52 protein-coding genes and 1 tRNA gene (1 of these 53 only partly in view) are annotated in these 55577 nt (G+C 73.1%); 34 read left to right on the top strand and 19 right to left on the bottom strand.

Annotated elements, in window-relative coordinates; all coding sequences use genetic code 11:
* Window positions 1-565 carry the 3' portion of an NADH-quinone oxidoreductase subunit NuoN gene (nuoN, locus tag AC07A4_RS04145; protein ID WP_478592561.1) on the top strand. Its footprint begins 1085 nt before the window's first position, so 565 of the gene's 1650 nt are visible here — the last part of the coding sequence; the start codon falls outside the window, past its left edge; its stop codon occupies window positions 563-565.
* 69 nt (window positions 566-634) lie between these two features.
* On the opposite strand, the gene AC07A4_RS04140 is transcribed toward nuoN, so the two are convergent.
* Window positions 635-1192 carry a hypothetical protein gene (locus AC07A4_RS04140; protein ID WP_478592559.1) on the bottom strand — a complete coding sequence of 186 codons (558 nt, stop codon included), beginning with the start codon at window positions 1190-1192 and terminating at the stop codon, window positions 635-637.
* A gap of 258 nt (window positions 1193-1450) precedes the next feature.
* Here AC07A4_RS04140 and recQ point away from each other — a divergent pair, with 258 nt between their 5' ends.
* A complete protein-coding gene (gene recQ, locus AC07A4_RS04135) occupies window positions 1451-3307 on the top strand; it encodes a DNA helicase RecQ (protein ID WP_478592556.1) in 1857 nt (618 codons plus the stop codon).
* Between the two features lie 148 nt (window positions 3308-3455).
* Here recQ and fahA read toward each other — a convergent pair whose 3' ends face one another.
* Entirely contained in the window at window positions 3456-4742 is a 1287-nt protein-coding gene (gene fahA, locus AC07A4_RS04130; RefSeq protein ID WP_478592553.1) for a fumarylacetoacetase, read from the bottom strand.
* A 200-nt stretch (window positions 4743-4942) separates the two neighbouring features.
* Here fahA and AC07A4_RS04125 point away from each other — a divergent pair, with 200 nt between their 5' ends.
* Together AC07A4_RS04125 and AC07A4_RS04120 are read left to right on the top strand one after the other, a co-directional pair.
* Window positions 4943-6217 carry a carboxylate--amine ligase gene (locus tag AC07A4_RS04125; protein WP_478592550.1) on the top strand — a complete coding sequence of 425 codons (1275 nt, stop codon included), beginning with the start codon at window positions 4943-4945 and terminating at the stop codon, window positions 6215-6217.
* A gap of 165 nt (window positions 6218-6382) precedes the next feature.
* Window positions 6383-7585, top strand: a complete 1203-nt coding sequence (locus AC07A4_RS04120; protein ID WP_478592547.1) for an NAD(P)-binding domain-containing protein — start codon at window positions 6383-6385, stop codon at window positions 7583-7585.
* 109 nt (window positions 7586-7694) lie between these two features.
* Here the strand turns inward: AC07A4_RS04120 and AC07A4_RS04115 are convergent, their stop codons facing one another.
* Window positions 7695-7949, bottom strand: a complete 255-nt coding sequence (locus AC07A4_RS04115) for a hypothetical protein (RefSeq protein WP_478592545.1) — start codon at window positions 7947-7949, stop codon at window positions 7695-7697.
* 526 nt (window positions 7950-8475) lie between these two features.
* On the opposite strand from AC07A4_RS04115, the gene AC07A4_RS04110 reads away from it, so the two are divergent.
* The 6 genes from AC07A4_RS04110 (at window position 8476) to AC07A4_RS04085 (ending at window position 15539) form a co-directional block, all read left to right on the top strand.
* Window positions 8476-9321, top strand: a complete 846-nt coding sequence (locus tag AC07A4_RS04110) for an HAD family hydrolase (protein ID WP_478592542.1) — start codon at window positions 8476-8478, stop codon at window positions 9319-9321.
* Window positions 9322-9670: 349 nt separating this feature from the next.
* Window positions 9671-10681, top strand: a complete 1011-nt coding sequence (locus tag AC07A4_RS04105; protein ID WP_478592539.1) for a polyprenyl synthetase family protein — start codon at window positions 9671-9673, stop codon at window positions 10679-10681.
* Between the two features lie 153 nt (window positions 10682-10834).
* Window positions 10835-11872 (top strand): CHRD domain-containing protein, encoded by a 1038-nt coding sequence (locus tag AC07A4_RS04100; protein ID WP_478592536.1) that lies wholly within the window; start codon window positions 10835-10837, stop codon window positions 11870-11872.
* Between the two features lie 356 nt (window positions 11873-12228).
* On the top strand, window positions 12229-13497 hold the full coding sequence (locus tag AC07A4_RS04095; RefSeq protein ID WP_478592532.1) for a LolA family protein: 1269 nt from the start codon (window positions 12229-12231) through the stop codon (window positions 13495-13497).
* A gap of 106 nt (window positions 13498-13603) precedes the next feature.
* The gene (locus tag AC07A4_RS04090; protein ID WP_478592529.1) at window positions 13604-14569 is read left to right on the top strand and encodes an ABC transporter ATP-binding protein; all 966 of its coding nucleotides are present in this window, start codon (window positions 13604-13606) and stop codon (window positions 14567-14569) included.
* 64 nt (window positions 14570-14633) lie between these two features.
* Window positions 14634-15539 (top strand): ABC transporter permease, encoded by a 906-nt coding sequence (locus AC07A4_RS04085; protein WP_478592930.1) that lies wholly within the window; start codon window positions 14634-14636, stop codon window positions 15537-15539.
* Between the two features lie 32 nt (window positions 15540-15571).
* Here the strand turns inward: AC07A4_RS04085 and AC07A4_RS04080 are convergent, their stop codons facing one another.
* The 3 genes from AC07A4_RS04080 to AC07A4_RS04070 all read right to left on the bottom strand — a co-directional run bounded on the left by AC07A4_RS04080 (window position 15572) and on the right by AC07A4_RS04070 (window position 18962).
* Window positions 15572-16168: a flavodoxin family protein gene (locus AC07A4_RS04080; RefSeq protein ID WP_478592526.1), complete on the bottom strand. Its 597-nt coding sequence runs from the start codon at window positions 16166-16168 to the stop codon at window positions 15572-15574.
* Window positions 16169-16301: 133 nt separating this feature from the next.
* Complete coding sequence (locus AC07A4_RS04075) at window positions 16302-17255, bottom strand: M28 family metallopeptidase (RefSeq protein ID WP_478592523.1); 954 nt, start codon at window positions 17253-17255, stop codon at window positions 16302-16304.
* 252 nt (window positions 17256-17507) lie between these two features.
* A complete protein-coding gene (locus AC07A4_RS04070; RefSeq protein WP_478592520.1) occupies window positions 17508-18962 on the bottom strand; it encodes a hypothetical protein in 1455 nt (484 codons plus the stop codon).
* 245 nt (window positions 18963-19207) lie between these two features.
* Between AC07A4_RS04070 and AC07A4_RS04065 the strand changes: the two genes are divergently transcribed.
* A complete protein-coding gene (locus AC07A4_RS04065) occupies window positions 19208-20095 on the top strand; it encodes a TIGR03619 family F420-dependent LLM class oxidoreductase (protein ID WP_478592927.1) in 888 nt (295 codons plus the stop codon).
* Between the two features lie 55 nt (window positions 20096-20150).
* Here the strand turns inward: AC07A4_RS04065 and AC07A4_RS04060 are convergent, their stop codons facing one another.
* The gene (locus AC07A4_RS04060; protein WP_478592517.1) at window positions 20151-21191 is read right to left on the bottom strand and encodes a helix-turn-helix domain-containing protein; all 1041 of its coding nucleotides are present in this window, start codon (window positions 21189-21191) and stop codon (window positions 20151-20153) included.
* Between the two features lie 51 nt (window positions 21192-21242).
* Here AC07A4_RS04060 and AC07A4_RS04055 point away from each other — a divergent pair, with 51 nt between their 5' ends.
* Window positions 21243-21668, top strand: coding sequence for a cupin domain-containing protein (locus AC07A4_RS04055; protein WP_478592514.1), 426 nt, complete (start codon window positions 21243-21245; stop codon window positions 21666-21668).
* Between the two features lie 21 nt (window positions 21669-21689).
* On the opposite strand, the gene AC07A4_RS04050 is transcribed toward AC07A4_RS04055, so the two are convergent.
* Complete coding sequence (locus AC07A4_RS04050; RefSeq protein ID WP_478592511.1) at window positions 21690-22139, bottom strand: VOC family protein; 450 nt, start codon at window positions 22137-22139, stop codon at window positions 21690-21692.
* 75 nt (window positions 22140-22214) lie between these two features.
* On the opposite strand from AC07A4_RS04050, the gene AC07A4_RS04045 reads away from it, so the two are divergent.
* Window positions 22215-22814: a CGNR zinc finger domain-containing protein gene (locus AC07A4_RS04045; protein ID WP_478592925.1), complete on the top strand. Its 600-nt coding sequence runs from the start codon at window positions 22215-22217 to the stop codon at window positions 22812-22814.
* 1 nt (window position 22815) lies between these two features.
* Here the strand turns inward: AC07A4_RS04045 and AC07A4_RS04040 are convergent, their stop codons facing one another.
* Both AC07A4_RS04040 and AC07A4_RS04035 read right to left on the bottom strand, forming a co-directional pair.
* Entirely contained in the window at window positions 22816-23271 is a 456-nt protein-coding gene (locus tag AC07A4_RS04040; RefSeq protein WP_478592508.1) for a winged helix-turn-helix transcriptional regulator, read from the bottom strand.
* Window positions 23272-23339: 68 nt separating this feature from the next.
* Window positions 23340-24185 (bottom strand): AraC family transcriptional regulator, encoded by an 846-nt coding sequence (locus tag AC07A4_RS04035; protein ID WP_478592505.1) that lies wholly within the window; start codon window positions 24183-24185, stop codon window positions 23340-23342.
* A gap of 101 nt (window positions 24186-24286) precedes the next feature.
* Between AC07A4_RS04035 and AC07A4_RS04030 the strand changes: the two genes are divergently transcribed.
* Window positions 24287-25159, top strand: a complete 873-nt coding sequence (locus tag AC07A4_RS04030) for an NmrA family NAD(P)-binding protein (RefSeq protein ID WP_478592502.1) — start codon at window positions 24287-24289, stop codon at window positions 25157-25159.
* 89 nt (window positions 25160-25248) lie between these two features.
* On the opposite strand, the gene rarD is transcribed toward AC07A4_RS04030, so the two are convergent.
* Window positions 25249-26142 carry an EamA family transporter RarD gene (gene rarD, locus AC07A4_RS04025; RefSeq protein WP_478592922.1) on the bottom strand — a complete coding sequence of 298 codons (894 nt, stop codon included), beginning with the start codon at window positions 26140-26142 and terminating at the stop codon, window positions 25249-25251.
* A 346-nt stretch (window positions 26143-26488) separates the two neighbouring features.
* Between rarD and AC07A4_RS04020 the strand changes: the two genes are divergently transcribed.
* Genes AC07A4_RS04020 through AC07A4_RS04010 form a run of 3 tightly spaced genes read left to right on the top strand, consistent with a single transcriptional unit; the run spans window position 26489 to window position 31893 of the window.
* On the top strand, window positions 26489-27280 hold the full coding sequence (locus AC07A4_RS04020) for a hypothetical protein (protein WP_478592499.1): 792 nt from the start codon (window positions 26489-26491) through the stop codon (window positions 27278-27280).
* Window positions 27281-27297: 17 nt separating this feature from the next.
* Window positions 27298-29646 carry a bifunctional serine/threonine-protein kinase/ABC transporter substrate-binding protein gene (locus AC07A4_RS04015; RefSeq protein WP_478592920.1) on the top strand — a complete coding sequence of 783 codons (2349 nt, stop codon included), beginning with the start codon at window positions 27298-27300 and terminating at the stop codon, window positions 29644-29646.
* Between the two features lie 48 nt (window positions 29647-29694).
* On the top strand, window positions 29695-31893 hold the full coding sequence (locus AC07A4_RS04010; RefSeq protein WP_478592496.1) for a bifunctional serine/threonine-protein kinase/ABC transporter substrate-binding protein: 2199 nt from the start codon (window positions 29695-29697) through the stop codon (window positions 31891-31893).
* 130 nt (window positions 31894-32023) lie between these two features.
* Here AC07A4_RS04010 and AC07A4_RS04005 read toward each other — a convergent pair whose 3' ends face one another.
* Window positions 32024-32881 (bottom strand): SDR family oxidoreductase, encoded by an 858-nt coding sequence (locus AC07A4_RS04005; protein ID WP_478592494.1) that lies wholly within the window; start codon window positions 32879-32881, stop codon window positions 32024-32026.
* Between the two features lie 155 nt (window positions 32882-33036).
* Here AC07A4_RS04005 and AC07A4_RS04000 point away from each other — a divergent pair, with 155 nt between their 5' ends.
* Complete coding sequence (locus AC07A4_RS04000; protein WP_478592917.1) at window positions 33037-33387, top strand: winged helix-turn-helix transcriptional regulator; 351 nt, start codon at window positions 33037-33039, stop codon at window positions 33385-33387.
* Window positions 33388-33429: 42 nt separating this feature from the next.
* Here AC07A4_RS04000 and AC07A4_RS03995 read toward each other — a convergent pair whose 3' ends face one another.
* The 5 genes from AC07A4_RS03995 to AC07A4_RS03975 all read right to left on the bottom strand — a co-directional run bounded on the left by AC07A4_RS03995 (window position 33430) and on the right by AC07A4_RS03975 (window position 40586).
* Window positions 33430-34512, bottom strand: coding sequence for a 2-oxoacid:ferredoxin oxidoreductase subunit beta (locus AC07A4_RS03995; RefSeq protein ID WP_478592492.1), 1083 nt, complete (start codon window positions 34510-34512; stop codon window positions 33430-33432).
* A complete protein-coding gene (locus tag AC07A4_RS03990) occupies window positions 34505-36436 on the bottom strand; it encodes a 2-oxoacid:acceptor oxidoreductase subunit alpha (RefSeq protein ID WP_478592490.1) in 1932 nt (643 codons plus the stop codon). The genes AC07A4_RS03995 and AC07A4_RS03990 overlap by 8 nt, the downstream gene beginning before the upstream one ends.
* Before the next feature lie 366 nt (window positions 36437-36802).
* Window positions 36803-37510, bottom strand: coding sequence for a response regulator (locus AC07A4_RS03985; protein WP_478592915.1), 708 nt, complete (start codon window positions 37508-37510; stop codon window positions 36803-36805).
* Between the two features lie 202 nt (window positions 37511-37712).
* The gene (locus AC07A4_RS03980; protein ID WP_478592487.1) at window positions 37713-39092 is read right to left on the bottom strand and encodes a sensor histidine kinase; all 1380 of its coding nucleotides are present in this window, start codon (window positions 39090-39092) and stop codon (window positions 37713-37715) included.
* Between the two features lie 312 nt (window positions 39093-39404).
* Window positions 39405-40586 (bottom strand): sensor histidine kinase, encoded by a 1182-nt coding sequence (locus tag AC07A4_RS03975; protein ID WP_478592484.1) that lies wholly within the window; start codon window positions 40584-40586, stop codon window positions 39405-39407.
* A gap of 238 nt (window positions 40587-40824) precedes the next feature.
* Between AC07A4_RS03975 and AC07A4_RS03970 the strand changes: the two genes are divergently transcribed.
* From AC07A4_RS03970 to AC07A4_RS03910, 13 genes are all read left to right on the top strand, one after another.
* Window positions 40825-41217 carry an NADH-quinone oxidoreductase subunit A gene (locus tag AC07A4_RS03970; RefSeq protein WP_478592480.1) on the top strand — a complete coding sequence of 131 codons (393 nt, stop codon included), beginning with the start codon at window positions 40825-40827 and terminating at the stop codon, window positions 41215-41217.
* Window positions 41208-41942: an NADH-quinone oxidoreductase subunit B gene (locus AC07A4_RS03965; RefSeq protein ID WP_478592477.1), complete on the top strand. Its 735-nt coding sequence runs from the start codon at window positions 41208-41210 to the stop codon at window positions 41940-41942. Before AC07A4_RS03970 ends, AC07A4_RS03965 begins: the two co-directional genes overlap by 10 nt.
* Complete coding sequence (locus AC07A4_RS03960; protein ID WP_478592474.1) at window positions 41939-43072, top strand: NADH-quinone oxidoreductase subunit C; 1134 nt, start codon at window positions 41939-41941, stop codon at window positions 43070-43072. The genes AC07A4_RS03965 and AC07A4_RS03960 overlap by 4 nt, the downstream gene beginning before the upstream one ends.
* Entirely contained in the window at window positions 43069-44037 is a 969-nt protein-coding gene (locus tag AC07A4_RS03955; RefSeq protein ID WP_478592470.1) for a complex I subunit 1/NuoH family protein, read from the top strand. Before AC07A4_RS03960 ends, AC07A4_RS03955 begins: the two co-directional genes overlap by 4 nt.
* Window positions 44037-44633, top strand: coding sequence for a NuoI/complex I 23 kDa subunit family protein (locus AC07A4_RS03950; protein ID WP_478592467.1), 597 nt, complete (start codon window positions 44037-44039; stop codon window positions 44631-44633). The genes AC07A4_RS03955 and AC07A4_RS03950 overlap by 1 nt, the downstream gene beginning before the upstream one ends.
* Complete coding sequence (locus AC07A4_RS03945; protein WP_478592464.1) at window positions 44630-45286, top strand: NADH-quinone oxidoreductase subunit J family protein; 657 nt, start codon at window positions 44630-44632, stop codon at window positions 45284-45286. The genes AC07A4_RS03950 and AC07A4_RS03945 overlap by 4 nt, the downstream gene beginning before the upstream one ends.
* Window positions 45286-45723: an NADH-quinone oxidoreductase subunit NuoK gene (gene nuoK / locus AC07A4_RS03940; protein WP_478592461.1), complete on the top strand. Its 438-nt coding sequence runs from the start codon at window positions 45286-45288 to the stop codon at window positions 45721-45723. Before AC07A4_RS03945 ends, nuoK begins: the two co-directional genes overlap by 1 nt.
* On the top strand, window positions 45720-47714 hold the full coding sequence (locus AC07A4_RS03935) for an NADH-quinone oxidoreductase subunit 5 family protein (RefSeq protein ID WP_478592458.1): 1995 nt from the start codon (window positions 45720-45722) through the stop codon (window positions 47712-47714). The genes nuoK and AC07A4_RS03935 overlap by 4 nt, the downstream gene beginning before the upstream one ends.
* Window positions 47715-47720: 6 nt before the next feature.
* Window positions 47721-49298, top strand: coding sequence for an NADH-quinone oxidoreductase subunit M (locus tag AC07A4_RS03930; RefSeq protein ID WP_478592456.1), 1578 nt, complete (start codon window positions 47721-47723; stop codon window positions 49296-49298).
* Window positions 49295-50839, top strand: coding sequence for an NADH-quinone oxidoreductase subunit N (locus tag AC07A4_RS03925; RefSeq protein ID WP_478592453.1), 1545 nt, complete (start codon window positions 49295-49297; stop codon window positions 50837-50839). The genes AC07A4_RS03930 and AC07A4_RS03925 overlap by 4 nt, the downstream gene beginning before the upstream one ends.
* A gap of 161 nt (window positions 50840-51000) precedes the next feature.
* The gene (gene htpX / locus AC07A4_RS03920) at window positions 51001-51864 is read left to right on the top strand and encodes a zinc metalloprotease HtpX (protein WP_478592451.1); all 864 of its coding nucleotides are present in this window, start codon (window positions 51001-51003) and stop codon (window positions 51862-51864) included.
* Window positions 51861-52289: a YccF domain-containing protein gene (locus tag AC07A4_RS03915; RefSeq protein WP_478592448.1), complete on the top strand. Its 429-nt coding sequence runs from the start codon at window positions 51861-51863 to the stop codon at window positions 52287-52289. Before htpX ends, AC07A4_RS03915 begins: the two co-directional genes overlap by 4 nt.
* A gap of 139 nt (window positions 52290-52428) precedes the next feature.
* On the top strand, window positions 52429-52695 hold the full coding sequence (locus tag AC07A4_RS03910; RefSeq protein ID WP_478592445.1) for a GlsB/YeaQ/YmgE family stress response membrane protein: 267 nt from the start codon (window positions 52429-52431) through the stop codon (window positions 52693-52695).
* Between the two features lie 121 nt (window positions 52696-52816).
* On the opposite strand, the gene AC07A4_RS03905 is transcribed toward AC07A4_RS03910, so the two are convergent.
* Window positions 52817-53305 (bottom strand): YajQ family cyclic di-GMP-binding protein, encoded by a 489-nt coding sequence (locus AC07A4_RS03905; protein ID WP_478592443.1) that lies wholly within the window; start codon window positions 53303-53305, stop codon window positions 52817-52819.
* Between the two features lie 197 nt (window positions 53306-53502).
* On the opposite strand from AC07A4_RS03905, the gene AC07A4_RS03900 reads away from it, so the two are divergent.
* From AC07A4_RS03900 to AC07A4_RS03890, 3 genes are all read left to right on the top strand, one after another.
* Window positions 53503-53584, top strand: a tRNA-Tyr gene (locus AC07A4_RS03900).
* Window positions 53585-53935: 351 nt separating this feature from the next.
* Window positions 53936-54439: a GNAT family N-acetyltransferase gene (locus AC07A4_RS03895; RefSeq protein WP_478592441.1), complete on the top strand. Its 504-nt coding sequence runs from the start codon at window positions 53936-53938 to the stop codon at window positions 54437-54439.
* Between the two features lie 105 nt (window positions 54440-54544).
* Window positions 54545-54772, top strand: coding sequence for a hypothetical protein (locus tag AC07A4_RS03890; protein ID WP_478592438.1), 228 nt, complete (start codon window positions 54545-54547; stop codon window positions 54770-54772).
* 60 nt (window positions 54773-54832) lie between these two features.
* On the opposite strand, the gene AC07A4_RS03885 is transcribed toward AC07A4_RS03890, so the two are convergent.
* On the bottom strand, window positions 54833-55489 hold the full coding sequence (locus tag AC07A4_RS03885; protein ID WP_478592435.1) for an SDR family oxidoreductase: 657 nt from the start codon (window positions 55487-55489) through the stop codon (window positions 54833-54835).
* Window positions 55490-55577: the final 88 nt, after the last annotated feature.

Here is a 55577-nt window from a genome sequence, read left to right as displayed (position 1 = left end):
CATCAAGCGGCTCCTCGCGTACTCGTCGATCGCGCACGCGGGCTTCATCCTCGCGGGTGTCATCGCGACCTCGGAGGACGGCGTCTCTTCGGTGCTCTTCTACCTGGGCGCGTACTCGTTCGTGACGATCGGCGCGTTCGCGGTCGTGACCCTGGTGCGGGACGCGGGCGGCGAGGCCACCCATCTGTCGAAGTGGGCGGGGCTCGGCCGCCGCTCGCCCCTGGTCGCCGCCGTCTTCGCGGTGTTCCTGCTCGCCTTCGCCGGCATCCCGCTGACCTCCGGGTTCTCCGGGAAGTTCGCCGTGTTCAAGGCGGCGGCGGAGGGCGGCGCGGGCGCGCTCGTCGTGGTCGGTGTGATCTCGTCGGCGATCGCGGCGTTCTTCTACATCCGGGTCATCGTGCTGATGTTCTTCAGCGAACCGAAGGCGGACGGCCCGTCGGTCGCCGTGCCCTCGCCGCTGACGACGGCGGCGATCGGCGTCGGCGTCGCGGTGACGCTGGTGCTCGGGGTGGCGCCGCAGTACTTCCTCGACCTGGCGGGGCAGGCGGGCGTGTTCGTCCGCTGACCCGGTCGTCCGCGTCCGCGCGCGGGGCCCCGGCTCTCCCCTCGGAGGGCCGGGGCCCTTCGCGTGCGGTCAGGGGTGCGCGGGGCAGCGGACGTTCGGGTTCCAGGGGGAGAGCTTGCCGCTCGGGTTCTCCTTGTAGAGCCAGGCGTGCAGGTCGTAGTGGATCGGCATGCCCGGGAAGTGCCCGTCCATCGGGCCGTCGAAGGGGTGCCCGAACAGGTACGGGCGGTCGTCGTCGGTGCTCTTGTCCTGGTCGGCGTCGTTGACGATCCACTCGACGGCGATCAGCTTGCGCTTGCCGTCGCGGGTGTCCTCGTAGAGCAGCGCGGCGGGCTTCGCCGGATCGACGGAACCTATGTTCGCCGGGTTGATGTAGTGGTAACCCATGCCGCCGAGCTCCGGGTCGGCGGCGCACTCGTCGGTGCGCTGGAAGCCCGCCTTGATCGCGAGCGGCTCGTACGCGTACTTGGCGGTCGCCGCGTAGACCTTGGCGTACTCCGCGTACTTCGCGTACGGGGTGGCCGGAGGGGGCGGCGGGGCCGCCGCCTGGGCGGGCGCGGTGGTCAGGGCCAGGCAGGAGACCGCCGCCAGCGAGAGGGCGGCCTGGGCGGTACGGGGCAGGGGCATCGAGGGGCTCCTCGGACGGGGGAGGCGCGCGCTGGGCGCCATGACCTGGGGCGGGCTCAGCCCCCGGGCCGCCGCCAGCAGCAGGATGACCCGGGGCGCGGCGGGCCGCCAGAGCACCGGGGCCATTGGGCTGACCGGAACCGTCCGGCGGGCCTGTGGATAACTTCCCGGCCTGTCGGCGCGGGCGCCTATCGTGGAGGCAGTGGTCGAGGTGCGACAGGCGGGGGCACGGCGATGAGCGGGATCAGTGGGGTCGGCATGGCTGAGGTGGTGGAGAGCGACGCGCTGCGGACGCTCCACCGGGTGTTCGGGTACGACGCCTTCCGGGGCGAGCAAGAGGCGATCATCGAGCATGTCGTCGCGGGCGGCGACGCGGTCGTCCTGATGCCGACCGGCGGCGGAAAATCGCTGTGCTACCAGATCCCGGCCCTGGTCAGACGGGGCACGGGCGTGGTGGTCTCACCGCTGATCGCCCTGATGCAGGACCAGGTCGACGCGCTGCGGGCCCTGGGCGTGCGCGCCGGGTTCATGAACTCGACACAGGACTTCGACGAGCGCCGCGTCGTCGAGGCCGAGCTGCTCGCGGGCGAGCTGGACGTGCTGTATCTGGCGCCGGAGCGGCTGCGCCTGGACTCCACGCTCCAGCTGCTCTCCCGCGCCGAGATCTCGGTCTTCGCGATCGACGAGGCGCACTGCGTGGCCCAGTGGGGCCACGACTTCCGGCCGGACTATCTGTCCCTGTCGGTCCTCGGCGAGCGCTGGCCGGACGTCCCCCGGATCGCGCTCACCGCCACGGCGACGGACGCCACCCACCGGGAGATCACCGAGCGCCTGGCGATGCCCGCCGCCAAGCACTTCGTGGCGAGCTTCGACCGCCCCAACATCCAGTACCGCATCGTGCCCAAGTCCGACCCGAAGAAGCAGCTCCTGACCTTCCTCAAGGAGGAGCACGACGGGGACGCGGGCATCGTCTACTGCCTCTCGCGCAAGTCGGTGGAGCAGATCGCCGAGTTCCTCAGCGCCCACGGCATCGAGGCGGTGCCCTACCACGCGGGCCTGGACGCCGGGACCCGTGCCCGCCACCAGTCGCGCTTCCTGCGCGAGGAGGGCCTGGTCGTGGTCGCCACGATCGCCTTCGGCATGGGCATCGACAAGCCGGACGTCCGCTTCGTGGCCCACTTCGACCTGCCCAAGTCGGTGGAGGGGTACTACCAGGAGACGGGCCGCGCGGGCCGCGACGGCCTCCCCTCGACGGCGTGGATGGCGTACGGCCTGCAGGACGTGGTGCAGCAGCGCAAGCTCATCCAGTCCGGCGAGGGCGACGAGGCGTTCCGGCGCCGCGCGGCCTCCCATCTGGACGCGATGCTCGCCCTGTGCGAGACGGCCCGGTGCCGCCGCGGCCAGCTCCTCACCTACTTCGGCCAGGACGCCGCGGCCGAGGCCTGCGGCAACTGCGACACCTGCCTCACCCCGCCGGAGACCTGGGACGGCACGGTGGCCGCGCAGAAGGTCCTGTCGACGGTGGTGCGCCTGAAGCGCGAGCGCGGCCAGAAGTTCGGCACGGGCCAGATCGTCGACATCCTGCTCGGCCGCAAGACCGCGAAGGTCATCCAGTTCGACCACGACCAGCTGTCCGTCTTCGGCATCGGCGAGGACCTCAGCGAGGCCGAATGGAGAGGCGTGGTGCGGCAGTTGCTCGCCCAGAGCCTCCTCGCGGTCGAGGGGGAGTACGGCACGCTGGTGCTGACCGAGGGCAGCGGCGCCGTCCTGAACCGGCAGCGGGAGGTGCCGCTGCGCAAGGAGCCGAAGAAGCCGGCCGGGTCGGCGCGGTCCGCTCCGCGCGGGGAGCGCAAGGCCAAGGCCGCGGCCGCCCTGGCCGAGCTGCCCGAAGAGGCGGCGCCGGTGTTCGAGGCGCTGCGGGCGTGGCGGGCGGAGCAGGCGCGGGAGCAGGGGGTGCCCGCGTATGTGATCTTCCATGACGCGACGCTGCGGGAGATCGCGGTGGCGTTGCCGGGGTCGGTGGCGGAGCTCGGGGGGATCAGCGGGGTCGGGGAGAAGAAGCTGGCCACGTATGGGGAGGGGGTGCTGGGGGTGCTGGCGGAGGCCGCGTCCTGAGGGCCCTCGCGGGGCGCCCCAGGCCCGCCCCTTCCCGCTCCGGGTGCTGCCGCCCCCGTTCCCCCGCTCACCGATATTGGCGCTTCGCGCCTCGTCCTCAAACGCCGGACGGGCTGGAACCACCGGAGCGGGGTTCGGGGACTTCGCGTCAGCGTGCGGAAGTCACCCGGCCCGTGACCTCGCCCAGGCCCACCCGCGTGCCGTCGGGGCCCGGGGCCCAGGCGGAGAGGGTGACCACGTCGCCGTCCTCCAGGAACGTCCGCTTGCCGGAGGGGAGTTCGAGGGGGTCGCGGCCGTTCCAGGTGAGCTCGATGAGGGAGCCGAACTGGTCGGCGGAGGGGCCGCTGACGGTGCCGGAGCCGTAGAGGTCACCGGTGCGCAGGGAGGCGCCGTTGACGGTCATGTGGGCGAGCTGCTGGGCGGCGGTCCAGTAGACGGTGGAGAAGGGGGGCTCGGAGATGACCTCGCCGTTGAGGGTGACGGTGATCCGGAGGTCGTAGCCGCCGGGCTCGTCTGACGCGGTGTCGTCCAGATAGGGGAGCAGCGCCTCCGTCCGCTCCGGCGGGGAGACCCGCGCCGCGTCCAGGGCGTCGAGCGGCGTGATCCACGCGGAGACCGACGTGGCGAAGGACTTGCCGAGGAAGGGGCCGAGCGGGACGTACTCCCAGGCCTGGATGTCGCGGGCCGACCAGTCGTTGAGGAGGCACAGGCCGAAGACGTGCTCGCGGAAGTCCGCGAGAGGCACGGGGGTGCCGAGCGCGGAGGGCGCGCCGACGACGAAGCCGACCTCGGCCTCGATGTCGAACTTGGCGGACGGGCCGAAGACGGGGGCGCTGTCGGCGGGCGCCTTGCGCTGCCCCGAGGGGCGCACCACGTCCGTCCCGGAGACCACGACGGTGCCGGACCGGCCGTGGTAGCCGATCGGCAGGTGCTTCCAGTTGGGGGTGAGCGGGGTGGGGGCGTCGGGGCGGAACATCCGGCCCAGGTTCGACGCGTGGTGCTCGGAGGCGTAGAAGTCCACGTAGTCGGCGACGTCGAAGGGCAGGTGCAGGGTGACGTCGGAGAGGGGGTGGAGCAGCGGCAGGACGGTCTCGCGGTGGGCGGGAACCGTCACCCACGCGGTGAGGGCGCGGCGCACGTCGCTCCACGCCCGGCGGCCCGCGGCGAGCAGCGGGTTCAAGGTGGGCTGGGCGAGGAGGGACACATAGGGCGATCCCAGCGCGGCCGCGGCGGCACCGGCGTCGAGGACGTACGAGCCGATGCGGACGCCGACGCGGCGGCCGTCGGCGGCGGGCGCAGAACCAGAAGCGGAACCGGGCGCTGACCCGGCGGCTGACCCGGCGGCTGACCCGGCGGGGGAGAACACCCCATAGGGAAGATTGTGCGGGCCGAAGGGGTCACCCTCGGGGAGGTCGAGCGGGTTCTGCTCGGACATGCGTTCCTGCCTCGCTTTCCAATCTTGGGTGCCTCACACGTTACGTGGCGGCGCCGGATTCAGGCAGTGCCTAAAGAGTTAGCAATGTCCTGATAAATCGCGGGTGTCACGCTCCCGTTCCGCCCTAGGTTCCGGTGGGACACGGACAGGGGAATCCGGGTCGACGCGATGGGGACGCAAGGGGACGCGTGGGGGGACCCGTGACCAATTCGTGCGGCGGTGCGGCACTGACGCCCGACCGTGAAGTGCCCGGACTGATCGTGAAGTTCGGTGACTATCCGCTGCACCACGGCGGTGTCGGGGCGATCCGGAGCCTCGGCCGTCTCGGTGTTCCGATGTACGCGATCACGGAGGACCGGCGCACGCCCGCAGCCGCCTCCCGCTATCTGACGGGCGCGTTCCCCTGGCGGACCACGGGGGCGGAGGAACCGCGGCGGCTCGTCGAGGGGCTGCTGCGGATCGGGCGGCGCATCGGCAGGCCGACGGTCCTCATTCCGACCGACGAGGAAGCGGCCGTGCTGATCGCCGAGCACCAGCGGGAGCTGGGCGAGGCGGACTTCGGGGGCTTCCTGTTCCCGCGCGTGGACCCGGCGTTACCGCGCCGCCTCGCCAGCAAGCAGGGCCTGCACGAGCTGTGTGTCGCGCACGGCCTGAGCTCACCGACGTCGGTGTGCCCGCGCGACCAGGCGGAGGTCGAGGAGTTCGGCGCGCGCGCCCGCTTCCCGGTGGTGGCCAAGAACCGCGAGGCGTTCCAGCGCCGCTCCCGGCCCGCCGTCAACGGCACCACTCGGATCGACACCCGTGCGGGGCTGCGCGAACTGGCGCGGGACTGGGGCGAGCGGCCGGGCGTGATCCTCCAGGAGTATCTGCCGCGCGAGCAGGCGGAGGACTGGATCGTGCACGCCTACTTCGACGAGAACTCCGCGCCGCTCGCGCTGTTCACCGGGGTGAAGGTGCGCTCCTGGCCGCCGCACGCGGGCATGACCGCGCACGCGTACGTGGTCGACAACCCGGAGCTCGCCGACCTCGCCTCGCGCTTCATCAAGGAGATCGGCTTCACCGGCGTCATCGACCTCGACCTGCGCTTCGACCGCCGCGACGGCCAGTACAAACTGCTCGACTTCAACCCGCGCACGGGCGCCCAGTTCCGCCTCTTCGAGAGCGGGACGGGCATCGACGTCGTCCGTGCGATGCATCTGCACCTCACCGGCCGCGCGGTCCCCGAGGGCGACCAGCGGCCGGGGCACCGGTATGTGGTGGAGAACATCGACCTGCCCGCCCTCATCGCGTACCGCCGCAGCGGCTACGTCACGCCCCACGCCCCCGGCCGCGCCACCGGCACCGAGCTGGCCTGGCTCGCCGCCGATGACATGAAGCCGTTCTTCACGATGCTCGCGCGGTTCGTGCGGCCCGGGGCGAAGCACCTGTTCCAGCTCTGGCGGACCCGTCGGCGGGGCGGCACCACCGCGAGATGACCACGACCCCGGGCGGCCCCCGCAGGCAAGGCGGCCGCCCGGCCAGCGACGCGGCGGCCCGGCGACGGGGCGCACCGGTCCACGGGGGACCACCGACACATCCACGGAGCAAGACAGTGCGCCGTGCGACGGCACGGCGTGCGCGATGTCCTGGGGAGGGACTTCGTGACACAACCAGTGGCAGTCATCGGGGCGGGCCCTTACGGCCTGTCCACCGCCGCCCATCTACGGGCCCGGGGCATTCCCGTCCGCGTCTTCGGCGAGCCCATGGTCAGCTGGAGCTCCCACATGCCCGCGGGGATGCTCCTGAAGTCGACCCCCGCGGCGTCGAACATCGACGCCCCGCAGCCGGGCCACACCCTCGCCGACTACTGCGCGGCGGCGGGCATTCCGCGCCTGCTCAGGGACGAGGACATCATCCCCGTCGAAACGTTCATCGCGTACGGGCAGTGGTTCCAGGAGAAGCTCGTGCCCGCCCTGGAGCGGGTGCGGGTGGCGTCGGTGGACCGCAGGCCGGGAGGGTACTTCGAGCTGGGCCTTGACTCCGGCGAGCGGTTCGCGGCGCGCGCGGTCGTCGTCGCCACCGGTCTGACCGGCCTGGCGCAGCTGCCGCCGGTGCTCGCGACCGCCGTGCCCAAGGGCCCTGCGCCCGAGGCGGCGCTCTCGCACAGCTCCCAGCACCACGACCTCAAGCGGTACGCGGACAGCGACCTGCTCGTCCTCGGAGCGGGCCAGTCCGCCCTGGAGACGGCGGTGCTCGCCGCCGAGGCGGGCGCCCGGGTGCGGGTCGTGGCGCGGGGCAGGGGCGCCATCGGCTTCGGCAGCCCGCCGTGGGAGCAGCCGAGGCTGCGCCCTCAGTCGCCCTTCGGCCGCGCCTGGTCGCTGTACGCGCTGAGCTACCACGCCGACCTGTACCGCCATCTGCCGTCCCGGACCCGGCACTTCCTCACCCGCAGCGTCCTCGGCCCGCTCGGCGCCTGGTGGCTGCGCGAGCGCTTCCAGAAGGAGGCCGACGCGCGCGAGGTGCGGCGCGTGCTGAGCGCGGAGACCCGCGCCGGGCGGCCCGTCCTGACGCTGGAGACGCTCGGCGGCCGGGTGCGCGAACTCGGCGCCGACCACGTCATCGCCGCCACCGGCTACCGCGTCGACCTGGGCGCCCTTGGCTTCCTCAGCGAAGTCCTGCGTGCCCGCCTCGCGGTCAGCCTCGGCACGCCCCGCCTCGGCGCGGGCTATGTCTCCTCGGTGCCGGGGCTGTACTTCACGGGCATGCTGGCGGGGTCCTCGTACGGGCCGCTGATGCGCTTCGTGTGCGGCACGGAGTTCGCCTCGCCCCGCCTGGCGCGGCATCTGGCGGCGGCGCACGACTGAGACGGGGCGCGGGCCCGGTCGGGCCGGTGCGCGGCACCGGGGCACCGGCTCGCGCGCGGGGCGCGAGCGACCGGCCGACAGGCGTACGGGTCCGCTCGGGGACCGGTGGTCACTCGCCAGGAACCACCGGCATCGGGGCGGGCTCGGCGGCGCGCATGCGCTCCGGCGTCCAGTAGGCGCCGGAGCCCGCCGGGTCGTGCTCGACGCGCTCGCCGCTCACGGTGTCGGCCTTCACCCCGGGCCCGGCCCCGCGCCCGTCGCCGCCGGAGTCCGCGGCCGACGCCTGCCAGGCGAGGCCCGCGGTGAGCACCAGGGCGGCGGCCGCGGTGGTGAGGGCGAGCTTGCGGGTCTGCGGGAGTGCCATGTCGTTCCTTGTCGTCGCGTGTGGTGCCGTGGTCCTGGCGGCGGGCGGGTGCCCACCGCGCGTCCCTGCTGTGACGCCGCCGGGCGCCGGGAGGTTCCGCCGCCGGGGCGGGGCGCGGGGCCCCGTCCCGGGCGCCCGGCGGCGCGACGGACTTTTCACAGGCCCGTTCACACAGCGGCGGCCGACCCGGCCGCCGGGGCAAGGCGGGTCGTTCCCGGGGGAGTTCACGGGCGGCGGCCGGTGGCGCCGCGCCGTGTCCGGTTCCGGCCGGTGCCGTCAGGGGCCGCCGGGGCGGTCCGGCGCACGTCCGGGGGCCGTCGCCGTCGCCGTGTCGCGGCCCGCCCCGATCCGGTGAACCGGGAGCGGGCGGTCAAGGCCGGTGCGCTTTCGCGCCCCCGGCGCATGCGGGCGGGGGCCAGCGGCCGCGCGACTGCGTGTCTGCCGGGAGTGCGCCGGGCGCACCTGAACCGTCACAGCTCCTGTCACACGGCTTACCGGCCGGGCTCAGATCCGTATTCTTCGGATCATGGCCGCTCCCCTCGCATATGCCCTCATCGCCACTGACCTGGACGGAACTCTGCTCCGTTGCGACGACACGGTCTCCGACCGGTCACGCAGGGCACTGGCCGCCGCGCGCGAGGGCGGAGCGCGGCACCTCGTCGTCACCGGACGCCCCGCGCCCCGCGTGCGCCCGCTCTTCGACGACCTCGGCTACGACGGGCTCGCCGTGTGCGGGCAGGGGGCGCAGCTGTACGACGCCGGGGGCGACCGCATGGTGTGGTCGGTGACCCTGGACCGGGAGCTCGCGGAGGTGGCGCTCGGGAAGATCGAGGCGGAGGTGGGCCAGGTCTTCGCGGCCGTCGACCAGGACGGCGTGGAGGGCCTCACGCTGATCGAGCCGGGCTATGAGATGCCGCACCCGACGCTGCCCGCGATGCGGGTGCCCGGCCGTGCCGTGCTGTGGGAGGAGCCGATCAGCAAGGTCCTGCTGCGGCACCCCACGCTGGCCGACGACGAGTTGGCGGCGGTCGCCCGGGGCGTCGTGGGCTCGCTCGCCACGGTGACGATGTCCGGTCCTGGGACCGTGGAGCTCCAGCCCTGCGGGGTCACGAAGGCGACCGGGCTCGCGCTCGCCGCCGAGCGGCTCGGTCTGAGCGCGGCGGACACGATCGCCTTCGGCGACATGCCGAACGACATCCCCATGTTCGCGTGGGCGGCCCACGGGGTGGCCATGGCCAACGCCCATGAGCAACTCAAGGCGGTCGCGGACGAATTGACGCTGTCCAACGAGGAGGACGGGATCGCCGTCGTCCTGGAGCGGATGCTGCGCGCCGATGGCCGGAAACTGGTGGGTGGGACGAGGCTCACATGAGGTACCCGGCCGCTGCGGCGTGTCCGGTGGCTCACGCGGCGTGGCCTCGCGGGACAGGGCGTGACGAGCCGTCCCGCGGGGCGTGACGAGCCGTCCCGCGCGGCGGAAGGGCGCTCCGCCCGAAGGGCGATCGGCATGTCGGGCGCATCACTCACTGGGTGGTAAATCGGTCATTTCCTGTCTATCGGGCAGGCTGGCCCCCTCTGGTCGGGCGGGCGCTGGCTGTGATCGAAAGGCGACCGGATACGCTGACTTGAGTGATGGCAGCGACACATCGACAAACTGTGTCATCAGCGAATGATCGACCGAGTGATCGACTTGTGATCGTCAGCAGACAGGAGAACCCCTCGTGACCGTCGTCGGGCCCTTCGGGCTGAGCGTGCGGGACCAGGCTCTCGAAGCCGATGTCCAGGCCGGATTGGCGGCTGTCGAGGAGGGCCTGCTCGAGGCCACCAAGAGCGAGGTGCCCTTCATCACGGAGGCCGCGCAGCACCTCGTGCGCGCGGGGGGCAAACGTTTTCGGCCACTCCTGGTGATGCTGGCGGCGCAGTTCGGCGATCCGTACGCGCCCGGGATCGTGCCGTCCGCCGTGGTCGTGGAGCTGACGCACCTGGCGACGCTCTACCACGACGACGTGATGGACGAGGCCGATGTGCGCCGTGGCGTGCCCAGCGCCAACCAGCGCTGGGGCAACTCGGTGGCCGTCCTCACCGGCGACTTCCTCTTCGCCCGCGCCTCGCACATCCTCGCCGACCTCGGCCCCGAGGCCGTGCGCATCCAGGCCGAGGCCTTCGAGCGGCTCGTCACCGGGCAGATCCTGGAGACGGCGGGCCCGCGCGACGGGCGCGACCCGGTCGAGCACTACCTGGACGTCATCGGCGGCAAGACCGGCTCGCTGATCGCCGTGGCGGGCCGTTTCGGCGCGATGATGTCCGGGGCGGACGAGACGGTCGTGGACGTGCTCACGCAGTACGGGGAGCGGCTCGGCGTGGCCTTCCAGCTCGCCGACGACGTCCTCGACATCGCCTCCGACTCGACGGAGTCCGGCAAGACGCCGGGCACGGACCTGCGCGAGGGCATCCCCACGCTGCCGGTCCTGCGGCTGCGCGAGCGCGTGGAGCGGCTCGGGCTCGCGGCCGACGTCGCGCTGTGCGAGCTGCTCGACTCCGACCTCACGGACGACGCCCGGCACGCGGAGGCGCTGCGGCTCCTGCGCGTGCACCCGGCCCTTGAGCAGGCCCGCAAGGACACCGTGCGGTACGCGCAGGAGGCGCGGGCGACGCTGGCCCCGCTGCCCGAGGGCGAGGCGAAGGCGGCGCTGGTCGAGCTCTGCGACCTGGTGGTGCACCGGGCGGGGTGAGCCCCGCCCGCGCCCGCCCCCCGGCCGAAGCGTGTGACGCAGGTCACGTGAAATTCCCTCATCTGGATTGAGTCCAGACTCAGATCCGTTCCGTACTCATGCCCAGAAGCTGACGCAGGGGGCGTTGGCTGAGGAACGGGGAGATTTCACGTCATGGGCAGTTTCACCACTTCCGCGAAGAACCGCCGTCGGACCCTGCTCGCCTCCGGGATCGCGGTCGCCGCCGCGGGCGCCGTGGCCGCGGCGGTCCTGCCGGCGACGGCGGACAGCGGGAGCGGCGCCGCCCGCGGCGCCTCCCGCCCGGCCGCGCACGGATCCGCCCACGGCGGCGCCGACGCCGTGGCGGGCCAGAGCGGCACGACGGCCGCCACCGCGGGCGGCTCGCTCCTCGTGGCCAGCATGAACGGCGCCAACGAGGTGCCCGTGCCGGGCGGCCCCGCCGTCGGCGACAAGGACGGCGCCGCCCTGCAGTTCGTCCGGGTCAAGGGCGACAAGGTCTCCGTCACGGCCAAGTGGCGCGGCACCGCCAGGCCCACCGCCCTGCACATCCACGAGGGCGTCAAGGGAGCGAACGGCGGCATCAAGGTCGACTTCACCCGGCTCCTCGCCGGGGCCGAGCACCAGCGGGTCACCGGCACCGTCAAGGTCACCGACGCGGCCCTGCTGAAGCGCCTGAAGACGAACCCGAAGGGCTTCTACGCCAATCTGCACACCGCCGAGTTCCCCGGCGGAGCCGTCCGCGGCCAGCTGCACAAGGTCACCGCGAACGTCTCGTTCGCCGCCGCCCAGCGCTCCTTCCAGGCCTCCGTCATCAAGGGCCGGCAGATCTACCAGTGCAAGAAGGGCGCCGACGGGACGTACTCCTTCGCGCAGCGGGACGTGCGGGCCACCCTCGGCGGCCGCATCGCGCACGACTTCGTCGCCCCGAACTCCGGTACGCCGCGCTGGCGGGCCCCCGACCGCAGCGCCGTCACCGGCGAGCTGGTCTCCCGGACGCCGAACGGCGCGAAGAACATCGCCGAACTGGACCTCAAGGCCAAGCAGGTGGGCCAGCGCCGCGGCCTGCTCGCGCACACCGTCGAGATCCTCCGGCTGAACACGGTGGGCGGCGTCCAGCCTTCGGGCCGCTGCGCCCCCGGCGCGATCGCCTCCGCGCCGTACGGGGCGGACTACGTGTTCGTCCAGCGCTGACCGGTGGCGCACCGCCGCTGACCAGCCATGAGCCGCCCGCGGGCGGCCCCGAGCCACTCTCCGCGACGACCGGCCCTCCGTCCCCCGGTGGCTGGTCGTCACCTCCAGGGCGGCGCCTCCCCTTACGGGACGGGGGAGACGCCGCCCGTTTTTGTCATCCCGTAGCAGTACGCGGAGTTGCTTCCGGGGTCTGACGCTTCCCGCTGGCCGATTTGGTCGGATGGAGCACGTCGAAGGAAGACGAAGACAGACACGGAGCACCACCCCTGACCAATTCGGGTGAGAATGGCGGCGCGGGGTGGACGAGTGCGCGTACGAATCGAAGGCCGCCGCCGACCACGGAGGTAAGGCACACCATGGCACCGTACGAACCGGAGCAGGACACCAGTGACGCCGAGGAACTGAAGCCGGGCCGCAGGAAGGCGGCGCGCTATCTCGTCCCGGTCGCGGTGGCGGGGGTGGCGGCGGCGACCATCGGGCTGGTCCCGGCGCTCGCTTCCGGGGACGACCCGGATCTGCCCAAGCTCACGGCACAGGAACTCATCGAGAAGATCGCCGCGTCGGACACCGAGCGGCTCTCCGGCACCGTGAAGATCAACACCGATCTGGGGCTGCCGTCGCTCGGCGGCGGGGTCGGCGGCTTCGCGCCGGGCGCGGGCGGCGGCGCGGACCGCGAGGGCGGCAAGAGCTCCGCCGCGGACCCGGCCGCCAAGCTCATGCAGCTGGCCTCCGGCTCGCACACGCTGCGGGTCGCGGCGGACGGCCCCGACAAGCAGCGGATCTCGGTCCTGGAGGACGCGGCCGAGTACAGCCTGATCCGCAACGGCGACGACGTGTGGGCGTACGACAGCGCGTCGAACGAGGCCTACCACGCGAAGGAGAGCGGCGAGCGGTCCGGGAAGCCCGGGACGAAGGGCGAGCTGCCCAAGGACGTCCCGGCCACGCCGCGGGAGTTCGCGCGGGAGGCCCTGAAGGCGGCCGACAAGACGACGTCGGTGAAGGTCGACGGCAGCGCGAAGGTCGCGGGCCGCGACGCCTACCGCCTGGTGCTCACGCCGAAGGACTCCGGCACCACGGTCGGCCAGATCACCATCGCCGTGGACGCCGAGACGGGGACGCCGCTGAAGTTCACGCTCACCCCGGCGAGCGGCGGCGCGGCGGTCGTCGACGCGGGCTTCACCAAGGTCGACTTCGGCAAGCCGTCCGCGTCCACCTTCGACTTCACGCCCCCGAAGGGCACGAAGGTCACCGAGAAGGACGGCAGGTCCGGCGACGGCGAGGCCTTCAAGGACGGCTTCAAGGGCGACTCGAAGCACGGCTCGAAGGGCGGCTTCAAGGGCGGCTTCAAGGGCGGGGAGCCCGAGGTCAACGTCATCGGTGAGGGCTGGTCCACCATCGCCGAGCTGCGGATGCCCGGCGGCCAGGGCCTGCCGACCGCGGGCTCGGACGAGGTCCCGGCGGACGCGCAGCGGTTCCTGGACTCGCTCGGCGACAAGGTGAGCGGGAAGTTCGGCTCGGGCACGGTCTTCAAGACCCGGCTGATCAACGCGCTCGTCACGGACGACGGCAAGGTGTACGTGGGCGCGGTCACCAAGGACGCGCTGGTGAAGGCGGCGAACCGCTGAGCGCGGAGCCGTAGCGCGGGAACGGCGGATCCAGGGTGTGCGGACACCTTGGATCCGCCGTGACCGTTGGAAGAAGCCGTACCAGCCGTACTAGAGGAGGAGAACGGTGCCGAGCACCCCCACCGCCCCTACGGGCACCGTGATCGAGACGTCCGCGCTGACCAAGCGGTACGGCAAGCACGCCGCCGTGGACAGCCTGAGCCTCACCGTGCCCAGCGGCAGCGTCTTCGGCTTCCTCGGCCCCAACGGCTCCGGCAAGACCACCACCATCCGCATGCTGATGGGCCTGATCGAACCGACCTCGGGCCGGGCCAGGGTCCTGGGGCGGCCGATGCCGAGGGACGGCCGCGCGGTGCTTCCGCGCGTGGGCGCGCTCATCGAGGGCCCCGCCCTGTACGGCTTCCTGACCGGCCGCGAGAACCTGCTGAGGTTCGACGCCGCCGACCCGACGGCGGACCCGCGCACCCGCCGCGCCCGCGCCGAGGCCGCCCTGGACCGGGTGGGGCTCACGGCCGCCGCGGGCAAGAAGGCGAAGGCGTACTCCCTTGGCATGAAGCAGCGCCTCGGCCTCGCCGTCGCGCTGCTCCAGCCGCGCGAGCTGCTCGTGCTCGACGAGCCGACGAACGGACTCGACCCGCAGGGCATGCGGGAGATCCGCGCCCTGGTGCGGGAGCTGGCGTCCGACGGCACGACGGTCTTCCTGTCCTCGCACCTGCTCGACGAGATCGAGCAGGTGTGCACGCACGCGGCGGTGATGGCGCGGGGCCGTCTGATCACCCAGGGCCCGGTCGCCGAGCTCGCGGCGGGCGCGCGCGGGCGGCTCGTCGTGACGACGCCGGACACCGGGGACGCCGTGCGCGTACTGAAGGAGTGCGGCATCGCGGACGTGGAGGCGGGCGAGGACCGGGTGACGGGCGAGCCGCCCGCCGCCGAGGCCGTGCTCGACCTCGCCGACGTGAACGCCGCGCTGGTCAAGGCGGGCGTCCGCGTCCGCGGCTTCGGCGTCGAACGGGCCTCCCTTGAGGACGCGTTCGTGGCGCTCACGGGAGAGGGATTCGATGTCGCGGGCTGAAGTGAGGGAAGGCGAGGGCGGCGGACGAGGCGATGGGGCGGCGGAAGTGACCGATATGGCCGATATGGCGAAGAGCCCCGAGCCGTCCGCCCGTAGCGCGGGAAGCGCCGCACCCCGCGCGGTCAGCCCGCTGTGGACCTTCGGCCTGTTCCGCAGCGAGCTGTCCGTCACGTTCCGCCGCTGGCGCACCCTCGCGCTGCTCGGGGTGCTCGCCGCGGTACCGATCGTCGTCGGCATCGCCGTGAAGATCGAGACGAGCGACGGCGGCTCGGTCGGCGGGGGCGGACCCGACGGCGAGGGCCCCGCGTTCATCGCCCAGGTGACCAACAACGGCCTCTTCCTGGTCTTCACGGCGCTCGCCGCGACGCTGCCGTTCTTCCTGCCGATGGCGATCGGCGTCGTCGCGGGCGACGCGATCGCGGGCGAGGCGAGCGCGGGCACGCTGCGCTACCTCCTGGTCGCGCCCGCGGGCCGCACCCGCCTGCTGCTCGCCAAGTACGCGACCACGCTCACCTTCTGCCTGGTCGCGACCCTCGTCGTGGCCGCGTCGGCGCTCGCGGTCGGGGCCCTGCTGTTCCCACTCGGCGAGGTCACCACGATCTCCGGGACGCGGATCAGCTTCGGTGAGGGGCTGCTGCGGGCGCTGCTCATCGCGCTCGTCGTGGCGGCCTCACTGACCGGCGTCGCCGCGCTCGGCCTGTTCGTGTCGACGCTGACGAGCAGCGGCATCGCGGCGATGGCGACGACGGTGGGCCTGCTGATCACCGTTCAGATCGTGGACCAGATCCCGCAGCTGCACGCGATCCACCCATATCTGTTCCCGCACTACTGGCTGTCCTTCGCCGACCTCATGCGCGACCCGGTGTACTGGGACGACCTGGTGCGGAACCTGGGCCTCCAGGCGCTGTACGCGGGCGTGTTCGGCTCGGCGGCGTGGGCGCGGTTCGGGGCGAAGGACATCACGTCCTGACCGGCGGCCGCCGGTCGTCCCTCACTCGGTCTTCACTCGGTGTCGTACGGGAAGCGCGCGAGCGGTGCCTCCCGCGCGAAGAACGTCTTGGCGCGGGTGAGCGCCTCGGCGTCGTCGAGCACCTGTCCTGGCCGGGTGCCGTTGCCGAGCAGGACGCCGCCGAAGCGCATCGGGAAGTACGCGGCCGAGTTGCGCAGCGTGCCGATCAGCGGGTCCGCGACCTCCTCCTCGCGGTGCGCGAGCGCCGTCACGCCCCACAGGGTGCGGCCCTCCATCGCGTTCTTGAAGTCGACCTCGGGGGTCTCCAGCCAGGCGTCCCAGTAGTCCAGGTAGCGCTTGACGGTGGCGGAGACCGAGTACCAGTACAGCGGCGAGGCGATGACGATGTCCGTGGCGTCGAGGGTGGCGTCCAGGAGCAGCGCCTCGTTGTCGCCGGAGGGGCGCGGCCGGGCGCGGTCCCCGCTCCCGTCGTGCCGCAGGTCCTCGAAGTCGGGGAGCGGGTGGTCGGAGAGGCGCAGCCAGCGCTGCGCGACGTCCGCGGGCAGCTGCTCGGCGGCCTTGCGGGTCAGGAGCTCGGTGTTCCCCTCGGAGCGGGCGCTTCCGAGGACGAACAGGAACTTCCGGGTCATCTTGCCCCCTGGGCATGGCAGGTGCTTGCGCACGAGGAATGCTTGCGCGTGCACTATATGCACGCGCAAGCATCTCCGTCCAGAGGTGATGCGCGCGGGGGGTTCGCTCAGTGGGCGGCCGGGGCCGCGCGGCCTACTGCGACAGGCCCCACACCGCGTACGCGACCGCGTCGCTGTTGCGGTCGAGCGCGGTGTTGTTGATGTTCGCCGTGGTGTCGCACGACGAGTGGTAGCAGCGGTCGAAGGCCTGGCCGGCCGTGCCGCCCCACTTCTGGGCCTGGGCCGACGTCTTGGCGGTGCTCGCGCCGGTGAACACGCCGCCGACCGGGACGCCCGCGTTCTTGAACGGCGTGTGGTCGGAGCGTCCGTCGCCCTCGCGCTCCGGCTCGGTGCCGACGTTCAGGCCCGCGTAGTAGGCCTTGAAGGTCCGCTCGATGGTGGGGTCGTCGTCGTAGACGAAGTAGCCCGGGTTCGGCGAGCCGATCATGTCGAAGTTGAGATAGCCCTTGATCTTCGTGCGCTCGGCGGCGGGCAGGTTGCGGACGTGGTACGAGGAGCCGACCAGGCCCAGTTCCTCCGCGCCCCACCAGGCGAACCGCAGGTGCTTGGTGGGCTTGTACTGCTCGCGGGACACCGCGAGCGCGGTCTCCAGGACGGCGGCGGAGCCCGAGGCGTTGTCGTTGATGCCCGCGCCCCGGCTGACGCTGTCGAGGTGCGAGCCCGACATGATCACCTGGTTCGGGTCGCCGCCGGGCCAGTCGGCGATGAGGTTGTAGCCGGTCCGGCCGCTGGAGCTGAACTGCTGCACGGTGGTGGTGAATCCGGCGGCGTCGAGCTTGCCCTTGATGTAGTCGAGCGAGGCCCGGTAGCCCGCGCTGCCGTGGGCGCGGTTGCCGCCGTTGGCGGAGGCGATGGACTGGAACTGCGAGAGGTGGGCCTTCACGTTGGCCACCGGGATGTCGGGCGCCGCGGCCTTCGTCGGCGCCGAGGTTCCGGTGGCCGCGGTGGATATCGCGCTGGTCGTCAGGAGTCCGGCGACGGCCAGAACGGCGATCGTCGCGCTGCGTCCGGATACGGAGAGTCTCATGTGGGGGGCTCCGGCTTCCGTGAGGTGAGTCCCGGGTGGAATCCCGGGGGTCGTGTCCCGAGTTGAACGGGATCGTGTCCCGAGTGAACGAGGTCGTGTCCCGAGTGAACGAGGTTGCGTCCCGAATGAACGGGGTCGTGTCCCGAGCTTGAATTTCGAATGAGCCGTGAGTGCCCGATGGTGGAGGCGTGTTGAGTTCACGTCAAGAGCGGGATCCGGACGCGTAGTTCCGCATTCCGTGCGCGCGGCGGCTCAGGAACCGGGCGGCAGATACACCGACCAGCCGCGCGCGTACGTATCCGGAACGGGCACCCGGACCCAGTCATCGGCCCAGCGCGGCGGCCGCGCGTCCCGGATGACCAGGGCGGAAGGGCGCCGCCCGTCCCCGCGCACTCCTGGCTCGCAGCCCGCGACGTACGCGAGCGGAATCGTGGACGTGTTGCTCCGCAGCAGACACGGCGACCGCACCCCGCGCTCGTGAAGCACGGCGGCGACGCGCTCCCAGTCGCCCCGCGCGGACTGCTGGATACGGGAGTTGGAGGACGCCAGGGACAGCTGCGCGGCCAGGTGCGCCGCCACCACCAGGCCGAGGGCGCCGAGCGCGAGCCCCGGCGCCCGCGAGCGCCGGGCCGCCCGCACCGCCGCGAGCGCCCCGAACGCGGCGGGGACGGCGAGGAGCGCGTGCGTGGGCAGCAGGAACCGCGGCGCGGTGTACGGCACGACCAGGACGTACGGCAGCGCCGCCGAGACGCCGACGGCCACCGCGAGCCACCCGCCCGCCGCCGTGCGCCGCAGCCGGCGCACCGACCACAGGCCGAGCGGCACGAGCACCGCGAGCAGCAGCCACCACTCAAGTGCCGTCGTCCGCACCCCGTCGCCCTCGCAGGGGCGGCACAGCAGCGGCCCGTCGATGACGGTGAGCTGGTGCAGCGCGGAGTCGGTGAGCCGGAGGCCGCCCTGCACCTCGCTCGCGGCGTCGAGGCGTTCGCGTACGCCACCGAAACGCGCGTACGCCTCGATCGCCCACGGCGCGAACCCGGCGAGCGTCCCGGCGAGCACGGCGCCCGCGCGCGCGTACGAGCGCCACAGCGGCACGAGGGCGGCGGCGATCAGGAGCGGACCGGCCACGGCGGCGCCGTCGTTGGGCCGCATCAGCGTCGCGAGCGCGAGGCCGCCCGCGAGGCCCGCACAGACCTTGGCCGTGGGGGAGCGGTACAGGAAGAGGCCGACGGCGCCGGTGGCGCCCATGGCGGTGTAGTGGTTGGGCATCGCGGCGTTCGCGTAGAACAGCGTGATCCACAGGCCGCCGTACAGCCCCGCGGCCACCGGGGCGGCCTCCGGGCGGCCAGGCGCGGCCCGCAGCCAGGGGCGGAATCCCAGGTAGAGGGCGGCCGTCGAGAGCAGCAGGAGCCAGGCGCGCAGCAGGACCACCGAGTCGCTCCAGGCGGCGACGGGCGCCAGGAGCAGCGGCACGCCCCGGGTGCGGGGCGCGCTGAAGGGCACGCTGCCGGTGTCCGGCGCGAACGGGCCGAAGCGGCTGGCGTAGACGAGCTCGTCCCAGCCGAGCCGGAGGCCGACCGGGACGAGCGCGAGCGAGGCGAGGGCGAACAGCGCGCACACGGCGAGCAGGAGCCGGTGGGCGCGGCGTTCGCGTTCGCGAGGGGGGAGAGGCCGCACCCGCTGTTTACGCGCTGTTGTGATGACCACCAGACAACGTTAAGGAACTGGGGCGTCGCGACGGCAGTATCTTTGCGGCCGGGCGCGGCGCGCCCGGATCAGCCCGTCCGGAGCGGCCCCGAGGTGGCGCGTGTCACGTGTGGGGCGGTGGGGTCCGCGCCCGGTGGCGCCCCGAGGATGGGCGCATGCACAGTACACAGAGCACGCAGGACGCCCAGGGCACACGGGACACGCAGGGCGCGCAGAGCGCACACGGCACGCAGGACGCGCAGGGCATGCGCATAGGCATCGCCCTGCCGCAGTACGGCAGTCACGCCAGGGAAGAGGCCATCGCGCCGTTCGCCAGGGACGCGGAGGCCGCCGGGTTCGACTCGCTGTGGGTCGGGGACCGTTCGCTCACCCCGGTGGCGCCCAGCGACCTCTACCCCGGGCACACGCCCGACAACCCCTACCCGGCCGGGTTCAAGACCTTCATGGACCCGCTGACGGTCCTCACGGTCGCCGCCACCGCGACCACCCGCGTGCGCCTCGGCACCAGCACCCTCAACGCCCCCTGGTACCCGCCCCTGCTGCTCGCCCGCTCCCTGACCACGCTCGACCGGCTCAGCGGCGGCCGCCTCGACGCCGGGCTCGGCATCGGCTGGATGCGCGACGAGTACACGGCCGTGAACGCCGACTTCGGCAAGCGGGGCGCCCTGCTCGACGAGGCCCTCGACGTGCTTGAGGGCATCTGGACCGAGGAGGAGTTCGGGCACGAGGGCCCGCACTGGAGCATCCCGCGCGCGTACGTCGGCCTGCGCCCCGTCCAGCGCCCCCATCCGCCGGTCTACCTGGGCGGCTTCAGCCCCGCGGCCATGGCCCGGGTCGGCCGCCGCGCCGCGGGCTGGGTCGGCGTCACCATGCCGCCCGAGGCGGGGGCCGCGCTGTGGGCCATGGCCCGCCGCGCCGCCGATGAGGCGGGCCGCGACCCCGACGCCCTCCGCCGCGAGATCCGCCACAACCCGGCCCCCGGCGCCTCGGCCGAGGACATCGCCGCCGTGCTGCGCGGGGTCCGCGACTCCGGCGCGGAGGGCTGCTTCATCGACCTGCACCACCACGTGGCCGAGCCGGAGGCGGCGTTGGAGCTGGGGGCGCGGGTGCTGAAGCTGGTGCGGGCGGGCTAGCCGCCGCGCGTGCGGGGCGGCGGCGCGCCCCTCAGTGAGCCCTTCAGGGAGCCCTTCAGGGCCCGAACCGGCGCCGGTAGGCGGAGGGGCTCAGGCCGGTCTCCTGGCGGATCCGCGCCCGCAGGTTCGCCGCCGACCCGAGGCCGCTGCTCCGCGCCACCACGTCGAGCCGCTCCTCGCCCCGCTCGATGAGGCGGCACGCCACGGCCACGCGCTCCCCGTTCAGCCACGCCAGCGGGGTCGTGCCCAACTGGGCCCGGAACCGCCGGTGCAGCGTGGCCGGGCTGACGGCGGCCCGCGCGGCGAGCCCCGCCACCGTGAGGGGCTCGCCGAGCCGCTCCTGCGCCCAGGCGAGCAGCGGCGCGAGCGACTCGTCGGGAACGTCGGGCACGGGCCGCTCCACGAACTGCCGCTGGCCGCCGTCGCGGTGGGCGGCGAAGACCAGCCGCCGCGACACGGACACCGCGACCTCCGCGCCGAAGTCGCGGCGCACGAGGTGCAGTCCGAGGTCGAGGGCGGCGGCGCTGCCCGCCGCGGTGAGGATGTCGCCGTCGTCGACGAACAGGACGTCGGGTTCGAGCCGTACGGCGGGGAAGCGGGCCCGGAAGTCGTCCGCCCACTGCCAGTGGGCGGTGGCGCGGCGCCCGTCGAGCACCCCGGCCTCGGCGAGCGTGAACGCGCCGCTGCAGAAGCCGACGAGCCGCGCCCCGCGCGCGTGGGCGCGGCGCACGGCGTCCAGGACGGCGGGGCGGCGCGGCACCTCCGTGTCGGGCCGGTTCGGCACGATCAGCGTGTCCGCGCCGTCGGCGGCGTCGAGCCCGGCGACTCCGGTGAGCGTGAAGAAGCCGTCGCGCATGCGGGTGCGCGGCTCGGGCGAGCAGAGCGTGAAGTCGTACAGGGCCGGGCGCTCCCGTCCGAGCTCGGGCCGCTGGAGCCCGAAGATCTCGGTGACGCAGCCGAGTTCGAAGGGGTTGGAGTTCTCGTCGACGATGACCACGACGCGGTGGGGCCGCTGGGCCCGGCGGGGCCGGTCGCGCCCCTCGGTCCGGTCCCCGGCCTGGCTCCGCGCGCGGCCCTGAGAGTTTTCTTGCGCCATATGCGATTTCTAGCACTCGTGGCGGCCGGGCCCAAGGCCCACGATGAACGCATGACCGAAAAGACCGACCACACCGCTGCCCACAGGCGTCTGCCGATCGCCCTCGACGAGGCGCTCGCCTCCTTCGACGCCGTCTGGAGCCCCCGTATCGTCACGCACGTCAACGACTACGACGTCCGGATCGCCAAGGTCGAGGGCGAGCACGTCTGGCACGTCCACGACGACACCGACGAGTTCTTCCTCGTCCTGGAGGGCGAGCTGGACATCGCCCTGCGCGAGCCGTCCGGGGAGCGCACCGTCACGCTCCCCAAGGGCTCGGTCTTCACCGTGCCGCGCGGCACCGAGCACAAGCCGAGCGCGCGGACGGGCGCCGCGCTCCTGGTCTTCGAGCCCACGGGCACGCTCTCGGTGGGGGACCGGCACGACGAGGTCCCCGACCGCGTGGACGTGACGACGGGCCACGCGCTCCAGGCGTGACCTGCGCCCCGCGGGTCCGGCTCACTGCACGCAGAACTCGTTGCCCTCGGGGTCCGTCATCACCACCCACTCGCCGCCCGCCCCCTTCACGTGCCGCTGGGTGGCGGCGCCCAGCGCCTCCAGGCGCCGCACCTCGTCGTCCTGGGTGCCGGGGGCGGCGTGGACGTCCAGGTGGAGCCGGTTCTTGCCGGACTTCGCCTCCGGCACCCGCTGGAAGAGCAGGCGGCGGCCGAGCCCCGTGCCCGTCCCCTCCTCGTACGGATCGTCCGGGTGCCGTACGGCGATCAGGTCGCGGAAGGCGCGGCGGCCGCGGAAGTCCACCGTCTCGCCCTCCGTGACGGCGCCGAAGGTGAGGAGGCGCTCGATGAAGGCGCTGTTGTCCTCGACCGTGTAGCCGAGCGCCTCACCCCAGAAGGCGGCCTGGGCGTGCGGATCCTGGGCGTCGATGACGAGCTTCCAGTGCAGAGTCATGTAACCAGTTATAGTGGTTACATGGAGGCGTCGCAACGGAAACGGCACGGCCAGCGGTGGGAGCCGGGCGTGGTGATGCGCCCGCCGGACGGGCAGGTCTACCGCTTCGACCCGGGCACGCTCTGCCTGGAGCTGACCGCGACCGGAGGCCCCGGCGCCTTCGCGGTGTTCGAGACGCTCCACGAGCCGTCGGACCTGGTGGCGTGGGCGGCGCACAGCCGCCTGCGCGCGGGCCCGGTGGCCGAGGGCGGCACCGGCCTCGGCCTGACCGTGACGGCGGCGGAGCTGACGGCGGCGCGGCGGTTGCGCGACGCGCTGTTCCTGCTCACCGCCGACCACGCCCACGGCCGCCCGAAGAACCCCCGCCACCTCGCCGTCGTCAACGACGCGGCCACCGCGCTGCCGCTCACCGCGCGCATCGCGCCGGACGGCACGCGCGCGTGGGCGCCGGGCGCCACCGGCACGCAGCTCCTGTCCACGGTCGCCCGTGACGCCGTCGACCTCTTCACGGGGCCGTACGCCGACCGCGTCCGGGAGTGCGCCGCCCACGACTGCGCCCTGCTGTTCGTCGACACCTCGCGCCCCGGGCGCCGCCGCTGGTGCGCGATGGAGCGGTGCGGCAACCGCGCCAAGGTGCGGGCGCACCGGGCGCAGCGCGCGGGGGAGCCGTCGTGACTCAGGCCCGGTCGGGCGCCCCTGACGCCCCTGACGCCTCGCGCGCGTCATAGGCGGAGCGCGCCACCGCGATCTCGTTCTGGTGCTCCTCGGTCCACGACACCAGGGACTGGATCGTGTGGTGCAAGGTGCCGCCGAGCGGCGTCAGTTCGTACTCCACCCGGGGCGGCACCACCGGGTGGACCGTGCGCTGGACCAGGCCGTCGCGCTCCAGCTGGCGCAGCGTGACCGTCAGCATGCGCTGGCTGATGCCGTCGATCTCGCGCCGCAGCTCCGTGAAGCGCAGCCGCCGCTTGTCGAGCAGCGCGATCACCAGGAGCGACCACTTGTCGGCGATGCGGTCGAGGATCTGCCGGACCTGGCAGTCCTCGCGGGTGTCCCACTGGAAGGGGTCGGCGTCCCCGTAGTCGGCGACTCCGTAGCCGTTGCCCGGTGACTTCCCAGTGCCTTCTTCCATACCCGCCGATGCTGCCGCAGGCGCCCCACGGTTACAAGAAGGAACCGGCCATCAGCCGCGAGCGCCGGTCAGCCCGCCGCTCTCAGGGAGGCCCCCAGCGAGGCCCGGTGCGCGCTCGGGGTGACCCCCCGGATGCGTTTGAAGGCGTCGCTGAAGCCGAACCCGTCGGCGTACCCGACCCGGCCCGCCACGGCGGCGACCGTCGCCCCCGGCTCCGCGAGGAGCTCGGCGGCCAGCGTCATGCGCCACTCCGTGAGGTACGCCATCGGCGGTCTGCCCACGAGGTCGGCGAAGTTGCGGGCGAAGGCCGCGCGCGAAACGCGGGCGCGCGCGGCGAGCGACGCCACCGTCCAGGCCCGGTCCGGCTCCTCGTGCATGGCGCGCAGGGCGGGGCCGACCACGTCGTCCCCGAGCGCCCGGTACCAGGCGGGCGGGCAGGACTCCGGCAGGTCGAACCACTCGCGCAGGGTGCAGGCGAGCAGCCAGTCCAGCATCCGGTCCTGTACGTACTGGCGGCCCGGCCGGTCGGCGGCCACCTCCGCCGCGATCAGCTCGATGATCGTCAGGCACTCCTCCCCGCCCGGCACGGCGAGCAGCGGCGGCAGCGCGCTGAGCAGCCGCCGCCCGCCCCACCCGTCCCACTGGTAGGCGCCGGTCACCACTTCCGTGCCGCTGGTCCCCTCGGCGCCCTCGGCGGCGAGGCCGATCGGCGCCGACACGCAGACGGCGGCGCCGCCCGGCTCCAGGACCCGGCTCTCGCCCACGGCCGTGACGCGCGCCGTTCCGCGCAGCACCATGACCAGCGTCAGCGCGGCGGGCTCCGGCTCCGGCCGCCATGCCCCGCTCAGCACCGTACGGTCGAACCGCGCGCCGTCCGCGCGGATGCCGCGCAGCAGATCCCCCAGAGCGTCCATGCCCCCACCGTAAACGGCCGTCAGGACCGGTGAGACGGACGCCTATGGCGAGGAGACGGACGCCCATGTCCCCCGGCCCGCGACGGGGGTTGGCTGGTCCCATGACAACGACACCCCAGAACGCGTCCCCCACCGACGAGCTCATCCTCGTCCTCGGCGCCACCGGCAAGACCGGGCGCAGGCTCGTGCCCCGGCTGCGCGCGGCGGGCCACACCGTGCGGGCGGCGTCCCGCTCCGGCGAGACCCGTTTCGACTGGAACGAACGCTCTACTTGGGCTCCGGCGCTGTCCGGGGTCACGGCCCTCTACCTGGTCGCGCCGAACGAGCCGGAGCCCGTCACCGACTTCGTGGCGCAGGCCATCGCGGCCGGAGTGCGCCGCTTCGTGGTGCTTTCCGGGCGCGGCATCGAGGTGTCCGGCGAGTCCTTCCTCGCGGGCATGGCGCGGGCGGACCGCGTGGTGCGCGAGTCGGACGCCGAGTGGACGGTGATCCGGGCCAACAACTTCGCGCAGAACTTCGACGAGGACTACGCCCTCGCGCCGCTCCTCGCGGGCCGCCTCGCCCTGCCGGTCGGCGACGTGGCGGAGCCGTTCGTCGACGTCGAGGACATCGCGGAGGTCGCGGCGGTGCTCCTCACCGAGGACGGCCACGCGGGCCGCGTGTACGACCTCTCGGGACCGCGCGCCCTCACCTACGCGGAGGCGGTCGCGGAGATCGCGGCGGCCTCGGGCCGCCCGATGCGCTTCGAGCCCATCACCCCGGACCAGTTCCTGGCCGAACTCCACGAGGCGGGCGTCCCCGCCCCCCTGGCCCACGAACTGAACGCCGTCTTCACCTTCACCGCCGAGGGCCACCTGTCCCCCCTGGCAACGGGCGTACGAGACGTACTCGGCCGGGACCCGAGGGACTTCAGCACGTACGTAGAGACAGCGGCAAAGGCAGGAGCATGGGCAAATAGCCCGTCCGGCGTTTGAGGACAAGCGCGCAAGCGCGGGAGTTTCAGCCCGTCCGGCGTTTGAGGACGAGGCGCGAAGCGCCAATTGAGGGGGGGAGCCGCGACGGCTCAGGCGGCCGGTTCCCGCTCCCCGCGCAGGGGCACGGCGGCCCGAGCGGCGGCAACCCGAACCGCCTGACGCCGCGCGAAGCGAAACGCGTCGAAGGTGAGCAGCACCAGCGCCAGCCACACCAGCGCGAACCCGGCCCACCGCTCCGGCGGCATCGCCTCGTGGAAGTACAGGATGCCGAGCAGGAACTGGAACACCGGCGCCAGGTACTGGAGCAGCCCCAGCGTGGACAGCGGCACGCGGATCGCGGCGGCGCCGAAGCACACCAGCGGCACCGCGGTCACCACGCCGGTCGCGGCGAGCAGGGCCGCGTGCCCGGCGCCCTCCGTGCCGAAGACGAGGTCACCGCGGGTGCCGAGCCACACCAGGAAGGCGGCGGCGGGCAGGAACTGCACGGCGGTCTCGGCGGCGAGGGACTCCAGGCCGCCGAGGTTGACCTTCTTCTTGACCAGGCCGTACGTGGCGAAGGAGAAGGCGAGGCAGAGCGAGATCCACGGCGGCCTGCCGTAGCCGAAGGCGAGCACGAGGACGGCGGCGAGGCCGACGCCGACGGCGACCCACTGCACCGGCCGCAGCCGCTCGCCGAGCAGCAGCACGCCGATCGCGATGGTCACCAGGGGGTTGATGAAGTAGCCGAGGGATGCCTCGACGACGTGGCCGGAGTTCACCGACCAGATGTAGATGCCCCAGTTGAGGGTGATGACGGCGGCGGCGACGGCGACCAGGCCGAGCCTGCGGGGCTGGCGCAGGAGTTCACCGGCCCACGCCCAGCGGCGTACGAAGAGCAGCGCGATGGCGACCACCACGAGCGACCAGGCCATCCGGTGGGCGAGGATCTCGCCCGCGCCCGCGGGCTTGAGCAGCGGCCAGAAGAGGGGCACGAGGCCCCACATGCCATAGGCGGCGATGCCGTTCAGGAGGCCTATGCGGGCTTCGCTCCTCGCCTGCGCAGGTGCCACCGTTCCTCCTTCGTGCTGTCCGCAGCCCCACGCTGCACCCCGAAGGTAACGCCCGCGCGACCCCCCTGTCATGCCCGTATCGCCATACGGTCATGACAGTCGCGGCCCGCGACCGGCCAAGACGCCATCGGCTTCGATAACTCCCTTGCCAACCACGGCACTTCGGGGTTCTCGCGGGCCTTCGTGGTCGTACGATCGCTTCGGCGTATGTCAGGGGAGCGTGTGAAGGCGCGGTGGGGGTCGGGTGACGTACCGAAGATGCTTACGGGCGGGCTGTGCCATGGCGGCGGGAGCGCTGCTGTTCAGCGGCTGCTCGGGCGGGGACGGCGGCGGGCGCGGGAAGCCCGGGCGCAGCACGGGACCCTCGTCCCCCTCGTCCTTGGCCCCGCCCGCCCCCGGCGGCGCCTCGCCCCGGCCCACGGCCCCTGACTTCACCCCCGACCCGGCCCGCCTGCCCCGCACGCCCGCCGCGGCCCGCGCGCTCGCCGAAGCCGTCGTCGCCGACCCGGGCACCTGGGGCCCGGGATTCGTCCGGCGCACGCCCTACCGCAGCGACCCCGGCTACTGGCCGGTCCTCGGCGAGGACTGCGTCTGGGCGCGCGGCACCCGCCCGCGCGGCGTCCTCGCCAGCGTCACCACGTACAGCGAACTGCCCGCCGAGCCCGGCAAGGGGCCCCTGCGCGTCGCCGCCACCGTCACCGTCCACCGCGACGTGGCGGGCGCCGACTGGGAGATGGCCGAGACGCTGGAGGAGGCGCTGCGCTGCCCGGACCAGACGCTGCGCGAGGGCGAGCGGGTCACCGGGCTGCTCTCGCTGGGCTCGCCGTTCGGCCGGAGCCGCAACTTCTCCTCGGAGGACTCCCTCGGCGAGTCGGGGGACTACCACAGCGACGAGTTCGGCAAGGGCGCCTATGCCTACGACTGGTCGCAGACCCGGGTCGGCCAGGTGACCGTCGCCGTCTCCAGCAAGGGCGCGAAGGGGCGCACACCGGACGAGGTGACCACGGCCCGCGCGCAGGCCCAGGTGACGATGGCGACGCGGGCCGAGCGGCGGCTGGAGGCAGGGACGTGAGCGACTTCGCGGGGGCGGTGGAGCGCCTGGGGCCCTCCGACCCGTCCACGATCGCCGGATACCGGCTCCTGGGCCGCCTCGGCGCGGGCGGCATGGGCGTGGTCTATCTGGGCCGGGCGGACTCGGGCGAGCTCGTCGCGGTGAAGGTGATGCTGAGCGGGTACGCCGAACCGGGGGACACGGCGGGGTTCCGCGCCCGGTTCCGGCGCGAGGTGGCGGCGGCCCGGCGCGTGCGCAGCCCCTACGCGGTGCCGGTGGTGGCCGCGGACCCGGACGCCGCCGAGCCGTGGCTGGCCACCGCGTTCGTGCCGGGCCCCTCGCTCGCGCGGGCCGTCACCGACCACGGCCCGCTGCCGGGGCACGGGGTGCGCGTCCTCGGCCACGCCCTTGCCCGCGCGCTCGCGGCCGTGCACGCCACGGGCCTCGTCCACCGCGACGTCAAACCCGGCAACGTGCTGCTCGCCGTGGACGGGCCGCGCCTCATCGACTTCGGCATCGCCCGCACCGCCGAGGACACCGCGCTCACCGCCACCGGCATGGTCGTCGGCACGCCCGGCTTCCTCGCCCCCGAACAGGCCGAGGGCCGCGACGCCGAGATCGGTCCGGCCAGCGACGTCTTCGCGCTCGGCGGACTCCTCGCGTACGCGGCGACGGGCCGCCCGCCCTTCGGCACCGGCGCCGCCGACGCCCTGCTCTACCGCACCGTCCACGACGATCCCGACCTCGTGGGCGTCGAGGGCGACCTCGCCGACCTGCTGCGGGCGTGCCTGGCCAAGGAGCCCGGCGCCCGCCCCGGCACCGGTGACGTCGCCGCCGCGCTCGCCGATGGCGCCCCGGGCGAAGCGGCGGGGGCGGACACGGAGTGGCTGCCCGAACCCGTCCTCCGGGACATCGCCGAGCGCTCCGCCCGGATGCTGGCCCTGCCGGACATCGAGGGGACGCGGGCGGAAGGGGCGGGTCCGGAGAGTGGGCCGGGCTCGGCGAGCGGGTCGGGCCGGGCGCCCGGAGCCGAAGGGGCAGAAGGGGCCGAGGAAGCCGGGGGAGCCAGGGGTGCCGGACGGCCCGAGGACACGGCCGCGGCTGAGGGCGCCCCCGGGCCCGAGGGCGCCTGGGAGCCCCCGACCGCCCCCGCCGGGCGCACGGCCGAAGCGAGCCGCCGCCGGTTCCTCGCCCTCGCCTCCGCGGGCGCCGTGCTCGCCGCGGGCGGTGGCACCGCCGCCTGGCTCGGCCTGCGCGGCGACGGCGGTGGGCCGGGCGCGGGTGCGCGCGGACCGCGCTGGCGCATCGGCGTCCAGGCGGACCTGTCGGGACCGCAGAAGACGGTCGGCGTCCAGCAGGAGCGCGGGGCGCGGCTGGCCGTCGAGCACTTCAACGCCCGCGACGACCGGCCGTTCACGCTGGAGCTGCGGACGGCCGACGACGCCGGGGACACCACGCGGGCCACCGCCGCCGCCCGCACCCTGACCGAGGACCGCGCCGTCCTCGCCGTCCTCGGCTCCACCTCCGACTACACCACCGACGAGGCCCTGGCCCGCTACGACGAGACGGTGCTGCCCCTGCTGAGCGTCTCCGCGGGCCTGAACATCCTCACCGCCGGCGAGAACCGCTCCTTCCTGCGCGCCTGCCCCTCGCACCCCGAGACCGGCCTGCGCATCGCCTTCCACCTCCAGAAGCACACCAAGAGCGTCCGCGCGGGCCTGCTGCACGACCGCACCGACGACAACTACGCCTGGCAGTACAGCGCGATCCTCAACACGACCCTGCGCACCTTCGGCCACCGCCCCTACCCGCGCGTCGTGCCCGCCCGCGTCGACGACTACGGGCCCGTCGTCGCCGACATGCTGCGGGCCGGCATCGACGCCTTCGTGCACTGCGGGCCCGCCGACAGCGCGGCCGCGGCCGCCCGCGCGCTCGCCGCCGCCGGGTTCCGCGGGCCGCGGTACGGCGGGCAGCACGTCCTTGACGAGCGGTTCCTGAAGGAGGCGGGCGACGCGGCCGAGGGCTGGATCATCGGGGCGCCCGTCGCCGATCCGCTGGCCCTGCCCACGGCGAAGAAGTTCGCCGCCGCCTACCGGAAGCGGTACGGCGAGCGCCCCGGCTACTACGCGGGCGAGTCCTACGACTGCGTCACCCTGATGATCCGCGAGATCGCCAAGGCGGCCCGCGGCACCCGCCGCCCCGCCCGCAAGGACCTGGCCGCAGCCCTGCGCAAGGCCTCCCACAAGGGCGTCATGGGCGCCTACCGGTTCCGCCCCAAGAGCGGCGACCTCGCCCTGATGGGCACGTACATGCACCAGGTCCGCGACGGCCGCTTCCACTACCTGGGCCCGGGCCCGCGCGAGGTCCCAGGAGCGCGGAAGACCTAGGGCCCCCGCCTCACTGGACCACTGGCCCGCGCCCCGGAGGGACACGGCATGGAGAAGCTGCGACCGGGCGACCCCACCCACATCGCCGGGCACCGCCTGCTGGCCCGCCTCGGGGCGGGCGGCATGGGCACGGTCTACCTGGCCCGCACCCCCGGCGGAGCCCTGACCGCCCTGAAGACGATCCGCGCGGAACACGCGGCCGACCCCGCCTTCCGCGCCCGCTTCCGCCGCGAGACACAGGCGGCGCGGCGCATCGAGGGCACCGGCCTGGTGCGGGTCGTGGGCGCGGACCCCGAAGCCCGCGAGCCCTGGCTGGCCACCGAGTTCGAGCCGGGCCCCTCGCTCGCGGAGGCGGTGGCCGCGCACGGCCCGCTGCCCGCGCGCACCCTGCGCGCCCTCGCCGCCCGCCTCGCCGACGCCCTGGCGGCCGTGCACCGGGCCGGGCTCGTCCACCGCGACGTCAAGCCCGGCAACGTGCTGCTGTCCGTGGCCGGGCCGCGCCTGATCGACTTCGGCATCGCCCGCGCCGAGGGCGCCACCGCGCTCACCGCCACCGACATGGTGATCGGCTCCCCCGGCTACCTCTCGCCGGAGCAGGCGCGGGCGGCGGGCGCGGCCGCGGTCGGACCGCCCAGCGACGTCTTCTCGCTCGGCTGCGTCCTGGCGTTCGCGGCCACCGCCCGGCGGCCCTTCGGCACCGGCTCGGCGGCCGCCGTCGTCTACCGCACCGTCCACGGCGAACCCGACCTCGACGGCGTGCCGGACCCGCTGCTCGCCCTCGTCCGCGCCTGCCTGGCGAAGGAGCCGGGGGCCCGCCCGACGGCCGAGGAGATACGCGAGCGCATGGGCCCCGGGGCCCCGGGCGGCGACTGGCTGCCCGCGGGGCTCCCCGCGCTGATCGCCCGGCGCTCGGCGCGCGTCCTGGACCTGCCGGTGCCCGAACCCACCGAGGTCTCCCCGCACTCCGCGCCTGTGCCGGACCCGGGCGAGCTCACCGTCCCGGCGGCCCCCGCCCCGCCCGGACCCGCGCCCCGCAGGCGCCTGCTGGTGCTCGGCTCGGCGGGCGCGGTCGCCGCCGCGACGGGGGCGGGCGTGTGGCTGGCGCGCCGCGGCTTCGGCGGCGCGCCCGCGGCCGGTCCTTCTGGGCCGCTGCCGCGCCTTGTCATCGCCGTACAGACCGACCTCAGCGGCCCGCGCCGGGCGGACGGCCGCGCCCAGGAGCGCGGGGCGCGGCTCGCCGTCGCGGCCCACAACGCGCGCCCCGGCCGGGGCTTCGACCTCGCCCTCGCCGTCCGCGACGACGCGGGCGACCCCCGGCGGGCCGGGGCCGAGGCCCGCTCCCTGGTGGCCGACCGGTCCGTGGTCGCGGTGCTCGGGGTGACCTCAGCCCCGGTCGTGCGCACGGTGGTCAAGGCGTACGAGACGGCGCTGATGCCCCTGCTCTCGGTCCTGGTCGGGGAGGGCGTCGGGTCCTTCGGCATCCCGAGCACCCCGGGCAAGCCCCGCTCCTACCTCGAGCTGCGGCCGCCGGACACGATGCTGATGACGCCGGTGAGCCGGTATCTGACGGTGCGCCGCGTGCGCCGGACCGCCGTCCTGGAGGACCGCGCGGGGGACCGGCTCACCTGGGACATCGTCAAGTCCCTTCGGGACGTGCCACCGGCGGAGGGCAGCACCAGCGTGCACCGGGTCGAGGCGGGTGCCACCGGCTTCGCGGCGGCGGTGCGCGCGGCGCTCGCCACCCGTCCCGACGCGGTCGTGTACGCGGGGTCCTCGCCGCGCCGCGCCGCCCTCGCCGCGCGGGCCCTGCGCGACCAGGGCCACACCGGTCTGCGCGGGGCCATCGAGCCCGTCCTGCAGCCGGAGTTCCTGTCGGCGGCGGGCCCGGCGGCCGAGGGCTGGCTGTTCGGCACCTCGTACGTCGACCCCGCCCGGGTGGCGACCGCCCGGGGCTTCGTGGCCGCGTACCGCGAGCGCTGGGGCCCCGCGGCGGTCCCGCGCTACGCGGCGGAGGCGTACGACGCCGTCCTCTGCGTCGCCCAGGCGATCCGCGAGCTCGGCCCCGACCGCGCCGAACGCGGCGCCGTCTCCCGCCGCCTGGTCACCCTCACGCACCGGGGCGTCGCGAAGACCCTGTCCTTCTCCAGCACGACCCAGACCCTGAACGCGGACCCGGGCATGTTCACCTACCGGATCAAGGACGGCCGCCCCCGCTTCCTCGGCCACTACGAGCGGGCGGCGCGCTAAGCGCCGCGCCCCGAAGGGGCGCGGGGCTGTGCACATGTGCGGCTCCGCCGCGTGGGCGCGACCAGCCACAGACGGCCCGCGGGTTAGGCACCGCACGTCCAGCGAAGCGCTGAGCGCGCCGCCCGGCGGGTCAGGCCAGGGCCGTGGCGACCGCGTCGGCAAGCGGTGTGGTCGGGCGTCCGATCAGGCGGGCCAGATCCCCGCTGGTGCCCGCGAGCAGGCCCCGGCCGACCGCCGCGTCGACATCCACCAGGAGGGCGGCCATCGGCTCCGGCAGACCCGCGCCGGTCAGCACCGCCAGGTGCTCGGCGGGGGAGACGTCGGCGTACGCCACGGCCTTGCCGGACTGCCGCGCGACCTCCGCCGCGTACTCCGGCAGGCTCCACGCCACGTCCCCGCTCAGCTCGTACGCCCGGCCCTCGTGACCCTCGCCGGTGAGCACCGCGACGGCGGCCGCCGCGTAGTCGGCGCGGGCGGCGGAGGCGACGCGTCCGGACCCGGCGCTGCCGACGACGGCGCCGTGCTCCAGGACGGGCGCGAGGTGCTCCGTGTAGTTCTCGTGGTACCAGCCGTTGCGCAGGAATGTGTACGGCAGGCCCGAGTCGAGGATCGCCCGCTCGGTCTCCTTGTGCTCGGCCGCGAGGTCGAAGTCGGCGTCGGGGCCGCCGAGGATGCCCGTGTACACCAGGTGCGCGACCCCCGCGGCCTTCGCCGCGTCGATGACGGCCCGGTGCTGCGGCACCCGCCGCCCGACCTCGCTGCCGGAGACCAGGAGCACCCGGTCGCCCGCCGCGAAGGCGCCCGCGAGGGTCTTCGGTTCGCTGTAGTCCGCGATCCGCAGCTCGACGCCGCGCGCGGCGAGGCCGGCGGCCTTCTCCTTGTTCCGTACGACGGCCGCGACCTGCCCGGCGGGCACGCCGGCGGCCAGCAGGCCCTCGATGACGAGGCGGCCGAGGTGTCCGGTGGCTCCGGTGACGACGATGCTCATGACTGACATCTCCCATGGGCCCGGAAGGGCCCGCTGCGGTTTGGTATGCCACTCACGCTAGCTCCGGCACTAACTATCCGTAAGTACCCACTTTGAAGTAAGGTACTGGCATGACAGTAAGGAACGGGAGCGCCGGGAACGCCGACGCCGAGCAGATGTGCCCCCATCGCCTCGTCCTGGAGCACGTCACGAGCCGCTGGGGCGTCCTCGTCCTGATCGCCCTCGCGGAGCGGTCGTATCGCTTCAGCGAGCTGCGCCGCGAGCTCGGCGCCACCGGCGGCAGGACCGTCAGCGAGAAGATGCTGGCCCAGACCCTCCAGACCCTGGAGCGCGACGGCCTGGTGCACCGCGACGCGAAGCCGGTCATCCCGCCGCGCGTCGACTACACCCTCACCGCCCTCGGGGCGGAGGCGTCCGAGCAGGTCAGGGCCCTGGCCACCTGGACGGACCGGCGCATGGACGAGGTCCTCAAGGCCCGCGCGGCCTACGACGAGGCCCGGCCCTGACGGAGCAGGACCGGGCCTCGTGAGCGGTGCGCGCGGCAGCGGCTAGCCGACGACCGTCCAGGTGTCGCCGCCCGCGAGCAGCGCCGCGAGGTCGCCCTTGCCGTGCTGCTCGATGGCCGCGTCCAGCTGGTCGGCCATGAGCGTGTCGTACACCGGCCGCTCCACGTTGCGGAACACACCGATCGGGGTGTGGTGCAGCGTGTCCGGGTCGGCCAGGCGGGAGAGCGCGAAGGCCGTGGTCGGGGAGGCGGCGCGGGCGTCGTGGACGAGGATGTCGCCCTCGTTCTCCGGGGTCACGGGGACGACCTTGAGGTCGCCGGTGGCCGCGTCGCGCACGACGCCCTTCGAGCCGTCGGTGCCGAAGCGGATCGGCGCGCCGTGCTCCAGACGGATCACGGCCTCCTCCGCCTGCTGCTTGTCCTTGAGGACCTCGAAGGCGCCGTCGTTGAAGATGTTGCAGTTCTGGTAGATCTCCACCAGGGCCGTGCCCGGGTGGTCGGCGGCCTGGCGCAGGACCTCGGTGAGGTGCTTGCGGTCGGAGTCCACGGTGCGGGCCACGAAGGAGGCCTCCGCGCCGATCGCGAGCGACACCGGGTTGAAGGGCGCGTCCAGGGAGCCCATCGGCGTCGACTTGGTGATCTTGCCGACCTCCGACGTGGGCGAGTACTGCCCCTTGGTGAGGCCGTAGATCCGGTTGTTGAACAGCAGGATCTTCAGGTTCACATTGCGCCGCAGGGCGTGGATCAGGTGGTTGCCGCCGATCGAGAGGGCGTCCCCGTCACCGGTGACCACCCACACGCTCAGATCGCGCCGGGAGGAGGCGAGGCCCGTGGCGATGGCCGGGGCGCGGCCGTGGATGGAGTGCATCCCGTAGGTGTTCATGTAGTACGGGAAGCGGGACGAGCAGCCGATGCCGGAGACGAAGACGATGTTCTCCTTGGCCAGCCCCAGTTCGGGCATGAAGCCCTGGACGGCGGCCAGGACCGCGTAGTCACCGCAGCCGGGGCACCAGCGCACTTCCTGATCGGACTTGAAGTCCTTCATGGACTGCTTGGCCTCGGCTTTGGGCACGAGCTTCAGCAGCGTCTCGGAGCCGGTGGGCCCCTCGACCGTGGTGTCAGCCATCGATGGCCTCCTTGAGAGCCGTGGCGAGCTGCTCGGCCTTGAACGGCATGCCGTTCACCTGGTTGTACGAGACCGCGTCCACGAGGTATTCGGCGCGGATCAGCGTGGCGAGCTGGCCGAGGTTCATCTCGGGGATCACCACCTTGTCGTAACGCTTCAGGACCTCACCCAGGTTCCTCGGGAACGGGTTGAGGTGGCGCAGATGGGCCTGTGCGACGCTCTGCCCGGCCGCCCGCAGGCGGCGCACGGCGGCGGTGATCGGCCCGTAGGTGGAGCCCCAGCCGAGGACCAGGAGCCGGGCGTCCTCGCCCGCGTCGTCGACCTCAAGGTCGGGCACCTCGATGCCGTCGACCTTGGCCTGACGGGTGCGGACCATGAAGTCGTGGTTGGCCGGGTCGTACGAGATGTTGCCCGTGCCGTCCTGCTTCTCGATGCCGCCGACGCGGTGCTCGAGGCCCGGCGTACCCGGGATCGCCCACGGCCGGGCGAGGGTCTGCGGGTCGCGCTTGAATGGCCAGAAGACGTCGGTGCCGTCCGCCAGCGTGTGGTTGGGCCCGGAGGCGAACTGCACCCGCAGGTCCGGCAGTTCGTCCGGCTCCGGGACGCGCCACGGCTCGGAGCCGTTGGCCAGGTAGCCGTCGCTCAGCAGGAAGACGGGCGTGCGGTACGTCAGCGCGATCCGGGCGGCCTCCAGGGCGGCCTCGAAGCAGTCCGCCGGGGTGCGCGGGGCGACCACGGGCACCGGCGCCTCGCCGTTGCGGCCGTACATCGCCTGCAGCAGGTCGGCCTGCTCGGTCTTGGTCGGCAGCCCGGTGGACGGGCCGCCGCGCTGGATGTCGACGATCAGCAGCGGCAGTTCGAGGCTCACCGCGAGGCCGATGGTCTCCGACTTCAGGGCCACGCCGGGACCGGAGGTCGTGGTCACCGCGAGCGAGCCGCCGAAGGCCGCGCCGAGCGCGGCGCCGATGCCCGCGATCTCGTCCTCGGCCTGGAAGGTGCGCACGCCGAAGTTCTTGTGCCTGCTCAGCTCGTGCAGGATGTCCGAGGCCGGGGTGATCGGGTACGAGCCGAGGTAGAGCGGCAGGTCGGCCTGGCGGGACGCGGCGATCAGGCCGTAGGCGAGGGCCAGGTTGCCGGAGATGTTCCGGTAGGTGCCCGGCGGGAACGCCGTGACGGCGGGCGCCACCTCGTACGAGACGGCGAAGTCCTCGGTGGTCTCGCCGAAGTTCCAGCCCGCGCGGAACGCGGCGATGTTCGCCTCCGCGATGTCCGGCTTCTTGGCGAACTTCTGGCGCAGGAACCGCTCGGTGCCCTCGGTGGGCCGGTGGTACATCCACGACAGCAGGCCGAGGGCGAACATGTTCTTGCTGCGGCCCGCGTCCTTGCGGGACAGGTCGAAGTCCTTCAGGGCCTCGACCGTCAGCGACGTCAGCGGTACGGGGTGCACCTGGAAGCCGTCCAGGGAGCCGTCCTCGAGGGGGGAGGTCTCGTACCCCACCTTCTGCATGGCGCGCTTGGTGAATTCATCGGTGTTCACGATCACCTCGGCGCCGCGCGGCACGTCGCCGATGTTGGCCTTCAGCGCCGCCGGGTTCATCGCGACAAGGACGTTCGGCGCGTCGCCCGGGGTGAGGATGTCGTGGTCGGCGAAGTGCAGCTGGAACGACGACACGCCGGGCAGCGTCCCGGCGGGGGCGCGGATCTCGGCGGGGAAGTTCGGCAGCGTCGACAGGTCGTTGCCGAAGGACGCCGTCTCGGAGGTGAACCGGTCACCGGTGAGCTGCATGCCGTCACCGGAGTCACCCGCGAAACGAATGATCACCCGGTCGAGACGGCGTACGTCTTTCTCGCCCGCAGGTTTGCGCTGTTCCCCGACGACGGCTTCGTCGGCCTGCTCGGCCGGGCTACTGACCTGGCTGGTCACTGAACTGGACCTCCCTCGAGGCGGCTCTGCGGGACCGGCAGGCGGACCTGCCCTCCCACGGCCCACCCTACGTCCGTAAGGGTCACCTTCTTCGGGGCGCTCGCATGATGGACGCCCTTTTGAGACAGCTGAATGCCCTGATTTGTCATGCTCTGCCTTGCCCCCCGGCCTTTCATGAAGACGCTCTCCACTCATCCAATGGTTCTAGGACACGGGCCCTAGGACCCGTGTCCCCCGTCGTCGGCGGTTGTCCCGCTGCCGGGACGTTCCGCGCCGGTCGGAGTACCTCACCCCGCGCTGCCGACACGGTGTCAGCAGAGCGGGGCCAGGGCCAGGACCCACGTCCATGGGGTGGAGTGGTGGAGGTCAGGAGTTGAGATACGTGAGCACGGCGAGCACCCTGCGGTGGTCCCCGTCGCTCTGCGAAAGACCGAGCTTCAGGAAGATGTTGCTCACGTGCTTCTCCACGGCGCCGTCGCTGACGACCAGCTGCCGCGCGACCGCCGAGTTCGTGCGCCCTTCGGCCATCAGCCCGAGGACCTCCCGCTCCCTCGGGGTGAGCCCCGCGAGCACGTCCTGCTTGCGGCTGCGCCCGAGCAGCTGCGCCACGACCTCCGGGTCGAGCGCGGTCCCGCCCTGCGCCACCCGGACCACGGCGTCCACGAACTCCCGGACCTCCGCGACCCGGTCCTTGAGCAGATAGCCCACGCCCCGGCTGGACCCGGCGAGCAGCTCCGTGGCGTACTGCTCCTCCACGTACTGCGAAAGGACCAGCACGCCGAGCCCCGGGTGCCGCTGCCGCAGTTTCACGGCCGCGCGCACCCCTTCGTCCGTGTGCGTCGGCGGCATCCGCACGTCCGCGACCACGACGTCCGGCAGCGCGTCCTGGGCCGCGAGCTCGGTGATCGTCTTGATCAGCGCCTCCGCGTCCCCGACCCCGGCCACGACGTCGTGCCCGCGGTCGGTCAGCAGCCGGGTCAGCCCCTCCCTGAGCAGCACTGAATCCTCGGCGATGACCACCCGCACCTTGTCCTCCACGATGTTCCGGCCCCCCAGAGCCCGTCCCCACCCCATTGACAGGTCCAGCATCCCAGCATCGGGATGACGGTGGGTACGTCACCGGCCAGCGGATTCAGCCCGTCCGGCGTTTGAGGACGAGGCGCGAAGCGCCAATTGCGGTTGAGCGGGGGCACGGGGGGCAGCCCGCCCCCGGTTCGGGAAGGGGCGCCCGCGCGCGGAGCGCGCTGATGGACACAGCGGGGCGCACCGCGAGGGCCTAGCCCCGCCAGGGCAGCTCCGCCGTCACCACGGTCGGCCCCCCGACGGGCGAGTCGACCACCAGAATCCCGTCCACCGCGTCCAACCGCTCGGCGAGCCCCGCGAGCCCCGACCCACCGCCCCCCACCCCGGCGCCGCCCCGCCCGTCGTCGACGACCTGCAGCATCAGCCGCCCCTCGACCCGCCACACGTCCACGGCCGCCCGCGCGGCCCCGCTGTGCTTGCTGATGTTCTGCAGCAGCTCGGACACCGTGAAGTAGGCGATGCCCTCGATCGCGGCCGCGGGCCGCGACGGCAGGTCCACCTCGACCTCCACCGGCACGGTGCAGCGCGCGGCGAGCGCGGAAAGGGCCGCGTCCAGGCCGCGGTCGGTGAGGACGGCGGGGTGGATGCCCCGGGCGAGGTCCCGCAGCTCCTGGAGGGCGATCTTCACCTCGCCGTGCGCCTCGTCCACCATCCGCGCCGCCGCGTCCGGGTCCTCCGCGAGCTTCTCCTTGGCGAGCCCGAGGTCCATGGCGAGGGCGACGAGCCGGGCCTGGGCGCCGTCGTGCAGGTCCCGCTCGATGCGCCGCAGGTCCGCCGCGGCGGTGTCGACGACGACCCCGCGGTCCGACTCCAGCTCCTCGACCCGGCTGACCAGGCGGGACGGGCCGAGCAGCCCGACGACCAGGACGCGGTCGACCATCGTCAGGGCGCGGACGACCCAGGGCGCGGCCAGCGTGAACAGCAGACCGGTCAGCGCGGCGAGGCCGATTTCAAAGGGATTGTCCAGGTAGAAGCGGTGCCCGCCGTCGCCGTAGAGCTGGATGCCGCCCTGTCCGCCGTAGACCGGGAAGACCCAGAACCACAGCGGGTACGTGAGCATCGCCAGGCCGTACGCCCAGAAGGCCAGCGACACCGTGAACGAGAAGAACGCCCACGGCATGTGCAGCACGGCGAACACCACGTGCCGCCAGGAGACGCCGCTCTTGAGGACGGCGCCCATCCAGGCGAGGGCGCCGGAGTCGCGCGGCCGCACCGGGTGCGGCGCGGCCACCTCGAGGTCGAGCAGGCCCCGCGCCCGCGCCCGCTCGAGCGAGCCGAAGCCGCGGCAGGCCATGAGGCCGAGGGCCAGGATGGGGACGCCGACGAACGTGATCAGCAGGCCCGTGCCGAGGGCGAGCATCGTCACCGCGAAGGTGAACCCCACGATGCTGATCGGCAGGGACAGGAGCACGTACACCAGCTCCCGCAGCGCGCGCCCCTCGAAGGGCGCGCGCAGCACGGCCGGGAGCCGGTGGCGGCGGGCCGCCGCGCCGTCGCCGTGGCTCTCGGCCCAGCGGTCGTCGAGGTCGCTCCTCATGACGCGTCCGTACTCCTGTCCGTAGTCCGTGGCCATCGCTGCCGTCCGTTCTGCTCGTCCCGCTCGGGTTCCGGCCTCCGCGACCGGCGCGGGTCGTCCCTTGTCGTACAACCAGGGTGCGCGCCGGAGCGTGTGCCGGGCCATGGAGCGCGTCGGCGTCTTGGAGCGGGGGTTTTCCCTACCTCTGGGGGGTGTCCTGGGCGGTGTCCCGCGCCCCGCACGAGGCAGCGGCCCCGGATGGTGCCCGGGGCCGCTGCTCAGGGGTGCTGGGGCGGACCGCCGCGCCCGCGCTCCGGGCAGGCCGGGACGGCCGCCGCCCGGGGGTGCCACGCGCGCGGGGGCCATGGCTCAGCCCGTGCGGTCCCGCCACGGCAGCTCCGCCGTGACCGTCGTCGGCCCGCCCGGCGGGGAGTCGACGACGAACAGGCCGTCGACCGCGCCGAGCCGCTCCGAGAGCCCCGCCATGCCCGTGCCGCCGTCCAGGCTCGCGCCGCCCTTGCCGTCGTCCCACACCTGGATGAGCAGCCGCTGGTCGGACCGCCACACCTCGACGCTCGCCGAGCGCGCGGCGCTGTGCTTGCTGACGTTCTGCAGCAGCTCGGACACCGTGAAGTAGGCGATGCCCTCGATGGCCGCTGCCGGGCGCTCGGTCAGGTCAGCGGTCACCTTCACCGGCACCGTGCAGCGCGCGGAGACCGAGGAGAGCGCCGCGCCGAGGCCGCGGTCGGTGAGGACGGCGGGGTGGATGCCCCGGGCGAGGTCCCGCAGCTCCTGGAGGGCGAGCTTCACCTCGCCGTGCGCCTCGTCGACCATCGCCGCGGCCGCGTCCGGGTCTTCGAGGAGCTTCTCCTTGGCGAGTCCGAGCCCCATGGCCAGGGCGACGAGCCGGGCCTGGGCGCCGTCGTGCAGGTCCCGCTCGATGCGCCGCAGGTCCGCCGCGGCGGTGTCGACGACGACCCCGCGGTCCGACTCCAGCTCCGCGATGCGCCGTTCCAGCTCGTCCGACGGCGAGAGCAGGCCGCGGGCCATCGCCCGGTCGGCGTTCGCGAGCCCCCGTACGACGAACGGCAGCACCGGCCACAGCAGGAACAGGCCTATCAGGGTGACGGTGAACGTCGCGATGCCCCAGGGCAGGCGCATGAACCCATAGAGCATCGCCCGCCAGCCCACCGGGTCCTTCAGGGTCGACCAGAGCCAGGTGAGCACGCCGCCGCCGCGCTGGGAGCGCAGCGGCATCGGGCTCGGCTCGTCGATGCGCACCCCGAGCAGCAGACGCGCCCGGCCCCGCTCGAACTTGCCGAACAGGCGCGCCCCGAACAGCGCGAGCGCGAGCAGCGGCAGACCGACGACCGTGAACGACAGGGCCACGCCGAAGCTCAGCGCCATCACCACGTACACGAATCCGACGATGCCCGCCGGCAGGTTCCCCAGGAGGTAGAAGATCTCCTTCCAGGTGTGTGCGCCGTAGGCGAAACGGGCAGGCGGCGGTGGATCCGACGCGGCCTGCGAAGACGTGGATCGGGCGGTCATACCGGTAAGGGTGCCTGGCCCACGGCCTTGAGCGCCATGAGGACGACCTCCGCAATCGCACGGGGGATAACCCCACCTGTAACCCCACCTGCCCCACGGAACGGATCCGGTCGATGACTCGCCCGCGCCGAACCGGTCCCTGACGGTCTGCTTACCTCGCCTTTAGCAGGCCCTAGACTCCCGTGCGTACAGATCGTCGAACGAGGCGAGCCAGGAGTGCAGGGAGCGAGGGGCTGACGTGCCAGGGACGACGTACGTCGCGGCGAGTTACTACGAGTCGTACTCGGTCGTCGGACTGCTCGCCGTGGTCGGCGTGCTGTTCGTCGCCGTGGCCTTCGGAGCCGGGCGCCTGCTCCGGCCCGTCGTGCCGACACCGGAGAAACTCCTGACGTACGAGTGCGGCGTCGATCCGGTCGGCGAGGGCTGGGCCCACACCCAGGTCCGCTACTACGTGTACGCGTTCCTCTACGTCATCTTCGCCGTCGACTCCATCTTCCTCTTCCCGTGGGCGACGGTCTTCGCCGAGGCCGGGTACGGCGCCACGACCCTGGTCGAGATGTTCATCTTCCTCGGCTTCCTCGCCGTGGGACTGCTGTACGCCTACAAGAAGGGCGTCCTCACATGGACGTGAACCAGGAGCGGGCACGGCCCACCGAGCCCGTGCTCCTCCCGGAGCCGAAGAAGCTGGGCGTCCTGTCCCGGCTCGCCCCCGAGCCGATGAAGGTGGTCCTCAACTGGGGCCGCCGCTACAGCCTGTGGGTCTTCAACTTCGGGCTCGCCTGCTGCGCCATCGAGTTCATCGCGGCCTCCATGGCCCGGCACGACTTCATCCGCCTCGGCGTGATCCCGTTCGCACCGGGCCCGCGCCAGGCCGACCTGATGGTCGTCTCCGGCACGGTCACCGACAAGATGGCGCCCGCCGTGAAGCGCCTGTACGAGCAGATGCCCGAGCCGAAGTACGTCATCTCCTTCGGCGCCTGCTCCAACTGCGGCGGCCCGTACTGGGACTCGTACTCCGTCACCAAGGGCGTCGACCAGATCATCCCCGTCGACGTCTACGTCCCCGGCTGCCCGCCGCGGCCCGAGGCGCTCCTCCAGGGCATCCTCAAACTCCAGGAGAAGATCGCACGCGAGTCGCTCGGCGAGCGGTACGGGGCCAATGGCGCGGGGCCGTCGACGGCGGCGCTGCGCAGCGGGTTGGTGGCACCGCCGGAGCCGGCGTCCGCGTCGGCGTCGGTGTCCACGTCAGCGTCGGTGTCCGCGCCCACGTCCGGCTCCGATTCCGGTTCTGGCTCCGGTTCTGCTTCCGGTTCTGCCTCCGGTTCCGGTTCCGGTTCCGCGGAGGGTGCGAGATGACCGGCTGGCTGCCCGCTCCCGTCGAGGAACTCTTCGGCGCGGAGGCGACGGCCGAGGAGGCGTACGAGGTCCTCACCGTCGACGTCCCCGCCGCCTCCTGGATCCCGGCCCTGCTCACCGCCCGCGACCGCCTCGGCTGCACCTACTTCGACTGGCTCAGCGCCGTCGACGAGCCCGGCACCGGCTTTCGCGTGAACGCCCACGTGGTGGCGCTCGCGCCGGTGCGGCGCCTGCTCGTCCGCACGACCGTCCCGCACGAGGCCCCCGCCCTGCCGTCCGCCGTCGACGTCTTCGCGGGCGCGGCCTGGCACGAGCGCGAGACCCACGAAATGTTCGGCGTGCGCTTCGAGGGACATCCGGGGCTCACGCCGCTGCTCCTGCCGGACGGCTTTGAGGGCCACCCTCTACGCAAGGACTTCGTCCTGGCCGCCCGGGTCGCCAAGGCCTGGCCCGGCGCCAAGGAGCCGGGGGAGTCCGCGGCGGGCGCCCACGGCGGCCCCAAGCGCCGCCAGATGCTGCCGCCCGGCGTACCGGACCCGAACGAGTGGGGCCCGCTGAAGGGCCAGCTCCCGGCCGCACCGGCACGACCCGCGCGGGGCGCGGGGCGCGCGGCGGGCGCCGCGGGCGCCGCCGGGCGTGCCGCGGGCGCGGGGGAGCGGCCCGCGCGGCGTACGCGCACGGCGAGCGAGGGGTCGGCGAGCCAGGCCACCAGCCAGGCGCCCGCTGAGGCGTCGGCGGAGTCGGCGGCCCCGGCACCGCGCCGGACGCGCAGCGTCAGCCAGGGGTCGGCGTCCCAGCGTACGGAGGCGCAGCCTCCGACGGCCGCGGCTCCGGAGGCTTCGGGTTCGACTGAGAAGGCTGCGGGGGCTGCGGCTCCGGAGGCTCCGGCCGCTGGCGCGCCGGTGCCGGAGAAGTCCCGGCCCGCCCCGCGCAGTTCCGACGCCCCTTGGCACCACGCCCGCCCGGCGTTCGACGCGCAGGGGTCGGAGCCGACCGCTGAACCGGAGGCGCCACAACCGGAAGCGACGGAACCGGCAGCGGCTGAACCAGCGGCCAACGAACAGGCCCCGGAGGCCAGCCAGGACACCCAGGACACCCAGGACACCGAAACCCCAGGAGGCACGCAGTGAACGACGCCCTCGACGTCGCCCTGCGACTCCTCGTCGTCTTCGTCGTGTTCCTCACCCTGCCCCTGGTCATCGGCCAGACCGAGCACAAGGTGATGGCCCACATGCAGGGCCGCCTCGGCCCGATGTACGCGGGCGGCTTCCACGGCTGGGCCCAGCTCGTCGCCGACGGCGTGAAGTTCGCGCAGAAGGAGGACGTGGTCCCCACCGCCGCGGACCGCCGCGTCTTCCAGCTCGCCCCGGCCGTCGCCCTGCTGCCCTACCTCCTGGTCCTCATCGCCATCCCCATCGGCCCCGGCGAGGGCGCCGTCGGCCAGGTCGTCGACGCGGGCGTCTTCTTCGCGCTCGCCGTGATGGGCATCGGCGTCCTCGGCTCCCTGATGGCGGGCTGGGCGTCGGCCAACAAGTTCTCCCTCCTCGGCGGCCTGCGCACCGCCGCGCAGCTCCTCGCGTACGAGCTCCCGATGCTGCTCGCCGCCGCCTCCGTGGCGATGGCGGCGGGCACGGTCTCGCTGCCCGGCATCGTCGACGCCTTCGAGTGGTGGTGGCTGCCCTGGCAGATCGTCGGGGCGCTCGTCTTCTTCGTCGCCGGGCTCGCCGAGCTCCAGCGCCCGCCCTTCGACATGCCGGTCGCCGACTCCGAAATTATCTTCGGCGCGTACACCGAGTACACGGGCCTGCGCTTCGCGCTCTTCCTGCTCGCCGAGTACGCGGGCATCGTCGTCCTCTGCGGCCTGACCACCGTCCTCTTCCTCGGCGGCTGGCACGGCCCCTGGGGCGCCGACGGCCTCGGCTGGGTGTGGACCCTCCTGAAGACCGCCGTCCTCGCCTTCGTCGTCATCTGGCTGCGCGTCAGCTACCCCCGCCTCCGCGAGGACCAGCTCCAGAAGCTCGCCTGGACCCTCCTCGTCCCGCTCGCCCTCGCGCAGATCGCGCTCACCGGAATCGTGAAGGTGGCGATCAACTGATGCCCCCGGTCCCTGGTTCAGGCCTCGCCAAGGGCCTCGCCGTCACCCTCCGCACGATGACGCGGAAGTCCGTCACCGAGCAGTACCCCGACGTCCAGCCCGAACTGCCGCCCCGCACCCGCGGTGTCATCGGCCTGTTCGAGGAGAACTGCACGGTCTGCATGCTGTGCGCCCGCGAGTGCCCGGACTGGTGCATCTACATCGACTCCCACAAGGAGACGGTCCCCGCCGCCGCCCCCGGCGGCCGTGAGCGCAGCCGCAACGTCCTCGACCGCTTCGCCATCGACTTCTCCCTCTGCATGTACTGCGGCATCTGCATCGAGGTCTGCCCCTTCGACGCGTTGTTCTGGTCCCCGGAGTTCGAGTACGCCGAGACCGACATCCACGAACTCACCCACGAGCGCGACAAGCTCCGCGAGTGGATGTGGACCGTCCCGGCGCCGCCCGCCCTCGACCCCGCCGCCGAGGAGCCCAAGGAACTCGCCGCCGCCCGCAAGACCGCCGACAAGCTCGCCGCCGAGCAGGCCGAGCAGGCCGAGCAGGCCGAGCAGGCTGGGCAGCCCGGGCAGGCGGCCGCCGCCGAGGGGGACGCGTGAACTTCCCCGTCGCCGCCGCGGCCCCCCAGGGCTTCCTCTCCCCGACCGGTGTCGAGATCGCCTTCGTGCTCGTCGGTCTCGTGACCCTGGGCGCCGCGGTCATCACCGTCACCACGCGCCAGCTCGTGCACGCCGCGCTCTGGCTCGTCGTCGCGCTCGGCGGCCTCGCCGTCGAGTACCTGCTCCTGACCGCCGAGTTCATCGCCTGGGTGCAGGTCCTGATCTACGTCGGCTCCGTCGTCGTCCTCCTCCTCTTCGGCCTGATGCTCACGCGGGCGCCCATCGGCCGCTCTCCGGACGCCGACTCGGGCAACCGGCCGGTCGCGCTCGGCGTGGCACTCGTCGCCGCGGCCGCGCTGGTGTGGGTCGTCGTGGACGCGTTCCGCACCCAGTGGATCGACCTGGACGGCGCCGCCCAGGGCTCCACCGACGTCACCGGCTCCTTCCTCTTCCGGCACTGGGTCCTGCCCTTCGAGGCCCTGTCCGTCCTGCTGCTCGCCGCGCTGGTCGGCGCGATCGTGCTCTCCCGCAAGTCCAAGGACGACCCCGGCGCGGCCGCCCGCCCGGACCGGAACGGCCACCGGGACCGGAACGGCCGCCCGGGCCAGAAGGACCAGAAGGACCAGAAGGACCAGAAGGAGGGGACCCGCTGATGCACCTCGCCTATCCCGCCGTCCTCGCCGTCCTCCTCTTCTGCGTCGGCCTCTACGGCGTCCTCGCCCGCCGCAACGCGATCCTCGTCCTGATGTCCGTCGAGCTCATGCTCAACGCCGTCAACCTCAACCTCGTCGCCTTCGACGTCTGGCTGCGCGACCGGCTGCACTCCGGCCAGGCCCTGACCCTGTTCACCATCGCCATCGCCGCCGCCGAGATCGGCATCGGCCTCGCGATCGTCCTGGCCGTCTACCGCAACCGCGGCACGTCCGCCGTCGACGACCTCCGCGACACCGCCGAACTTCCCGGCGACGACGGCGACGACGGCGACGACGGCGACGACGGTGACGGCGGCGACCACCCGGCGGGCGCCGCCGCCGAGGACCCCGACGAGCCCGCCCCCGGGGCGTCGCAGAAGGCTGAGGCCACCGCGTGACCACGACCACCCTCGCTGTTCTCGTCCCCCTCCTGCCGTTCCTCGGCGCCGTCGCGGGCCTGCTCCTCGGCCGCACCGTCCCCGGCCTTGTGCGGCCCCTCGCGGTCCTTCCCACGCTGACGTCGCTCGCCCTCGCCGCCGTCGTCGCGGCCCGCCAGGGCGGTGACTCCGCCGTCGACGCGGCGACCCAGCTCACGCCCACCGGCTCGGTGCCCATCGACCTCGCCCTGCACATCGACGGCTTCGCCGCGCTGGTGGCCGTCCTCGTCGGCGTCGTCGCGTCCTGCGTGCAGATCTACTCGACGGGCTATCTGCGGGACGACCGCCGCTACCCCTCCTACGCCGCCCTCGTCTCCCTCTTCACCTCCGCGATGCTGCTCGTCGTCTACTCCGGCGACCTGATGGTGCTCCTGGTCGGCTGGGAGATCATGGGCATCTGCTCGTACTTCCTCGTCGGCCACTACTGGGAGACCCCCGAGGCCCGCGCCGCCTCGCTGAAGGCCTTCCTGGTCACCAAGCTCGGCGACGTCCCCTTCCTCATCGGCCTGTTCGCCCTCGCCGTGGACGCGGACTCGTTCCGGATCACGGAGATCCTGGCCACCGTCGCGCGGGGCGGCCTGGACCACCCCACCCTCATCGCCCTCCTGCTCCTCGCGGGCGTGGCGGGCAAGTCCGCGCAGTTCCCGCTGCACACCTGGCTGCCCGACGCGATGGCGGGCCCGACGCCCGTCTCCGCGCTGATCCACGCCGCGACGATGGTCGCCGCCGGTGTCTACTTCGTCGCCCGGCTCCTCCCGGTCTTCGCCGCCTCCCAGGCCGCGCTGGTCGTCCTCGCCGTCATGGCCGCCGTCACGATGGCCGGTTCGGCGCTCGCCGCGCTCGCCCAGGACGACATCAAGCGCGTCCTCGCGTACTCGACGATCGGCCAGCTCGGCTACATGACCGGCGCGCTCGCCGTCGGCGACCGCGGTGCCGCCGTCTTCCACCTCCTGTCCCACGGTGCCTTCAAGGCGCTCCTGTTCCTCGCCGCAGGCGTGATCATCCACGCCGCGGGCACCAACTCGCTGGCCGCGATGTCCCGCATGGGGAACCTGCGCGACCGCGTCCCGGACGCCTACTGGACGATGACCGTGGCGCTCCTCGCGCTCGCCGCGGTCCCGCCGTTCGCCGGCTTCTTCTCCAAGGAGGCCGTCCTCGGCGCCGCCGAGCACGCGGCCACCGGCCACGCCGCGTCCGCCCCCGCGGCGGCGGGCTGGATCGTCCTCGTCGCGGGCCTGGCCGCGGCCCTCCTCACCGCCGCGTACGCGACCCGCCTGTGGCTGCTCGCCTTCCACGGCCGGGGAGCCGAGGCCCCCGACCATGGCAGGCAGCCGGTCGCCATGACCGCCGTCCTGTGGGTCCTCGCCGTCCCTTCGCTCGCTTTCGGCGTGACCGTCGGCGTCCTCCCGGACTGGTTCGACGGCCACAAGCTCGCCCCGACGCTCACCACCTCCGTCCTCGGCACGGGCGTCGCCCTCGTCGGCGCCCTGGTCACGTACGGCGCGTGGCGGCACACCACCGCGCTCGCCGCCCGCGTTCCGACCGGGGCGGTCGCCGCGCACCGCGACGCCGACGCGGGCCGGGTCGAGGCGGAAGCCATCGCCACCCACGCCCCGGCGTACGGGAACGTCGCGAGCGCCCCCGACCCGGCGGACCCTGGCCGCCTCCTGCTCGGCCCGCTGCACCGCCACGCCGCCGTCGGCTTTCACCTCGACGCCGTCTACGCGGCCCTGTTCGTCCGCCCCGTCCAGGCCGCCGCCCGCCTCGTCCGCTTCCTCGACCGCGAGGTCGTCGACACGTACGTGCGCGGCGCGGGCACCGCACCCCGCCTGCTCGGCGCGGCCGTCCGGCGCGCGCAGACGGGCAACGTGCAGACCTATCTGAGCGCGCTGCTCGCGGGCACCGTCGTCCTGGCGGTCGCCGCCGTCCTCGTCGCCACCGCCGGAGCGTGAGCAGCCGTGATCGGTATCAGTGAGTCAGTGATGCAGTTCCTTCTCGCGTTGATCGTCGTCGGCCCGCTCGTCGGCGCCGTGGCCGCTCTCCTGCCGGCGCCGCCCGGGCTGAAGGGGAAGTCCCCGGACCAGGCCGTGCTGCGCCACGGCGTGACCGTGACCGGCGCGATCCTCATCGCCGCGATCGTCCTCGCGCTCGGCTTCGACCACGACCACCCGTCGAAGATGCAGGCCACGACCGACATCAGCTGGATCCCCGCGCTCGACGTGCGCATCCACCTCGGCGTCGACGGCATTTCCCTCCCCCTCCTCGTCCTGACCGCGCTGCTGACCTTCCTCTGCGCGCTGTACTCGTACTTCAAGATGCCTGAGGGCCCGTCACCCAAGGCGTTCGTCGCTCTGATCCTCGTGCTCGAGTCCGGCACCCTCGCCACCTTCGCCGTCCTCGACCTGCTGCTGTTCTTCCTCGCGTTCGAGATGGTCCTCATCCCGATGTACTTCCTCATCGCGCGCTGGGGCGGAGCCCAACGCACTCAGGCCGCCTGGAAGTTCATCCTCTACACGCTGCTCGGCTCCGTCGTGATGCTGCTCGGCCTCCTGCTGATCGGGCTCAAGTCCGGCACTTTCGACATGGTGGCACTCGCCACTGACAACGGCTCCGAACTCACCACGTCCGTGCAGGTCATGGCCGTTCTGGCGATCGGGATCGGGCTCGCGGTGAAGACGCCGATGTGGCCGCTGCACAGCTGGCTGCCGGACGCCCACACCGCCGCGCCGACCGTCGGCTCGGTGCTCCTCGCGGGTGTCCTGCTGAAGATGGGTACGTACGGGTTCGTCCGGATCCTGCTGCCGATCGCGCCCGACGGCATGGAGACCTTCGCGCCCTACCTCGCCGCGTTCGCCGTCGTCGGGATCATCTACGGATCCCTCGCCTGCCTCGCCCTCGCCAGGACCGGCGCGAAGGGCGACCTCAAGCGCCTCATCGCGTACTCGTCCGTCGGCCACATGGGCTTCGTCCTGCTCGGTATCGCCACGATGACCCCGACCGGCGTGAACGGCGCGCTCTTCGCGAACATCGCCCACGGCCTCATCACCGGCCTGCTGTTCTTCCTCGTCGGCGCGCTCAAGGACCGCACGGGCAGCACCGACCTCGACGCCCTCGCGCAGGAGTCCGGCGCCGCCCTCTACGGCAAGGCACCGCGCCTCGGCGGCCTGCTCGCCTTCGCCGCCGTCGCCTCGCTCGGCCTGCCCGGACTCGCCGGGTTCTGGGGCGAGATGCTCGCGCTGTTCGGCGCGTTCGACCCCGCGGACGAGCTCAGCCGCCCCGCGTTCCTCACGTTCATGGCGATCGCCGCCTTCGGCACCCTGCTCACGGCCGCGTACATGCTCATCGTCGTCCGCCGCGTCTGCATGGGCCCGGCCGCCGAACCGGGCGCGCCCCGCCTCGCCGACGTCCACGGCTACGAGTTCGCCGCCTGGACCCCGCTCGTCGCCCTCACCGTCCTCGCCGGACTCTGGCCCGCGGCCCTCCTCGGCCTCACCGACCCGGCCGTGCAGCAGCTCCTCGCGGGAGGAAAGTCGTGACCGTGGCCACCACCGAGAGCGCGGCCAGCCTCGTCCAGTCCGTCGACTGGCTCGCGATCGCGCCGCCCACCATCGCGGCCGTCGTCGGCCTCGCCGTGCTCGTGACCGACCTCTTCGTGGACGCGCGTCACAAGGCGCTGCTCGGCTGGATCTCCGTGGCGGGCCTGGCCGCGGCGGCCCTCTCCTTGCTGCCGATCCTGGACGACGAACGCTCCACGTTCTGCGTCGTCGGCCGCGGTGACACGCTGTGCAGCTACACCGCCGACGAGTTCACCCTCGTCATCCAGCTGCTAGTCCTCGGCGGCGCCCTCCTGACGGCGCTGCTCTCGCTGAGCACCCTGAAGGACGCGCGGGCCGCGGGCAAGGAGATCCCCGAAGGGGAGTTCTGGTTCCTGCTGCTGTCCTCGGCGGCGGGCGCCGCCCTGCTGCCCGCGTCGCGCGACCTCGCCACGCTCGTCGTCGCCCTGGAAGTGGCCTCGCTGCCCGCCTTCGCCCTGGTGGGCCTCAAGCGCGGCGACAAGCGCTCCTCCGAAGGCGCCCTGAAGTTCTTCCTCTCCTCGGTCACCGCGACCGCCGTCACCCTCCTGGGCGTCAGCTTCGTCTACGCCGCGACCGGCACCCTGCACCTCACCGAGATCGGCGTGAAGCTCGCCGAGGTCGACGGCGACCTGCGCACCCTCGCGCAGACCGGCGTCGTCCTCACCCTCGTGGGCTTCGCCTTCAAGGTCGCGGCCGTCCCCTTCCACTTCTGGGTACCCGACACCTACGTAGGGGCGCCCTTGCCCGTCGCCGCCTACTTGTCAGTGGTCGGCAAGGCCGTCGGCTTCACCGGCCTCATCCTGGTTCTGGTCGTCGCCTTCCAGGAGTACGACGACGTCTGGGGCCCGGCCCTCGCCGTCCTGGCCGCGCTCACCATGACGGCGGGCAACGTCGCCGCCCTGCGCCAGCTGCCCACGCGCGCGTACAGCGCGGTACGGCTGCTCGCCTGGTCCTCGGTCGGGCAGGCGGGCTACCTCCTGGTGCCGATCGCCGCGGCCGGGTACGCCGACGGTCCCGCCGAGGCCGAGAAGGCCGTCGGCTCCACGGTGGCGTACGCCCTGATGTACGCGGCCGTGAACCTCGGGGCGTTCGCCGTGGCCGCGCTGGTGGGGCGCGCGACGGCGCTCAACCGCGTCAGCGACTACCGCGGCCTGTACGCGCGGAGCCCCCTGTCGGCGCTGACGCTGGCGTTCTTCCTGCTCTGCCTCGCGGGCCTGCCGCCCGGCATCATCGGCCTCTTCGCCAAGGTCACCGTCTTCTCGGCGGCCGTCGACGCGGGCCTGGGCTGGCTGGCCGTCGTCATGGCGGTCAACGTGGTCGTCGCCCTGTACTACTACCTCCAGTGGACCGCCCTGTTGTTCCGCGCCCCCGAGGGCGAGCCCGAGCGGCGCCACGTCCCCGCCCCCCTCACCGCCGCCATCGCCGTCACGGCGGTCCTCGGCGTCGCCCTCTCCGGAGCGCCCCAGCTCGTCCTCCGGTTCACGGAGTCCGGCCTGTTCTGACCACGTCACGATCGCGTCACCCGGGCGGCCCACAGCGGCTCCGGCGCGCACAAGGGAACTAGCTCCTCCCGCCTGGCGTTGACCAGTAAGGGAGGGTCCACTGAACAGTGGAAGCACCAGCAAACAGAGGGTTCCCCCGCGCACCACCAGGAGGGCGTACCGTGCACCGCCGAACCAACGGGCTGAAAACCGCCGTGCTCCTCGGGGGACTGTCGGCACTCATCCTCGTCATCGGCAGTTTCTTCGGGCGTACGGGCCTGATCATCGCGCTGTTCGTAGCGATCGGGACGAACGCGTACGCGTACTGGAACAGCGACAAGCTGGCCCTGCGCGCCATGCGCGCCCGCCCCGTGAGCGAGTTCGAGGCCCCCGAGCTGTACCGCATGGTCCGCGAGCTCTCCACCCAGGCCCGCCAGCCCATGCCCCGGCTGTACATCTCACCCACGGAGGCACCGAACGCGTTCGCGACGGGCCGCAACCCGCGCAACGCCGCCGTCTGCTGCACCGAGGGCATCCTGCGCCTCCTCGACCAGCGTGAGCTGCGCGGAGTCATCGGCCACGAGCTCAGCCACGTCTACAACCGCGACATCCTGATCTCGTCGGTCGCCGGAGCGCTCGCCTCCGTCATCATGTTTCTGGTCAACTTCGCCTGGCTGATTCCGATCGGCCGCTCGAACGACAACGAAGGCCCCGGCATCTTCGGCATGCTCCTGATCATGCTGCTCGGCCCGCTCGCCGCGTCCATCATCCAACTCGCCATCAGCCGCTCCAGGGAGTACGAGGCCGACGCCTCCGGCGCGCAACTCACCGGCGACCCCCTAGCCCTGGCCAGCGCCCTGCGCAAACTCGACGCCGGTACGAAGCAGTTGCCGCTCCCTCCCGAGCCCCGGCTGGAAACGGCGAGCCACATGATGATCGCGAATCCCTTCCGGCCCGGGCAGGGTATGTCGAAGATGTTCTCCACCCACCCGCCGATGGCGGAGCGCATCGCCCGGCTCGAAAAGATGGCAGGTAGCCCGCGATGAAAGTCGTCCTGAACATCATCTGGCTCGTCCTGTGCGGCCTGTGGATGTGCGTCGCCTACCTGTTCGCCGGCGTGCTCCTGTGCGTCACCATCATCGGCATCCCGCTCGGCCTCGCGGCGTTCAGAATCGGCCTCTTCGCCCTGTGGCCCTTCGGCCGCAAGGCGGTGGAACGCCCGGACGCGGGCGCGCCGTCCCTCATCGGCAACGTGATCTGGCTGCTCCTCGCGGGCTGGTGGCTCACCCTGGGCCACATCGTCACGGGCGTACTCCTCTGCGTCACGATCATCGGCATCCCCCTAGGCCTCGCCAACTTCAAGATGATCCCGATCTCACTGATGCCGCTCGGCCGCGACATCGTCCCCACGGACGAGCCGTTCGGCGCCGCATCGGTCCGGGGCCCGAACCAGCCCGCCCGAGGCTGGTAGCCGCCCCTGCCACCGTGCCGCGCCCGCCCTGGACCGCGAGACCGCGCCCCGCCGGGCACCCACCCGGGAACCGCACAGGGCCCACGCGACGTCCTTCAGGACAACACCGCACGAAAAGGTACGAAAGGCAGGTCGCCGCATGGGCATCGTCAGCTGGATCGTTCTGGGCCTCCTCGCCGGTGCCACCGCCAAGCTGCTCCTCCCGGGCCGCGACCCGGGCGGTTTCATCGGCACGACGGCGATCGGCATCGCGGGCGCCTTCGTGGGCGGCTGGCTCTCCGCGCGCTTCCTGGACCGCCCCATCGCCGACCACTTCTTCGACGGCGCGACCTGGGCGGCGGCGATCGGCGGCTCCCTCGTCCTCCTGATCGCCTACCGCATCCTCTTCGGCCACTCCCGCCGCTGACGCCACGCGTCAGCCCGCAGAGCTGCAGCCAGCAGAAAGGGCGGGCACCCGACCCGGGTGCCCGCCCACTCATGTCCCTCACCACCACCGCCTGACGCCACCGGCGGCGGTGTCACCGGGGTTACCGGTAGTTCACGAACTGCAGCGCGAAGTCGAAGTCCTTGCCCTTCAGGAGGGCGATCACGGCCTGCAGGTCATCGCGGCTCTTCGAGCTGACGCGCAGCTCTTCGCCCTGCACCTGCGCCTTGATGCCCTTCGGGCCCTCGTCGCGGATGATCTTCGCCACCTTCTTGGCGTTGTCCTGGGAGATGCCCTCCTCGATCGAGGCGAAGATCTTGTACTCCTTGCCGGACAGCTGCGGCTCGCCCGCGTCCAGCGACTTCAGCGAGATGCCCCGCTTGATCAGCTTGGACTGGAACACGTCGAGGATCGCCTTCACGCGGTCCTCGCCGTTCGCCTCCATCAGGATCTTCTCGCCGGACCACGAGATCGAGGCATTCGTGCCCTTGAAGTCGTAGCGCTGCGAGATCTCCTTGGCCGTCTGGTTGAGGGCGTTGTCGACCTCCTGCCGCTCGACCTTCGAGACGATGTCGAAACTGGAGTCGGCCATGTCCTGTGGCTCCTTGTATCGGTATCTGCGTACTCAGCGGGTCCACGGCCTTCAGTCGCCGACCGCACCCGCAAAGCCTAGCCACTGCCCCTCCCGCCAGGTGCCGATCAATCGAGTGGCGGACCACCCCCAGGCATCAGGTATCGTTTACGTCGTTGCCACAGAGCGCCGCGCGAGCGGAGCGAGGCAGCAACCCCGGCGGTGTGCCCGAGCGGCCAAAGGGAGCAGACTGTAAATCTGCCGGCTCAGCCTTCCCAGGTTCGAATCCTGGCGCCGCCACGCTGAGAGAGACCCTCTCCGACCTTGCGATCACGCAGGATCGGGGAGGGTCTTCGCGTATGCCGGGGCGGTCTCTCGGGCAGAATCGAAAACGGGTGACTTGCCTCACGATGGCCGGAGGCCGCCGCCTGGCCCGCGACAACCGCCCGCAGCTTGGGCGTGACGGGCTATGGCCTCGCGGGCCTGGTGGCCCTACGTTCCACCCCCATGGGGAGGACCAAGCGCAACAAACAGCGGCGGAGACGTACGGCTGACGTGGTGGTTGGGGGAGGGTACGCGTGCGCTGTCGACGGAGTGCGGATTCGGCGGGCGCGGCGTGGGGAAGGGCGGCGGGTCCTTGAGCTGCTCTCCGTGATCGACACGGACTACGAGGACCTCGACTGCGCCGCGGACCGGATCGACGCGGGCGTCTACGAGACCTCGGGCCCCGGCCTGCGGCGCGCCCTGGTGGCGGAGGACAGCGGTGGAACGGACATGGTGGGGGCCCTGCTCGCGCTGCCGCCCGGCGACCTCCTGCACCGGATGCGGGAGGCGGGGATTCCGGGTCCTGTGGTGAACGGGGTGGCGCGACGCGTCGGAAAGCTCAAGGCCGTGGCCGTCATGCCGGAACGCAAGGGGGACGGCATCGGCGCCGCGCTGGTGCGGGCTTTCACCGACGAGTACGCCGCCGCCCGGTACGACATCGTGTTCGCCCAAGTCGACGGCGACAAACCGGCACTGGTCCAGTGGTACGAGCGCATGGGCTTCCAGGCGCTGAGGGCGGGCGCTCCGCTGCGGGTCGACCCCGACGGGCGGGTGGCGATCCTCCCGGCGGACGGCGAACGGCTCGTCGTGCGGGCGCTGCCGGGCGAGTGAGGTCGCGTCAGCTGCCCCTGAAGCAGGCTGAGGCCGTGCTGAAGCAGTGCGGTACGGGACCGTGGTGGTGCGGGGGTCCGAGGTGCTCATGGGCACACTGGGACCATGTCGTCCAGTTCAGCTTCAGCGCGCCGCAGACACTGCCCGGAGTGCCGTCGTGAAATCGCCGTCGTCGGCGGGCGGTTCGCCCGGCACGATCCACCGGGGCCGCGCGGCACCGGCGACCTGGTCTCGTGCCCCGGCTCGCGCCGGCACGCCCAGCTCGGCGCCGCGCAGCCCGCGCTCGACGGCTACGTGGTGCCCGAGTTCCCGGGGCAACTCCCGCTGTTCTGAGGCGTCGCCCGGCACCCGCGGTGCCCGGCACCCGTCACGCCCCGCCCGCACGGACCCCGTTCAGTTCCCGGCCACCGACTTCACGGCCACCGACACCGGCGTGGAACCGCTGATCAGCTCCAGCGTCAGGCCCGCCGTCGCCGGGGTCTCCAGGAGCTCGGCGAGCGTCGCCGCCACGTCGTCCCGGGGGACCGGGCCGCGACCCGTCGAGGCCTCCAGGCGTACGAGCCCCGTGCCCGCGTCGTCCGTGAGCATCCCGGGGCGCAGGACCGTCCAGTCCAGCGCCGCGCGGCCGCGCACGTACGCGTCCGCCTCGCCCTTGGCCCGCAGATACGCGTCGAAGATCTCGTCGCCGGGGTGGGCCGGATCGGCGCCCATCGACGACACCACGACGTACCGGCGCACCCCGGCCCGTTCCGCCGCGTCCGCGAACAGGACGGCGGCACCCCGGTCCACGGTGTCCTTGCGGTCGATGCCGCTGCCGGGGCCCGCGCCCGCGGCGAACACGGCCGCGCCCGCGCCCTCCAGGTGCGCGGCGACCTCCTCGACCGACGCCGACTCCAGGTCGCACAGGGCCGGTTCGGCACCGGCGTCCCGCAGGTCGGCCTCGTGCGCGGGGTTGCGGATGATTCCCACGGCCTCGTCGCCGCGGGCGGCGAGCAGCCGCTCCAGGCGCAAGGCGATCTGGCCGTGTCCTCCTGCGATGACAATGCGCATGTCTTCGACGGTACGGCACATCCGCCCGCTCGGCTCTGACCAGGGGATGAACCCCAGCCACGCGGGGCGGCCGACCCCAGGGCACGCG

The sequence above is a fragment of the Streptomyces sp. NPDC043996 genome (assembly GCF_056435225.1).
Note: the sequence above shows the minus strand (reverse complement) of the source record. Positions and strands in the feature narration are given on the sequence as shown.

Coding starts and splice junctions, on each gene's coding strand:
- AC07A4_RS03980 (WP_478592487.1), bottom strand. CDS start 39,092: ATGGCCACGGACTACGGACAGGAGTACGGACGCGTCATGAGGAGCGAC.
- AC07A4_RS03885 (WP_478592435.1), bottom strand. CDS start 55,489: ATGCGCATTGTCATCGCAGGAGGACACGGCCAGATCGCCTTGCGCCTG.
- AC07A4_RS03960 (WP_478592474.1), top strand. CDS start 41,939: ATGACCGGCTGGCTGCCCGCTCCCGTCGAGGAACTCTTCGGCGCGGAG.
- AC07A4_RS03905 (WP_478592443.1), bottom strand. CDS start 53,305: ATGGCCGACTCCAGTTTCGACATCGTCTCGAAGGTCGAGCGGCAGGAG.
- AC07A4_RS04140 (WP_478592559.1), bottom strand. CDS start 1,192: ATGCCCCTGCCCCGTACCGCCCAGGCCGCCCTCTCGCTGGCGGCGGTC.
- AC07A4_RS04000 (WP_478592917.1), top strand. CDS start 33,037: ATGTGCCCCCATCGCCTCGTCCTGGAGCACGTCACGAGCCGCTGGGGC.
- AC07A4_RS04095 (WP_478592532.1), top strand. CDS start 12,229: ATGGCACCGTACGAACCGGAGCAGGACACCAGTGACGCCGAGGAACTG.
- fahA (WP_478592553.1), bottom strand. CDS start 4,742: ATGTCCGAGCAGAACCCGCTCGACCTCCCCGAGGGTGACCCCTTCGGC.
- nuoK (WP_478592461.1), top strand. CDS start 45,286: ATGCACCTCGCCTATCCCGCCGTCCTCGCCGTCCTCCTCTTCTGCGTC.
- AC07A4_RS04080 (WP_478592526.1), bottom strand. CDS start 16,168: ATGACCCGGAAGTTCCTGTTCGTCCTCGGAAGCGCCCGCTCCGAGGGG.
- AC07A4_RS04060 (WP_478592517.1), bottom strand. CDS start 21,191: ATGGCGCAAGAAAACTCTCAGGGCCGCGCGCGGAGCCAGGCCGGGGAC.
- AC07A4_RS04065 (WP_478592927.1), top strand. CDS start 19,208: ATGCGCATAGGCATCGCCCTGCCGCAGTACGGCAGTCACGCCAGGGAA.
- rarD (WP_478592922.1), bottom strand. CDS start 26,142: ATGTGGGGCCTCGTGCCCCTCTTCTGGCCGCTGCTCAAGCCCGCGGGC.
- AC07A4_RS04035 (WP_478592505.1), bottom strand. CDS start 24,185: ATGGACGCTCTGGGGGATCTGCTGCGCGGCATCCGCGCGGACGGCGCG.
- AC07A4_RS04030 (WP_478592502.1), top strand. CDS start 24,287: ATGACAACGACACCCCAGAACGCGTCCCCCACCGACGAGCTCATCCTC.
- AC07A4_RS03915 (WP_478592448.1), top strand. CDS start 51,861: ATGAAAGTCGTCCTGAACATCATCTGGCTCGTCCTGTGCGGCCTGTGG.
- recQ (WP_478592556.1), top strand. CDS start 1,451: ATGGCTGAGGTGGTGGAGAGCGACGCGCTGCGGACGCTCCACCGGGTG.
- AC07A4_RS04010 (WP_478592496.1), top strand. CDS start 29,695: ATGGAGAAGCTGCGACCGGGCGACCCCACCCACATCGCCGGGCACCGC.
- AC07A4_RS04005 (WP_478592494.1), bottom strand. CDS start 32,881: ATGAGCATCGTCGTCACCGGAGCCACCGGACACCTCGGCCGCCTCGTC.
- AC07A4_RS03975 (WP_478592484.1), bottom strand. CDS start 40,586: ATGACCGCCCGATCCACGTCTTCGCAGGCCGCGTCGGATCCACCGCCG.
- AC07A4_RS04075 (WP_478592523.1), bottom strand. CDS start 17,255: ATGAGACTCTCCGTATCCGGACGCAGCGCGACGATCGCCGTTCTGGCC.
- AC07A4_RS03890 (WP_478592438.1), top strand. CDS start 54,545: ATGTCGTCCAGTTCAGCTTCAGCGCGCCGCAGACACTGCCCGGAGTGC.
- AC07A4_RS04115 (WP_478592545.1), bottom strand. CDS start 7,949: ATGGCACTCCCGCAGACCCGCAAGCTCGCCCTCACCACCGCGGCCGCC.
- AC07A4_RS03965 (WP_478592477.1), top strand. CDS start 41,208: ATGGACGTGAACCAGGAGCGGGCACGGCCCACCGAGCCCGTGCTCCTC.
- AC07A4_RS04055 (WP_478592514.1), top strand. CDS start 21,243: ATGACCGAAAAGACCGACCACACCGCTGCCCACAGGCGTCTGCCGATC.
- AC07A4_RS04085 (WP_478592930.1), top strand. CDS start 14,634: ATGGCGAAGAGCCCCGAGCCGTCCGCCCGTAGCGCGGGAAGCGCCGCA.
- AC07A4_RS03995 (WP_478592492.1), bottom strand. CDS start 34,512: ATGGCTGACACCACGGTCGAGGGGCCCACCGGCTCCGAGACGCTGCTG.
- AC07A4_RS04020 (WP_478592499.1), top strand. CDS start 26,489: ATGGCGGCGGGAGCGCTGCTGTTCAGCGGCTGCTCGGGCGGGGACGGC.
- AC07A4_RS04050 (WP_478592511.1), bottom strand. CDS start 22,139: ATGACTCTGCACTGGAAGCTCGTCATCGACGCCCAGGATCCGCACGCC.
- AC07A4_RS04110 (WP_478592542.1), top strand. CDS start 8,476: ATGGCCGCTCCCCTCGCATATGCCCTCATCGCCACTGACCTGGACGGA.
- AC07A4_RS04040 (WP_478592508.1), bottom strand. CDS start 23,271: ATGGAAGAAGGCACTGGGAAGTCACCGGGCAACGGCTACGGAGTCGCC.
- AC07A4_RS04045 (WP_478592925.1), top strand. CDS start 22,215: ATGCGCCCGCCGGACGGGCAGGTCTACCGCTTCGACCCGGGCACGCTC.
- AC07A4_RS03910 (WP_478592445.1), top strand. CDS start 52,429: ATGGGCATCGTCAGCTGGATCGTTCTGGGCCTCCTCGCCGGTGCCACC.
- AC07A4_RS04100 (WP_478592536.1), top strand. CDS start 10,835: ATGGGCAGTTTCACCACTTCCGCGAAGAACCGCCGTCGGACCCTGCTC.
- AC07A4_RS03950 (WP_478592467.1), top strand. CDS start 44,037: ATGCCCCCGGTCCCTGGTTCAGGCCTCGCCAAGGGCCTCGCCGTCACC.
- AC07A4_RS03985 (WP_478592915.1), bottom strand. CDS start 37,510: ATGGGGTGGGGACGGGCTCTGGGGGGCCGGAACATCGTGGAGGACAAG.